This is a genomic window from Pseudoflavonifractor sp. An85 (assembly GCF_002161235.1).
In the GTDB taxonomy this organism is placed as follows: domain Bacteria; phylum Bacillota; class Clostridia; order Oscillospirales; family Oscillospiraceae; genus Enterenecus.
In genome coordinates, this window is sequence record NZ_NFHE01000007.1 from 56090 (window position 1) to 101291 (window position 45202).

55 protein-coding genes (1 of these 55 only partly in view) are annotated in these 45202 nt (G+C 57.4%); 19 read left to right on the plus strand and 36 right to left on the minus strand.

Going from position 1 to position 45202, the window contains the following annotated elements; genetic code table 11:
- Positions 1-1071, plus strand: the 3' portion of a protein-coding gene (locus B5G37_RS05190) for an ABC transporter ATP-binding protein (protein ID WP_087254950.1). Its footprint begins 645 nt before the window's first position; 1071 of the gene's 1716 nt are visible here — the last part of the coding sequence; its start codon lies off the left edge, out of view; its stop codon occupies positions 1069-1071.
- Between the two features lie 31 nt (positions 1072-1102).
- On the opposite strand, the gene B5G37_RS05195 is transcribed toward B5G37_RS05190, so the two are convergent.
- The 21 genes from B5G37_RS05195 to B5G37_RS05295 form a co-directional block, all read right to left on the minus strand.
- Positions 1103-2251: a DUF362 domain-containing protein gene (locus B5G37_RS05195; RefSeq protein WP_087254953.1), complete on the minus strand. Its 1149-nt coding sequence runs from the start codon at positions 2249-2251 to the stop codon at positions 1103-1105.
- 70 nt (positions 2252-2321) lie between these two features.
- Positions 2322-4271 carry a bifunctional 4-hydroxy-3-methylbut-2-enyl diphosphate reductase/30S ribosomal protein S1 gene (locus B5G37_RS05200; protein ID WP_087254959.1) on the minus strand — a complete coding sequence of 650 codons (1950 nt, stop codon included), beginning with the start codon at positions 4269-4271 and terminating at the stop codon, positions 2322-2324.
- Positions 4268-4858, minus strand: coding sequence for a lysophospholipid acyltransferase family protein (locus tag B5G37_RS05205; RefSeq protein WP_242962763.1), 591 nt, complete (start codon positions 4856-4858; stop codon positions 4268-4270). The genes B5G37_RS05200 and B5G37_RS05205 overlap by 4 nt, the downstream gene beginning before the upstream one ends.
- Positions 4858-5550 carry a (d)CMP kinase gene (gene cmk, locus B5G37_RS05210; protein ID WP_087254964.1) on the minus strand — a complete coding sequence of 231 codons (693 nt, stop codon included), beginning with the start codon at positions 5548-5550 and terminating at the stop codon, positions 4858-4860. Before cmk ends, B5G37_RS05205 begins: the two co-directional genes overlap by 1 nt.
- Entirely contained in the window at positions 5547-6818 is a 1272-nt protein-coding gene (locus tag B5G37_RS05215) for an NAD(P)/FAD-dependent oxidoreductase (protein WP_242962764.1), read from the minus strand. The genes cmk and B5G37_RS05215 overlap by 4 nt, the downstream gene beginning before the upstream one ends.
- A 20-nt stretch (positions 6819-6838) precedes the next feature.
- Positions 6839-7714, minus strand: coding sequence for a MurR/RpiR family transcriptional regulator (locus tag B5G37_RS05220; protein ID WP_275532972.1), 876 nt, complete (start codon positions 7712-7714; stop codon positions 6839-6841).
- Between the two features lie 135 nt (positions 7715-7849).
- Positions 7850-8554 (minus strand): pseudouridine synthase, encoded by a 705-nt coding sequence (locus tag B5G37_RS05225; protein WP_087254972.1) that lies wholly within the window; start codon positions 8552-8554, stop codon positions 7850-7852.
- A gap of 17 nt (positions 8555-8571) precedes the next feature.
- The gene (locus B5G37_RS05230) at positions 8572-9708 is read right to left on the minus strand and encodes a D-alanyl-D-alanine carboxypeptidase family protein (RefSeq protein WP_143482873.1); all 1137 of its coding nucleotides are present in this window, start codon (positions 9706-9708) and stop codon (positions 8572-8574) included.
- 47 nt (positions 9709-9755) lie between these two features.
- A complete protein-coding gene (ytfJ, locus tag B5G37_RS05235; protein ID WP_087254974.1) occupies positions 9756-10157 on the minus strand; it encodes a GerW family sporulation protein in 402 nt (133 codons plus the stop codon).
- Positions 10150-10782: a DUF2953 domain-containing protein gene (locus tag B5G37_RS05240; protein ID WP_087254977.1), complete on the minus strand. Its 633-nt coding sequence runs from the start codon at positions 10780-10782 to the stop codon at positions 10150-10152. The genes ytfJ and B5G37_RS05240 overlap by 8 nt, the downstream gene beginning before the upstream one ends.
- A complete protein-coding gene (gene scpB, locus B5G37_RS05245; protein ID WP_087254980.1) occupies positions 10779-11369 on the minus strand; it encodes an SMC-Scp complex subunit ScpB in 591 nt (196 codons plus the stop codon). Before scpB ends, B5G37_RS05240 begins: the two co-directional genes overlap by 4 nt.
- Positions 11360-12172: a segregation/condensation protein A gene (locus tag B5G37_RS05250; protein WP_242962765.1), complete on the minus strand. Its 813-nt coding sequence runs from the start codon at positions 12170-12172 to the stop codon at positions 11360-11362. The genes scpB and B5G37_RS05250 overlap by 10 nt, the downstream gene beginning before the upstream one ends.
- A 102-nt stretch (positions 12173-12274) precedes the next feature.
- Positions 12275-12955, minus strand: coding sequence for a ribonuclease III (gene rnc / locus B5G37_RS05255; protein WP_087254983.1), 681 nt, complete (start codon positions 12953-12955; stop codon positions 12275-12277).
- A 59-nt stretch (positions 12956-13014) separates the two neighbouring features.
- The gene (locus tag B5G37_RS05260) at positions 13015-13248 is read right to left on the minus strand and encodes an acyl carrier protein (RefSeq protein WP_087254986.1); all 234 of its coding nucleotides are present in this window, start codon (positions 13246-13248) and stop codon (positions 13015-13017) included.
- 87 nt (positions 13249-13335) lie between these two features.
- Positions 13336-14397 (minus strand): phosphate acyltransferase PlsX, encoded by a 1062-nt coding sequence (gene plsX, locus B5G37_RS05265; protein WP_087254989.1) that lies wholly within the window; start codon positions 14395-14397, stop codon positions 13336-13338.
- A 17-nt stretch (positions 14398-14414) separates the two neighbouring features.
- Entirely contained in the window at positions 14415-15716 is a 1302-nt protein-coding gene (trmFO, locus tag B5G37_RS05270; RefSeq protein WP_087254992.1) for a methylenetetrahydrofolate--tRNA-(uracil(54)-C(5))-methyltransferase (FADH(2)-oxidizing) TrmFO, read from the minus strand.
- Positions 15717-15728: 12 nt separating this feature from the next.
- Positions 15729-18107 carry a type I DNA topoisomerase gene (gene topA, locus B5G37_RS05275; RefSeq protein WP_087254995.1) on the minus strand — a complete coding sequence of 793 codons (2379 nt, stop codon included), beginning with the start codon at positions 18105-18107 and terminating at the stop codon, positions 15729-15731.
- Between the two features lie 6 nt (positions 18108-18113).
- Positions 18114-19358 (minus strand): DNA-processing protein DprA, encoded by a 1245-nt coding sequence (gene dprA / locus B5G37_RS05280; protein WP_087254998.1) that lies wholly within the window; start codon positions 19356-19358, stop codon positions 18114-18116.
- 19 nt (positions 19359-19377) lie between these two features.
- Positions 19378-20148 carry an RNA methyltransferase gene (locus B5G37_RS05285; protein ID WP_087255000.1) on the minus strand — a complete coding sequence of 257 codons (771 nt, stop codon included), beginning with the start codon at positions 20146-20148 and terminating at the stop codon, positions 19378-19380.
- A complete protein-coding gene (locus B5G37_RS05290; protein WP_087255005.1) occupies positions 20145-20792 on the minus strand; it encodes a TrkA family potassium uptake protein in 648 nt (215 codons plus the stop codon). Before B5G37_RS05290 ends, B5G37_RS05285 begins: the two co-directional genes overlap by 4 nt.
- Before the next feature lie 13 nt (positions 20793-20805).
- The gene (locus B5G37_RS05295) at positions 20806-22155 is read right to left on the minus strand and encodes a potassium transporter TrkG (RefSeq protein ID WP_087255008.1); all 1350 of its coding nucleotides are present in this window, start codon (positions 22153-22155) and stop codon (positions 20806-20808) included.
- A gap of 434 nt (positions 22156-22589) precedes the next feature.
- Between B5G37_RS05295 and B5G37_RS05305 the strand changes: the two genes are divergently transcribed.
- Positions 22590-22835 (plus strand): hypothetical protein, encoded by a 246-nt coding sequence (locus B5G37_RS05305; RefSeq protein ID WP_087255013.1) that lies wholly within the window; start codon positions 22590-22592, stop codon positions 22833-22835.
- 70 nt (positions 22836-22905) lie between these two features.
- Here B5G37_RS05305 and B5G37_RS05310 read toward each other — a convergent pair whose 3' ends face one another.
- The 15 genes from B5G37_RS05310 to B5G37_RS05380 all read right to left on the minus strand — a co-directional run bounded on the left by B5G37_RS05310 (position 22906) and on the right by B5G37_RS05380 (position 34764).
- Positions 22906-23892 carry an XdhC/CoxI family protein gene (locus B5G37_RS05310; protein ID WP_242962766.1) on the minus strand — a complete coding sequence of 329 codons (987 nt, stop codon included), beginning with the start codon at positions 23890-23892 and terminating at the stop codon, positions 22906-22908.
- Positions 23885-24679: a selenium-dependent molybdenum cofactor biosynthesis protein YqeB gene (gene yqeB, locus B5G37_RS05315; RefSeq protein ID WP_204217862.1), complete on the minus strand. Its 795-nt coding sequence runs from the start codon at positions 24677-24679 to the stop codon at positions 23885-23887. Before yqeB ends, B5G37_RS05310 begins: the two co-directional genes overlap by 8 nt.
- Positions 24651-25340 carry a selenium cofactor biosynthesis protein YqeC gene (gene yqeC, locus B5G37_RS05320; RefSeq protein ID WP_087255019.1) on the minus strand — a complete coding sequence of 230 codons (690 nt, stop codon included), beginning with the start codon at positions 25338-25340 and terminating at the stop codon, positions 24651-24653. Before yqeC ends, yqeB begins: the two co-directional genes overlap by 29 nt.
- The gene (locus tag B5G37_RS05325) at positions 25337-25573 is read right to left on the minus strand and encodes a DUF3343 domain-containing protein (protein ID WP_242962767.1); all 237 of its coding nucleotides are present in this window, start codon (positions 25571-25573) and stop codon (positions 25337-25339) included. The genes yqeC and B5G37_RS05325 overlap by 4 nt, the downstream gene beginning before the upstream one ends.
- A 2-nt stretch (positions 25574-25575) precedes the next feature.
- Positions 25576-26715 (minus strand): aminotransferase class V-fold PLP-dependent enzyme, encoded by a 1140-nt coding sequence (locus tag B5G37_RS05330; RefSeq protein WP_087255024.1) that lies wholly within the window; start codon positions 26713-26715, stop codon positions 25576-25578.
- Entirely contained in the window at positions 26712-27326 is a 615-nt protein-coding gene (yedF, locus tag B5G37_RS05335; RefSeq protein WP_343229687.1) for a sulfurtransferase-like selenium metabolism protein YedF, read from the minus strand. Before yedF ends, B5G37_RS05330 begins: the two co-directional genes overlap by 4 nt.
- Positions 27327-27330: 4 nt before the next feature.
- A complete protein-coding gene (gene selD / locus B5G37_RS05340) occupies positions 27331-28365 on the minus strand; it encodes a selenide, water dikinase SelD (RefSeq protein ID WP_087255027.1) in 1035 nt (344 codons plus the stop codon).
- Positions 28366-28399: 34 nt separating this feature from the next.
- Positions 28400-29257, minus strand: a complete 858-nt coding sequence (locus tag B5G37_RS05345) for a hypothetical protein (RefSeq protein ID WP_087255031.1) — start codon at positions 29255-29257, stop codon at positions 28400-28402.
- Between the two features lie 66 nt (positions 29258-29323).
- Positions 29324-30361 (minus strand): alcohol dehydrogenase, encoded by a 1038-nt coding sequence (locus tag B5G37_RS05350; RefSeq protein ID WP_087255034.1) that lies wholly within the window; start codon positions 30359-30361, stop codon positions 29324-29326.
- Between the two features lie 42 nt (positions 30362-30403).
- Positions 30404-30994 carry a helix-turn-helix domain-containing protein gene (locus tag B5G37_RS05355; RefSeq protein ID WP_087255037.1) on the minus strand — a complete coding sequence of 197 codons (591 nt, stop codon included), beginning with the start codon at positions 30992-30994 and terminating at the stop codon, positions 30404-30406.
- Between the two features lie 160 nt (positions 30995-31154).
- Positions 31155-31811, minus strand: a complete 657-nt coding sequence (locus B5G37_RS05360) for a VWA domain-containing protein (RefSeq protein ID WP_087255040.1) — start codon at positions 31809-31811, stop codon at positions 31155-31157.
- 128 nt (positions 31812-31939) lie between these two features.
- Positions 31940-32950 carry an O-acetyl-ADP-ribose deacetylase gene (locus B5G37_RS05365; RefSeq protein ID WP_087255043.1) on the minus strand — a complete coding sequence of 337 codons (1011 nt, stop codon included), beginning with the start codon at positions 32948-32950 and terminating at the stop codon, positions 31940-31942.
- A gap of 34 nt (positions 32951-32984) precedes the next feature.
- Positions 32985-33635: an HD domain-containing protein gene (locus tag B5G37_RS05370; protein ID WP_242962770.1), complete on the minus strand. Its 651-nt coding sequence runs from the start codon at positions 33633-33635 to the stop codon at positions 32985-32987.
- Positions 33636-33771: 136 nt separating this feature from the next.
- Positions 33772-34221 carry a hypothetical protein gene (locus tag B5G37_RS05375; RefSeq protein ID WP_087255046.1) on the minus strand — a complete coding sequence of 150 codons (450 nt, stop codon included), beginning with the start codon at positions 34219-34221 and terminating at the stop codon, positions 33772-33774.
- A 27-nt stretch (positions 34222-34248) separates the two neighbouring features.
- Positions 34249-34764 (minus strand): YcxB family protein, encoded by a 516-nt coding sequence (locus B5G37_RS05380; RefSeq protein WP_087255049.1) that lies wholly within the window; start codon positions 34762-34764, stop codon positions 34249-34251.
- Positions 34765-34962: 198 nt separating this feature from the next.
- Between B5G37_RS05380 and B5G37_RS05385 the strand changes: the two genes are divergently transcribed.
- The 17 genes from B5G37_RS05385 (at position 34963) to B5G37_RS05460 (ending at position 45040) form a co-directional block, all read left to right on the plus strand.
- On the plus strand, positions 34963-35499 hold the full coding sequence (locus B5G37_RS05385; RefSeq protein ID WP_087255052.1) for a GDSL-type esterase/lipase family protein: 537 nt from the start codon (positions 34963-34965) through the stop codon (positions 35497-35499).
- Positions 35496-35879, plus strand: coding sequence for a rhodanese-like domain-containing protein (locus B5G37_RS05390; RefSeq protein ID WP_087255056.1), 384 nt, complete (start codon positions 35496-35498; stop codon positions 35877-35879). Before B5G37_RS05385 ends, B5G37_RS05390 begins: the two co-directional genes overlap by 4 nt.
- 109 nt (positions 35880-35988) lie before the next feature.
- Positions 35989-36516 carry an XRE family transcriptional regulator gene (locus B5G37_RS05395; RefSeq protein ID WP_087255059.1) on the plus strand — a complete coding sequence of 176 codons (528 nt, stop codon included), beginning with the start codon at positions 35989-35991 and terminating at the stop codon, positions 36514-36516.
- Positions 36517-36666: 150 nt separating this feature from the next.
- A complete protein-coding gene (locus B5G37_RS15175; RefSeq protein WP_158099353.1) occupies positions 36667-36837 on the plus strand; it encodes a hypothetical protein in 171 nt (56 codons plus the stop codon).
- 104 nt (positions 36838-36941) lie between these two features.
- Positions 36942-37421: a flavodoxin gene (locus tag B5G37_RS05400; RefSeq protein ID WP_087255062.1), complete on the plus strand. Its 480-nt coding sequence runs from the start codon at positions 36942-36944 to the stop codon at positions 37419-37421.
- A 153-nt stretch (positions 37422-37574) separates the two neighbouring features.
- Positions 37575-37934: a dihydropteridine reductase gene (locus B5G37_RS05405; protein ID WP_087255065.1), complete on the plus strand. Its 360-nt coding sequence runs from the start codon at positions 37575-37577 to the stop codon at positions 37932-37934.
- Between the two features lie 20 nt (positions 37935-37954).
- Positions 37955-38545, plus strand: coding sequence for a TetR/AcrR family transcriptional regulator (locus B5G37_RS05410; RefSeq protein ID WP_087255068.1), 591 nt, complete (start codon positions 37955-37957; stop codon positions 38543-38545).
- A 147-nt stretch (positions 38546-38692) separates the two neighbouring features.
- Positions 38693-39424, plus strand: coding sequence for a hypothetical protein (locus tag B5G37_RS05415; protein WP_087255071.1), 732 nt, complete (start codon positions 38693-38695; stop codon positions 39422-39424).
- Positions 39425-39441: 17 nt separating this feature from the next.
- Complete coding sequence (locus B5G37_RS05420; protein WP_087255074.1) at positions 39442-39852, plus strand: peptide deformylase; 411 nt, start codon at positions 39442-39444, stop codon at positions 39850-39852.
- The gene (locus B5G37_RS05425; RefSeq protein WP_087255077.1) at positions 39849-40163 is read left to right on the plus strand and encodes a TIGR04076 family protein; all 315 of its coding nucleotides are present in this window, start codon (positions 39849-39851) and stop codon (positions 40161-40163) included. Before B5G37_RS05420 ends, B5G37_RS05425 begins: the two co-directional genes overlap by 4 nt.
- A 13-nt stretch (positions 40164-40176) precedes the next feature.
- Positions 40177-40881, plus strand: a complete 705-nt coding sequence (locus tag B5G37_RS05430) for an SDR family oxidoreductase (protein ID WP_087255080.1) — start codon at positions 40177-40179, stop codon at positions 40879-40881.
- 81 nt (positions 40882-40962) lie between these two features.
- A complete protein-coding gene (locus B5G37_RS05435; RefSeq protein ID WP_087255083.1) occupies positions 40963-41520 on the plus strand; it encodes a TetR/AcrR family transcriptional regulator in 558 nt (185 codons plus the stop codon).
- A gap of 70 nt (positions 41521-41590) precedes the next feature.
- Positions 41591-42025, plus strand: coding sequence for a hypothetical protein (locus B5G37_RS05440; protein WP_087255086.1), 435 nt, complete (start codon positions 41591-41593; stop codon positions 42023-42025).
- A 162-nt stretch (positions 42026-42187) separates the two neighbouring features.
- A complete protein-coding gene (locus B5G37_RS05445) occupies positions 42188-42637 on the plus strand; it encodes a helix-turn-helix transcriptional regulator (RefSeq protein WP_087255089.1) in 450 nt (149 codons plus the stop codon).
- A gap of 153 nt (positions 42638-42790) precedes the next feature.
- Positions 42791-43771 (plus strand): alpha/beta hydrolase, encoded by a 981-nt coding sequence (locus tag B5G37_RS05450; protein ID WP_087255093.1) that lies wholly within the window; start codon positions 42791-42793, stop codon positions 43769-43771.
- A gap of 14 nt (positions 43772-43785) precedes the next feature.
- Positions 43786-44271 (plus strand): cyclophilin-like fold protein, encoded by a 486-nt coding sequence (locus B5G37_RS05455; protein ID WP_242962768.1) that lies wholly within the window; start codon positions 43786-43788, stop codon positions 44269-44271.
- A 13-nt stretch (positions 44272-44284) separates the two neighbouring features.
- Entirely contained in the window at positions 44285-45040 is a 756-nt protein-coding gene (locus B5G37_RS05460; RefSeq protein ID WP_087255096.1) for a carboxymuconolactone decarboxylase family protein, read from the plus strand.
- Positions 45041-45202: the final 162 nt, after the last annotated feature.

Consider the following 45202-nt stretch of genomic DNA (forward strand, 5'->3'; position numbering starts at 1 on the left):
GCGGAGGCGCAGGTAATCTCCCGCTTTACCCAGGCCAACACCCAACTGGAACACGTCAAGGAAGGGCGCCGGTGGTTTGACTGTCTCATCACAGCTGCCGCCACCTGTCTGGGCTTCCTGGTCCAGTTCGGCATCTTTCTCTTTGGTGCCTATCTGGCCATCCGGGAGGAAATCACCCCTGGCACCGTGCTCATCATGGTCAACCTGTGCGGCTTGCTCCTCCAGCCTATCCAGACCGTACCCCAGTACTGGGCCAGCCGCAAGGCAGCCCTGGCCCTCATGGACAAGCTGATCCAGCTTACCGCCCAGAATCAACAGGAGAGCGGCGTGACCATCCCTGCTACTCTGAGCCAGGCCATCATCCTGGACCACGTTTCCTTTGGCTATGAGCCGGACAAGCCGGTGCTGCGGGATGTCACCGCACAATTCCAGGCTGGGAAAACCTACGCCATTGTGGGCGGCTCCGGCTCCGGCAAGTCCACCCTTCTTCACCTGCTCATGGGGGCCAGCGGGGCATACACCGGATCCATTGCCGTGGATGGCACGGAACTACGGGAGGTGGATGCCAACAGCCTCTATGACCTGATGAGCCTCATCGGCCAGGATGTGTTTCTCTTTGACGACACCATCCGCAACAACCTGACCATGTTCCGCTCCTTTCCCCCTTCCCAGGTGGAGCAGGCGGTGAAGCGGTCCGGTCTGTCCCAGCTGCTGCAAGAGCGGGGCGAGGACTACCGCTGTGGGGAAAACGGTGTAAACCTGTCCGGCGGCGAAGGACAGCGCATCTCCATTGCCCGGTGCCTGCTGCGCGGCACCCCAGTGCTGCTGCTGGACGAGGCCACGGCCGCGTTGGATAACGCCACCGCCGCCGCCGTCACCCAATCCATCCTGGACCTGGAGGGCACCACCCGCATCGTGGTCACCCACCGGCTGGAGGCCCATCTCATGGCACAGTACGAGGAAATTTTCGTGCTGCGGGACGGATACATTCAGGAACAGGGCAGCTTTGCCCAACTGATGGACCAGAAAGGGTATTTCTACTCCCTGTTCACCCTGGCACAGCCTACATAACAAAAAGAACCCGGCTAGACCGGGTTCTTTTTTATTTCTCCAGGATTCTGGCCACCCAGGTGCGGTGGACCACCATGGCGCTTTTGGGGCAAAACTCCTGGCAACAGAAGCAGCGGATGCAGTTCTTCCGCTCAATGACTGCTTTCCCCTTCTCGATGCGAATGGTCTTGGCCGGGCAGATATCCCGGCACACCCCACAGCCCACGCAGTCCCGCCGAATCACCTTGGGCTTCTGGCTGAACACCTTGGCCATAAAAGCACCCCGCAGACGGCTGGACAGCTTCTTTCCATCTCCTTCAAAGAGGTGGCCGTTGCCCGTCTCAATACGCTGGAAATCAGGCACCACAAAGTCCTGGACGTTACCATGGATGTCCAGTTCTTCGATGGTCTGGGGAATCAGTCCCCGCTCCAGAGCTGCCTCCAGGGTGGGCACCTCTGCCCGCTCCAGGCCCAACAACTTGGCGCACACCAAATCCACTTTGTGGGGACTCTCTGAGGCCGCCAGAAGGCCCACATGCCGTGGGGTACCTCCAGTGGGGCCATTGCCCTCCATGCACGTCACGCCGTCCACAATGGTGAGCCTAGGCTTGAAATACTCGTCCAGGTCCACGATCATCCGGGCAAAGTCCCGGGGGTCCGGGTAGCGGAAATGATACTCCGGCTTCATAGCCCCGGGAATGGCTCCAAACATGTTCTTGGCCCCGCAGGTCATGGCCATCATCCCGTGGGTTTTCAGCTTACAGAAATTGATGATGGCATCCGCCTGGTCCAAATAGGAGGTGTAGGTGAACTTGCGGCACACCTTCCCTTCTGGGTATTCTGCCGGACTGTGTCCAAAGTCCCGGTTCAAGCGGCCTCCCGCCTGCTCCACCTGCTCCATGCCTGTGGCCTGGTATACCTTGCCCACAAAGGCGGCGTTGTACAGCCCGCCGGGGCTGTCTCCCACCACCACGTCAGCCCCCCGCTGGGTGAGCATGCGCACCAGCGCGCACAACAGGGACGGGTGGGTGGTGGCCGCTCGCTCCGGCTTGAGGAAGGTCACCAGGTTGGCCTTGATGACAATGCGCATCCCCGGCTTTACCCAGTCCAGCCCTCCCAAGGGCTCCAATACCCGCTCCAGAGCGCTTTCTACCTCCGAAGTGGAATAGTCCACGCAAGAAGTCAACACCACATCCGACATTTCCTTTTCCTCCTTTGAATAAAAAATCCCCCGGCCGAAGCCGGGGGATGCATGAGTTCAAACAGGGAGATTAGACCTCCTCGGTCTCCTCAGTCTCCTCCACGTCGCCCTCTTCCAGCAGAGCACGGATGGACAGAGACACCTTCTTGTTCTCCTCGTCGATGGCGATGATCTTGGCGTCCACCATCTGGCCCTCAGCCAGCTCGTCACCGGGCTTCTCCACGCGGTGATCGGCAATCTGAGAGATGTGGATCAGGCCATCCACGCCGGGAACGATCTCAGCGAAGGCACCGAAGGTCATCAGCTTCACCACACGCACGTTGGCCACATCGCCCACGGAGTACTTGCTGGTGAACACAGTCCAGGGCTCCTGGCTGTGATCCTTCATGCCCAGAGAGATTTTCTTCTTCTCGGGGTCGAAGGAGATGACGTACACCTCAACCTGGTCGCCCACGGAGACAACCTCAGCGGGGTTCTTGATGCGGGACCAGGACAGCTCGGAGACGTGCACCATGCCGTCCACACCGCCGATGTCCACGAAGGCGCCGTAAGAGGTCAGGCTCTTAACGGTACCGGTGTAGTGCTTGCCCACCTCGATGTTGTTCCAGATCTCAGCGGCAGCAGCAGCACGAGCCTCGGCAGCCACAGCGCGGATGGAACCCACCACGCGGCGGCGAGCACGGTTAACCTCGGTGATGCGCAGCTGCACGCGGGTCTTCACCATGCCGGACAGATCGGCACCGCGGGGCTGGCCGGACTGAGAAGCGGGGATGAACACGCGGATGCCCTTGACCTTAGCCACCAGGCCGCCCTTGTTCTCCTCGGTGATGACGCCTTCCAGAACTTCCTTGCTCTCCACAGCGTTCTCAATGGTCTCCCAGTTCTTGGCAGCATCCAGACGCTTCTTGGACAGCTTCACCATGCAGTCGCGGTCGCTGACCAGCATGACGTAGGTCTCGATCTCCTCGCCAACCTTGGCGATGTCCTCCACCTTCACGTCGGGATCGTCGCTCAGCTCGGACACGGGGATGTAACCGGGATACTTGATGCCCAGCTCCACCTGCACCTCGGTGGGTGTGATGGCAACGACAGTACCAGTGACCTTATCCCCCGTATTCAAAGTTTTGAACGATTCCTCCAGCATCTCAGCAAAGGACTGTTCAATCTCCATAATTTCGTCGCTCATTTTGTTGTAGACCTCCTTTATTATCCACTCCGGCGTGGATGCACCGGCAGTGATTCCAAGCGTCCGGACAGAGCAAAAGTCCTCCGGGGACAGGTCGTCTCCCAACTCCACCTGCACCACGTTGGCACAGGACTCCCGGCAAATCTGGGTCAAACGCCGAGTATTGGAGCTTTTGGGGTCTCCAATGACGATCATACCGTCGCACCTGCCGGCCAGTTGAGCCGCCTCAGTTTGACGCTTAGACGTAGCACCACATATTGTATCAAAGTATTCCGCATTTGTACACACTTTTTTTGCGTTTTCAACGGAATTTTCCCAATTTGCACGAATCGCCGTGGTTTGAGACACAAAGGTCAGGGGTCGAGTACACAAATCAGGATGATTTTGGAAGATTTTTTTCAGTTCATCCCAGTCTGAGGCAACCACTGCATGGTCAGCACAACCGGCGATGCCGATGATCTCGGGATGGTCCTTATCTCCCACGATCACAGGCACGCGACCCTGGGCAGCTGCCTGACGGACGATGTCGTGGATGCGGGTGACGTTGGGACAGGTAGCATCCACCACCCGGCACCCCTTCTCCTCCAGGCTGGCATACACCGCATCCGGCTCCCCGTGGGCTCGGATGAGCACGGTGGCTCCCTGAGGGATTTCTTCCAGGCTGTGTACCGTAATGGCCCCCATCTGCTCCAGCTTGGCAATCACATGGTCGTTGTGGGTGATCTCCCCCAACAGATAAATGGTCTCACTTTGAGCCAGCTTCTCCGCCAGCTCCACGGCCCGACGCACACCGTAACAGAATCCGGCAGACTTGGCCAACAGCACTTCTCTCATTGGACACCTCCTAATTGGTGAATACGCTTCATCAGATCATCGGCAATGCGCTGATAATCCTCAGGGCTGGCCTTTCTCCCCTCATAGATGGCCTTGTAGGGCTTACCGAACACCACTCGGGTTTTGCGAAACAGCTTCTTTTTAGGGGAAATGTAGATGGGCAGCAGCATGGTGTCGGTACGGGTGGCAAACATGGCCGCCCCGGTGTGGGCCGCTGCGCTCTCCCCTTCCTTCACCCGCGTGCCCTCCGGGAACAGCAGCAGCTTCTCCCCATTGCGCAGCACCCGCATGGCCTCCTTGATGGCGGCCACGTCAGCCTTTCCCCGCTTAATGCCGATGATCCCCGCCTTCTTCAGCAGGAATCCCAGCACGGGAATCTTCATCAGTTCTTCCTTGGCTATGACCCTGGTCTGGCATTTCCAGCCCAGAGCACACACCACATACACCGGATCACCCAAGGTAGTGTGATTGCCGCACATCACCACCGCCCCTTCGGGCACGTTTTCCCGTCCCTCCGCTTTCCAGGGGTGGAAAATCCGCATAAAAATCCAAACCAGGGGATACAGCACCGCATACAGTCGGTTCATCATGCTTCCTCCTCTTGTCCCAGAGCCTTGGCAATGGTTTCTCGCAGCACCTTTCGGCTCTCCTCCAGATCTTTCCCCGTGGTGTCCACCACTTGGGCATCCTCTGCCTTTTTCAGGGGAGCAATGGGCCGCTCCATGTCCTGCCGATCTCGCTCCACCACGTCAGCCAAAATCTGCTCCAAATCTGCCTGTTGCCCCCGCTCCAACAGTTCCAAATAGCGGCGCTGGGCCCGCGCCTTGGGATCAGCGGTGAGAAAAATCTTCACATCCGCCTGGGGCAGCACCACAGTGCCGATGTCACGTCCGTCCATGATGACGTTGTGGTTTTCCGCCAAGTGGCGCTGCTTTTCCAGCAGGAAAGCCCGCACCGGAGGCAGAGCGGCCACCTGGGAGGCATACCGGGACATGATATGCTCCCGAATGGCCTTAGAGACGTCCTCCCCGTCCAGATACATCCGCTGGGTTCCGTCCTTGCCGTAGCCCATGGTGATATCCACCTGGCCCAGTACCTGCTCCACCGCCACAGGGTCGGTGGGGTCTGCGCCACGGCGGTATACCGCCAGCCCCACCGTGCGGTAAATGGCCCCTGTGTCCACGTAGAGGTATCCCATCTCCTGGGCCAACGCCCGGGCCATGGTAGATTTTCCCGCCCCAGAGGGGCCGTCTATAGCAATGCTATGGTAGTGATTCATACTGCTGCGCCGTCCTTTTTCTCTTGTTGTTCTGCCGCCGCCTCACCGGCAACCCAGCCGGTGGCCCAGGCGATTTGTAGGTTGAATCCGCCCGTATAGGCATCCACATTCAGCACTTCCCCGGCAAAGGACAGCCCTTCCACCTTTTTGGAAGCCATAGTTTTGGGGTCCACTTCTCCCACTTTCACCCCGCCAGCAGTGACAATGGCCTCCTCCACAGGGCGAGGCCCGGAGATGTCCACAGTGAAGTTCTTCATGGTCTCCAACAGGCTGCGCCGCTGCTCTTTCCGCAGGTCGTGGGCCTTGGTATCCAGAGAAATCCCTGCCCGTCGGACCACCACGGGAATCATAGACTGGGGCAACAGACCGCCCAGGGCATTACCCATGTTTTGGTTGGCCCGCTCGGTCAGGTCCCGCACTAACCGGGTGTCCAGCTTGCCCTCATCCAAGGCAGGTTTCAGGTCGATGTGCACGGTGTAGTGGTCCCGTTCAAAATTCATGTGGGCGGAGGCGGAGAGCACCAGCGGGCCAGAAAGACCAAAATGGGTGAAGAGCAGCTCCCCCATCTCCTGGTACACCACTTTCCCCTTTTTGTTTTTCACCCGCATCACCACATTGCGCAGGGCCAGCCCCTGCATCTGCCCGCAGCAGGGATCGGGAGACTCCAGAGGCACCAGAGAACCCCGGGGCATCACCACCTGGTGTCCCACCTGCTGGGCCAGTTGGTAGCCATCTCCCGTGGAGCCGGTACGGGGGTAAGAGGCTCCACCGGTGGCCACGATCACCCAGGAGGCGGGGATGCCCTGGGGCTGCTGGCGGGTAGTGACACCCACCACTCGGTGATCCTCCACCTGAAGCCCAGTGACCCGGTCCCGTCGCAGTTCCACCCCCAGGCGGCGCAGCTCGAAAAACAGAGCGTCAATGATGTCGGCGGCTTTATCGGAAACGGGAAACACCCGGTTTCCCCGCTCCACCTTCAGTTTCACGCCCAGGTCCTCAAAAAAGGCCATGGCCTCCTGAGAGCCAAAGCGGGATAAGGCACTATACAAAAACTTCCCGTTGCGGGGAATGGCGGCCATCAGCGCTTCCAGACCACAGTGGTTGGTGACGTTGCAGCGGCCCTTTCCGGTGATGTACAGCTTGCGCCCCACCTTCTCGTTGGGCTCCACCAGCACCACCTGCGCCCCTCGGCGGGCGGCAGAAATGGCGGCCATCATGCCAGCTGCTCCCGCGCCCACCACCACAACGGGGGGCATGTGTTCTCTCATCGGGGTGTGTTCCACGTCTCTCATCCCTTCCCGTCGTACTCCACCTTCTCGTACACCTGGTACTCATCCCAGATGTGCTCCAAGTGCTCAAAGGTGGCGGTGACTTCCGCCGCCTTCTTACGCCCTACGGCCACAATCAACGCGTTGATGATGGACAGAGGCGCCACCAGTGAGTCCACAAAAGAGGCCATGTCGCTCTTGGCCAGCAGCCGCAGATTGGCCGTGTCGTAGAGGGGGGACATGGAGCTGTCGGTGAGGGCCACCACCGTGGCCCCTTGGTCCCGGGCAAACTCCATGGCCCGCACCGTGCGGGTGGAGTAGCGGGGGAAGCTGATGCCAATGACCACGTCCCCCTGGCCCACCCGGAGCATCTGTTCAAACATCTCACTGGCCAGGGTGGTTTTCACCTGGCGAATGTTGTCAAACATCAGGTTAAAATAGAAGGTGAGAAAATCGGATAGCGCCGCCGAAGACCGCACCCCCAAGATGTATATGTTGCGCGCCCGGACAATGGCATCCACCACCGCAGAAAATTCCTCCCGGCTCATCTCCTCCAAGGTGGTACGAATCTTCTCCATATCCGACTGCACTACCTTCTCCAGCAAATCGTGGTCCCTCAACCGGTCGTTGGACACCTCAATGCGCTGCACGGTGGTGAGCTTGCTGCGAATCATCTCCTGCAAAGCCCGCTGCATGGAAGGATAGCCGTCAAAGCCCAATTCTGCGGCAAACCGCACCACAGTGGACTCGCTGATGCACACCGTCTGGCCCAGTTTGGCGGCTGTCATGAAGGCCGCTTTGTCGTAGTTTTCCAAGATATACCGTCCAATCAGTTTCTGTCCCTTGGAAAAAGAGCTCATATTGCTCTGAATTAACGTCAAAATATCCCGACTCACAGCCTCATCCTCCTCTTGGTTCTCTGCCCAAGAAAATCGGCGGACCCCAAGGCCGCCGACTTCTTTTGTGCTTTTTCTCATGTATCATACTCGTTCTATGGGTAAAATGCAAGAGGTTTTGCAAGTTTCTTCCCGTCACTTGCAAATTTCCTGCATCAATTCCTGCACCTCGCCGGGGGTCAGAACCCGCCAAACTCCAGGCTTCAAGTTGCCCAGATGCAGCTCTCCCTCTCGCACCCGCACCAGACGCTTCACCGTCAGACCGGCCGCGGCGCACATCCGCCGCACCTGCCGGTTCTTCCCCTGGTGGATGACGATTTTCAAATTCTGGCCTCCCAGAGGCTCCACCTCATCCGCCACCATGTCTTCCCCGTCCACCACCATGGGCCGGGACAGGGTGGGCAGCGCCGCTGCCACGTCCCCGGTGACCCGCACGTGGTATTCCTTTTGAATCTCATGGGAGGGGTGGGTAAGGCCATGGGTCAGCGCTCCATCGTCGGTGAGCAGCAGTAGGCCCTCCGAGTCCATATCCAGCCGGCCCACCGGCCACACCCGCACGCCGCAGTCTGCCACCAGCTGGGCCACTGTCTTGCGTCCCTTCTCATCGGAGAGGGTGGTGACATAGCCCCGGGGCTTGTGGAGCATGAGATATGTATGGCGGCGGGGTTGGCAAACCGCCACCCCGTCCACCTCAATGCGATCCCGCTGGGGGTCTGCCTTCTCCCCCAGGGCGGCTACCCGGCCATTGACCTGCACCCGGCCCTGACTCAGGTACTCCTCCGCCTTGCGCCGGGAGCACACACCAGCCCCGGAGAGTATTTTTTGGATCCGTTCCTCCACACACACCTTCTCCTCTCTCAAATGAGACCCATACCTGGCACCGTGGTCTCCCACTTCTTGCCCCACAGGCCCATCCACCAGCGTTGCAGCCAGGAGGGCTGCCACTGGTCATTTGTCACGTTCTCCCCCGCCAACAGGGGCACTTCTGCCACCAGTTCCCCATCCAGCAGCCACCGGGCGGTTCCCAGCTGGGTTCCCTGGGGAATGGGGGCCACCAGCGGAGAAAACACATCCAGCTGCATCTCCAGCTGTTCTCCCTCCGCCACCGGATACCAGGCATCCGCCTGGGCTACCAAGGAGACGGTGGGGTTCAGGCTCCCCCCCACGGCGGAACTGCCCACCGCACTCCCCTGCTGACACAGCTGGGTGGCCGGATAGGTTTCAAAGCCGTATTCCAGCAGGGCCTGATGGTCGTCCCAGTCGTCGGGATCGTTGAGGGTGACACACACCAGGGTCTGATCCCCTCGGGTGGCTGCGGATACCAATGTGCGACCCGCCGCTTCCGTGTACCCCGTCTTCATCCCCACGCAGTCCTCCTCCAGCCACAGCAGCTTGTTGTGGTTGACAAAGGTGTGCCCCTCCATGGCAATGGTCTGGGTGGCACATATGCCAGCTACCACCGGATTGTCCAGGCATGCACAGGCCAATAGGGCCATATCATAGGCCGAGGAGTAGTGTTTCTCCTCCGTGAGCCCACTGGGGTTGACAAAGTGGGTGTTGGTCATGCCCAACTCCTGGGCTTTTTCATTCATCCGCTGGGCAAACTTCTCCTGGTCTCCCGCCACCCAACCGGCGATCACCTGGGCGGCATCGTTGCCTGACTGGAGGAGCAGCCCGTAGAGCAGGGTTTCCAGGGTCACTTGCTCCCCCTCCTTCAGGTAGATGGAGGAACCCTCCACCCCCTCCAACCATGCTCCAGACACCTCCACCACCTGGGACAGGTCCGGGCAATCTTCCACCGCCACCAGGGCAGTCATCAACTTGGTAATGCTGGCAATGGGCCGGGGGGCATGCATATCCTCATCCAGCAGCACACGCCCCGACGTGGCGTCCATGAGCACCGCACTGGAGGCCGACGTAGAAACCGCTCCCGCCGGAGGGCATAGGGCTGCCAACAGAGTAAGCGAAAAGCACAGGGCCAAAATTCTTCTCAAAAAAGGTCACTCCCATCCAATGGTATCAGATGGGAGTAGTATCACCCTTATGCTTGGCTCTTATCCGTATTGGTCTTTTTGTCGATATACCCAGTGACCTTTTCAAACATCTCAGGCACCAGATCTACCACCCGGCCCACAGAATCCCCAGCAGGAGGAGCCACAGGCAGCAGGCGCACACTGCCGTCCTTGACGATGAGGAAGGCCACAGGTGTGACATTCACGCCGGCCCCAGCTCCGCCTCCAAAGTTCTTTTCCACATTGGGGGTCTTGCCAAAGTCAGACCCGCCGGTGGCAAAGCCGAAGGACAACTTGGACACAGGGATGAGGGTTACCCCGTCAGCAGTGACGATGGGCTGGCCCACCACCGTGTTGGTGTCCACCATCTCGCGAATGCGGCTCATGGTGGTGTTCAAAACTTCATTGATGGGATGATTCTGTTCACTCATGGCTGATTACCTCCTTGGAGTTCTCCGTTTTCTTGCGATCTTCCCGCTGCATGGCGATGAATTTCATGCCGTATCGTATGCCGAAGCTGATGAGCTGCCCCACCGTCAGGGTCAGCACAGCTTGGAGCTGCACCTGGGGCTCTTTCTTTTCATAGTCCAAGTCCACCACAAACTTGTGATCCTTCACCCGAAAGCTATGGTCGATCAGGTTCCACAATCCACCGATGACCCCGTTGATCATACCGTAGCCAATGGCGGCAGAAGCCGGGTCCTTGTCAGCCCATACCAGGTGAATGTTCAGCTTGCGCACCACCATCTTCCGCCGCAGCTCCCCCGCCGCCTCACAGATCAGCGGCAGATACCGGCGGAAGGTGTGCCAGGAGCCCAGAGAGAGCTTGGACTTTGGGGGGACGGGCTTCTTCTGAGGCTCCCCCTTCTTTTCTTTCCTTGCTTTGGACTTTTTCTTTTTTTTCTTAGCCTTGGGATATACCCCGATGGTCACAGGTCCCACCACCAGGTCCAGCCGGAAGCCCTCCTGGCCATATTGGCCTCGGGCTCCCAGAGGAATTAGCGTGAGCAGCACCAGAACCAGTACCACACATCCCAGTACCATCCATCCGTTCATACCTCACCCGCCTCTTCCTCTTGCATCTTGGCGATGGCCGACTCCAGGTCCAGGGTCATCTGTACCCCCTCCTGGCTGGGAGCGGGCAACTCGGGTAACTCGTCCAAGCTGGACAGGCCAAAGGTGCGCAAGAACTGGTGGGTGGTGCGAAACTGCATGGGTCTGCCCGGCACCGCCAGACGTCCCGCCTCCTCAATCAGTTGCCGCTCCAGCAGCAACCCCACGGTGTAGGAGCTGTCCACCCCACGGATCTGCTCGATATAAGCCCGGGTCACCGGCTGGAAATAGGCCACAATGGTCAGCACTTCCAGAGCGGTCTGAGACAGCTTGGGAGGCTTGCGGTGCTCCAAAGTTTGCCGGATGGGGTCTGCGTACTCCGGCGCGGTGCACATCTGCCAGCAGTCCTCGGTGCGCACCAGACACATGCCCCGGCGATCAAACCGGTATTCGTCGGCCAGATTCCGGCACAAGCGATCCACCGTCTCCACATCCTGTTCCAAAGTGGCCGCCATACGGCCCACCGGCACCGGCTCCCCAGCTGCAAATAGGATGCCCTCGATGGTGTGTTCCAACTCCTTCAATTCCATGTCTGGCCACCTCCATCGTCGGTTTCTGGGGAAAACTCCCCGTTAGGCTGGGTACAAGTCAAAGTACTGTCCTCACTGGTGCCTGCCAAATAAATCTGATTGGATTTACACAGCTCCAACACCGCCAAAAAGGTGGCCACAATTTCCGAGCGGCTGCGGTTACCTCGAAACAGCGCCCGGAAGTGGGTGACCCCGCCCGCTCTCAGCTGATCCAAAATCCACCGGGCCTTGGTCTCCACGGGATAGGGCTCCCGACCCACAATACCTTGAAAAGCCCGGGTGGGCGGGGCTGCTGCCCCTTCGCCCCGCTGAAAGATGCGCTGCAAAGCCGCGGTCAGGTCCTGGGGCTGGTGCTGGTAGCGATAGCCCTTCTCCTGGGGCAGAGGCCGAGGCGGTCCGGGCAGGTAGTCCCGCCCATAGGCATACCGCTGGGCCAAGACCTGGGTGACCCCCTTGACCTGCTCGTAGCTCTCCTTGTGCTGGTGGGCCTCCAGAGCAGCCATCAGCTGCTCCATCTCGCTCAGCGCCTCCTGGTCGTCCACAGACAGAAGCATGCGGGTTTTGATGTAGATCAGGTGGGCGGCCATAATGACAAATTCACTGGCCACCTCCAGATTCAGCCGCTCCCGCTGTTCCATCCACTCCAGGTACTGATCCAGCAGCAGAGAGATGGGAATGTCCCGGATCTCCATCTTATTTTTGCTCAACAGGTGAAGAATGAGGTCCAGCGGCCCGTCAAAGTCCTCCATGTCCTCTTTTCTTACTTTTACCACCTTATCCAGATGGTATACCGGGACATCCACACTTCTCCCCCCTTACACAGCAAATTCACCGATATTATACCGAAGTTATCAAAAAAATACAAGGGCACCCCTGGGATATCCCCAAAGGTGCCCCCGATCCATTCAGCTATGTTGCTCGGCCAGCTTCTCCAGTGCGGCCCGGGCTGCCATTTGCTCGGCCTCTTTCTTGGTGTGGCCCTTGCCCTGTCCGGCAGGAACGCCATCCACCGAGGCCTCCATGACAAAGATACGAGCGTGGTCAGGTCCAATCTCCCGCACCAGATGATAACTCACCGCCACACCGGGTTTCCGCTGCACCAGCTCCTGCAAGGCGGTCTTGTAGTCCCGATCCACCGCCTTTTCCCGCTCCTTGTCCAAAATAAAGGTGCGGATGATGCTTCTCGCTGCCTCCATGCCGCCGTCCAAGTATACCGCCGCCAAGGTGGCCTCGGTGGCATCGGCAAGAATGGAGGGACGGGTGCGACCGCCTCCCGCGGCCTCTCCCTTGCCCAACTTCAAATGGACGCCCAGATCCAGAGCCTTGGCCACTTCATACAGGCTTTCCTCACACACCAACGCTGCACGGGTACGGGTCAACTCCCCTTCCGGCATGTTGGGATGCGAGGAAAACAGATGCTGCGCCACCACCAGACCCAGAACTGAGTCGCCCAAAAACTCCAGCCGCTCATTGCTGGTCACGCCGTCGGAACGGTGCTCGTTGGCGTAGGAGCTGTGGGTCATGGCGTGCTCCAACAGAGACAAATCCTTAAAATGATACCCTAATTTTTCTTCCAGTTTCTTCATACTACCCTCCATAGGAAAAGCCCCGCCTGCGGCAGGGCTTTTTCCTTACAAACACTCGCTTACAGGTCCAGGTGCTCCTGCATGTACTTGTACAGGTCGCCCACGGTGACGATGGAGCTCATCTCCTCTTCCTCCATCTCCTCCATGCCGAACTCCTCTTCCAGAGCCATGGACAGGTCCACCAGATCCACAGAGTCGGCACCCAACTCATCCACAAAGGCGGTATCCTTGGTAATGGCGTCAGCGTCCACACCAAATTGCTCGGCAATCAAGGCACACAGTTTTTCAAACATATTTTTCTCAAGCTCCTTTTATGTTGCTTATGTAAGAAACATAATAGGTGCTGCCGGCTCCCCTGTCAAGAGTATTTTTGACAGATTTTACTCCGGCTGCTCCCCGGTCTCCTGTTTTTTAGCCAAACCCTTCACCGGCAGGCGCATGTACTCTACGTTTTCCGTAATATCCTCAATAATCCCCGCCTTGCTGTACTCCATGGCCTGACGGATGGCGTTTTTCATGGCAAAGCCATCGGAAGAACCGTGGGCCTTGATGACCGGCTTGGAAATGCCCATCAGGGGAGTGCCACCCACCTCACCGGCATCCATGAGCTTTTTAAACTTGCGCAACCCGTCCTTCACCAGCAGAGCAGCAATCTTGGTCTTCAAGCTGGAGAGGAACATCTTTTTAATCTCCCGGCCCATGAAGATGCCCACGCCCTCCATGGTCTTCAGGAAGATGTTGCCGGAGTAACCGTCGGTGACGATGACGTCCACGCTGCCGGACACTGCTTCCCGGGCCTCCACGTTGCCCACAAAGTTGATGCGGCCCTCATCGGAAGCCTTTTGCAGCAGCACATAGGCCTCCCGCTGCAAATCGGTGCCCTTGGAGGGCTCAGCGCCGATGTTCAAAAGCCCCACCTTGGGCTCGGGACGGCCCAGCACCCGCTCAGCGTAGTAGCTGCCCATAAAGGCAAACTGGAGCAGGAATTCGGGGGTGCACTCGGCGGTGGCACCGCAGTCAATAAGCACCGCTCCACCGGTACCCGTAGGCACCACAGGAGCCAATGCCGCCCGTCGGATGCCCTTGATGCGCTTGGTCATCAAGGTGGCAGCGGAGAGCAAAGCTCCGGTGGAACCAGCGGAGACGAAAGCATCTCCCCCGCCGCTTTTCAGCAGGTTCAGGCCTACGGTGAGAGAGGAGTCCTTCTTCTCCTTAAAGGCCGTGGCGGGGTTGTCACACATCTCCACCACCTGGTCGGCGTGGGAAATTTCCAAACCGGCCGGTAATTCGTCCTTCCCCTCCCGGTGCAGGGCCTCCAGGATCGCCTCACCGCGGCCTACCAGTACCACTTCCACGCCATACTCGGCGATGGCATCCAGGGCCCCTCGTACCGGGGCCTGGGGGGCGTTGTCGCCGCCCATGGCGTCTACAATGATCTTCATCTCCGCTTTTCCTCCTCTTACAGCTTCTCGCGCAGGGCATCCACCAGCTCCAGAGAGCGGCGGGACAGCTCCGCATTTTTATTTCGTTTTCCCTTTACCTTATATCCCAAGGAGGGCATAATTCCGAAATTGATGTTCATGGGCTGGAAGTCCACCACGCTCTCATTGCTCACGTACTGAGCCAGAGCGCCCAGGGCTGTCTCTCGTGGAAAGTCCACAGGAGGCTTGCCCAACAGTCGGTTGGCCAGCTCCACCCCGGCCACAAAACCGGAGGCAGTGGATTCCACATACCCTTCCACGCCGGTGATCTGTCCAGCAAAGCAGATGCGCTCCTGGCCTCGCACCCGGTAGTAGGCATCCAGCAGGCGGGGCGAATCCAGGTAGGTGTTACGGTGCATTACCCCGTAGCGCACATATTCCGCATGGGCCAAAGCCGGGATCATGGAAAACACCCGCTTCTGCTCCCCCCACTTCAGATGGGTCTGAAAGCCCACAAGGTTATACAGCGTGCCCTGGGCATTATCCCGGCGCAGCTGCACCACGGCGTAGGGCTCCTTCCCCGTCTTGGGGTCGGGCAAGCCCTTGGGCTTGAGGGGGCCAAAGCACAGAGTCTGTTCTCCCCGGCGGGCCATCACCTCCACGGGCATGCACCCTTCAAACACCCGGCCATCTTCAAAACCGTGGACCGGGGCCTCTTCGGCCTGGCACAGCTCCTTCCAGAAGGCCAGATATTCCTCCTGGCTCATAGCACAGTTGATGTAATCCGCCGTGCCCCGGTCGTACCGGGAGGCAAACCAGGCGTGGTCCATGTCAATGCTCTCAAAGGTAACAATGGGCGCTGCAGCATCATAGAAATTCAGATATCCCGTGTTGGGGAAAAGCTTGGCGATCTCCTCCGACAGTCCCTCGGATGTGAGGGGGCCGCTGGCAAGGATGACCTCCCCCTCGGGGATGTGGGTGACCTCCCCCTCCACCACGGTGATATTGGGGTGATTGCGCACGGCATCGGTGACCACCTGGGAGAAAGCCTCCCGGTCTACCGCCAGAGCGCCGCCTGCCTCCACCCGGGTCTGGTCGGCACAGCGCAGGATGAGGGAACCGCAACGGCGCAGCTCCTCTTTCAGCAGTCCCACGGCATTCTCCAGCTGATCCGAGCGAAGAGAGTTGGAGCATACCAACTCGGCAAAGCCCTCACTGTGGTGGGCAGGGGTCATCTTGTGGGGCTTCATCTCATGCAGGGTCACCCCAATCCCCCGCTGGGCCAGCTGCCAGGCCGCTTCACAACCGGCCAGTCCTGCGCCAATGATGGTTACATTCATAGTTCGTTTCCTTTATTCTTCCTGGGCCTCGGGCGCCGATTTGGCGGCCTTGGTGGAGGTTTTCTTGGTGGTCTTTTTGGCGGTGGTCTTCTTGGTCTCCGCCTTCTCTGCCGTTTTCTTGGCGGCAGTCTTCTTGGTGGTAGTGCTCTTCTTAGCAGCGGTCTTCTTGGCCGCTGTCTTTTTCTTGCCGGTCTCCTCCTGCTCTTGGGTCTCCTGGGCAGGTGCTTCCACCGCCTCCCCCTCTTCCGTCTTCTTCCGGAAGCCGCCCCGCTTCTCCTCGGGCAGGAAGTTGGGGCATTTCTCATTGATGCAGAAGGGACGCTTATAGCCGCGGCCTGCCTTCTTGAACATGGTGTGGCCGCACTCGGGGCAGCAGTCCTTCACCGGCACATCCCAGGTGCGGAACTCGCACCGGCGGCTCTCGTCCTTGCTGCTCAGATGTTCACAGCAGTAGTAGGTGTACTGCTTGTGGGTCTTTTTGCTGGTGCCGGTGCGCTTGACCAGACGGCCGCCGCACAGGGGACACTTGCCCGGCATCTCCACCACCAAGGGCATGGTGAAGTTGCACTCCGGCCAGCCGGGACAGGCCAGGAAGCGGCCAAAGCGGCCCGACTTCACCACCAGGTTGCGGCCGCACTCGGGGCAGATCTCCTCGGACACCTCATCGGGTACCTTGATGCGCTCGCCGTCCAGCTCGGTCTCTGCCTTTTTCATCTCCTGGTCAAAGTCACCGTAGAAGTCGGAGAGCACCTGCTTCCAGTTCACTTCTCCCGTCTCCACCTTGTCCAGCCGCTGCTCCATCTGGGCGGTGAAGGCCGGGTCTACGATGTCGGGGAACTTGTCCTTCATCAGTCCCGTCACCACCTCACCCAAGGGAGTGGGACGCAGGTGCTTGCCCTCCTTGACCACATATTCCCGGTCGGTGATGGTGGAAATGGTGGGCGCGTAGGTGGAGGGACGGCCAATGCCCTTCTCCTCCAAGGCCCGGATGAGGGTGGCCTCGGTAAACCGGGCAGGAGGCTGGGTGAAGTGCTGGGCTGGGGTGAGTCCGTCCAGACGCAGAGCCTCCCCCTCCTTCAAATCGGGCAGCGGAGACTGAGGCGCCTCGTCCTCGTCGTCCCGACTCTCCTCGTACACAGCGGTGAAGCCGGAGAACTTAATGGAGGAGTGGCTGGCCCGGAATTGATATCCGGCGCTCTCCACCTCAATGGACACACTGTCATAAATGGCCTGGGCCATCTGGCAGGCCAGAAAACGGCTCCAAATGAGCTTATAGAGCCGATACTGTTCGCTGGTCAGATCCTTCTTCAGCTGCTCGGGGGTCAGGTTCACATCCGAGGGACGAATGGCCTCGTGGGCATCCTGGGCGGAATCCTTGGCCTTGAAGCGGCGAGTCTTTTCGGGATAATAGTTCTTGCCATAGCGGGCCTCAATGAAGGTCTTGGCCGAGGCCAGAGCCTCCTCGGACAGGCGCAGAGAGTCGGTTCTCATGTAGGTGATAAGACCCACGGTACCCTCTCCGGCAATGTCCACGCCTTCGTACAACTGCTGGGCCACCGACATGGTGCGCCGGGGCGTCATGTTCAGCTTGCGAGAGGCCTCCTGCTGCAAGGTAGAGGTGATAAAGGGCGGGGCGGGGTTGCGCTTTTTGTCCTGACGCTTCACCGCTCGCACTGTAAAGGTTCTGGCCTTCACAGCATCCATAACCTGCTGGACCTCCTGCTCACTGCCCAGCTCCATCTTCTTGTCCTGTCCGTAGAACTCGGCCCGGAAGGCGCCGATGTTGGGAGCAATGCGGCCCAGATCAGCCGTGATAGACCAGTACTCTTTGGGAACGAAAGCGCGGATCTCCTCTTCCCGCTCCACCACCAGGCGGGTGGCCACCGACTGCACACGACCGGCAGACAGGCCGCGGCGGATTTTCTTCCACAGCAAGGGAGAGAGCTGGTAGCCCACGATGCGGTCCAAAATACGCCGGGCCTGCTGGGCATCTACCAGGTTTTGATCGATTTTCCGGGGGGATGCAATGGACTCAGAGACCACCTTGCGGGTGATCTCGTTGAAGGTCACTCGACAGGTCTTCTCCTTGGGTACCCCCAGCACCGATTGCAGGTGCCAGGAGATGGCCTCTCCTTCTCGGTCAGGGTCGGTAGCCAGATAGACCCGCTGGCTGGCCTTGGCCGCCTTGCGCAGGTCAGAAATGGTCTCTTCTTTGTCCTTGATATCCTGATAGTCCGGCTCAAAGGTGGTCACGTCCACACCCAGCTTGCTTTTGGGCAGGTCCCGCACATGGCCCATGGACGCCTTCACCTGATAGTCGGGCCCCAAATATTTTCCAATGGTTTTTGCCTTGGCTGGCGACTCTACGATCACCAAATTCGTTTTTCCCATAGATAACTACTCCATTTTTAGTCTCACCGAAGCTCGGAATTTTTTATTTTTCTCCTGGGCCACATACCCCTGTAATTGCAGCATAGTCAATGCCGCCAGCACCCGCCCTGCGGGCCGCTGGGTATGTTCCACCAGGTCATCCGTTCCTTTTACACCCTCTTGCAGGGCCAGGAGCACCACCTGCTCATCATCCGTCAGGTTCTGTTTGCACTCCTTCCAGTCAATATATTCCATGCTTTCGGGATTGTCAACCTCTTTTTCCCGCCGTTCTGGCTGAGTGGGCTGATGTTCCGGCTGGGTGGTCTGCTCTAGATGATGCAATCTCTGCTCCACCACCTGGGGGTCCATGGGGGTCTGCACTCCTAATTTCACCGGAAACCGGTTCCGCCATTCGCACAAAATATCCTCTCCGCAGGTAACCAGCTTAGCCGCTCCCTCCTGAATCAGCCGGTTGGTACCCTCGCTGGCCGGGGCATCCACCGCACCGGGTACGGCGTACACATCCCGGTTTTGATCCAAGGCGTGGTTGGCCGTGAGCAGTGAGCCGCCCCAACGGGGACTCTCCACCACCACAACGCCCAGGGACAAACCGCTGAGGATACGGTTGCGCACTGGAAAATGGCTGGCCATATGTTGGGTGCCGGGAGGATATTCGGACAACAGCAGGCCCGAGGCCACCACATCTTCATACAAGCTGCGGTGGTACCGGGGGTATATCACGTCCAGACCGCCGGCGATCACGCTCACCACCCGGCCGCCTGCCATCAGCGCTCCTCGCACCGAGGCGGCGTCAATGCCCTGGGCCATGCCGGACACCACCAGGGCCCCGCTGTGGGTCAGCTCCATGGCCAGTTTTCCCGCCACCCGCTCCCCATACGGGGTGCAGGATCGGGTGCCCACCATGGCAATGACCACCTCATCATCCACCGCCAGGGGTCGGCCCTTGGCGTAGAGCACCAGCGGCGGCTGGGGAATGGCAGCTAGGCGTTGGGGATAGGTGGCATCCTGTCGGGTCATCACCCGGATACCCAGCTGGTCGCATTGATCTAAGATGCGGTCCACCTCTGCCATGGATTTGTCCCGCAGTGAGACCTTGGCCCGCCCTTGCAGCCATGTCAGCTCCTCCAACTCCTGCCCGCGGGCAAAGTATGCCCCCTGGGGCGTGCCGAAGTGGTCCAGAACCCGCTCCATATTCACCCCGGCCAATCCTTTTCGGGTGGACAGCCACAGCCAATATTTCAAGTTGGACATCGCTGTCCCCCCCCTCCTTTTATAAATGGGCCCGTGCCATCTCCCATAGCACCACCGAAGCAGCCACGGCGGCGTTCAGGGACTCGCACCGATCCACCATGGGGATTTTCACCGTCTTCTCACACAGATCTAAAGCCAGTTGGGACACGCCCCGGCCCTCACTGCCAATGATGACACCACTGCGCTGCAAAGAAATGTCCCGCACGTCTTCCGTGTCTTCCCGCAAAGCGGTGGCATAGAGGGGAATATCTGCCTCTTTCAGTCGCTGCGCCGCCTGCTCCAAGGTGGTCTCCCACACCGGCAGACGGAAGGCCGCACCCATGGTGGAGCGTACCGTCTTGGGGCTCCAGGGGTCGGCGCAGCCGGAGCACAAGATGAGGCCGTCGGCTCCAAAGGCATCCGCCGTACGCCAGATGGTGCCCACGTTGCCCGGGTCCTGCACCCCGTCCAACAGAAGATACCGGCTTCCAGTGAGGGTTTGGGGCATATCCAGGCTGGGGGTTTTCCCCACAAACACCACCCCTTGTGGAGTTTGTGTCTGGGCCACTGCCTCCAACAGGGACGAGGGCACCTCCACCAGCCGCACCTCTTGGGGCAAGTCAGGCAGTGGAACACCGGTGGCATAAATCACCGTCTCCAGGGAAATGGACGCTTTCAGAGTCTCTCGGAGCAGTTTGGGCCCCTCCCCCACAAATACGCCCTCTTCCCGGCGGGCAGAACGCTTGCTGCCTAGCTTGCGCAGATGGGTGACCAGGGGGTTGGAGCGGCTGGAAATCACCTCATGTCTCATTTGTCGCAGATCTCCGCAATATCATCATCCCGACCCAGTACCATGAGTTTATCATGGTCGAAGAGGATGTAATCAGCCCCAGGAGATACGGTGACATCCTGGCCTCGGCGCACGGCAATGACGTTCAGGGCGTACTTGGCGCGGATGTCCAGGTCCCGGATGGTCTTGCCCTTCCAGCTCTCAGGCAAATCCACTTCCACAATGCCGTAGTCGTCGGACAATTCGATATAATTGAGGATGTTGGAGCGAGCCAGTCCCTGGGCCACTTTGATGCCCATTTCGTGCTCGGGGAACACCACGTGATCCGCCCCTACCTTTTCCAGAAGGCGCTGGTGGACGTGGCTCATGGCCTTGCACACCACTTTGGGCACGCCAGCTTCCTTCAAGCGCATGGTGATGAGGGCGCTGCTGCCCACATCGTTACCTACGGCCACCACGGCGCAGTCACATTCCCCAATGCCCAGGGCGTTGAGCACCGCCGGGTCTCGGGCGTCACCCACCACAGCATGGGTCACCAGGTCGGCCACACTCTGTACTCGATCCCGATCCACATCCACCGCCAACACATCGTGGCCCACTTCAAAAAGCTCTCTTGCCACCGCCGTACCAAAGCGGCCCAGGCCAAACACTGCAAAATTTTTCACGTCAATTCCTCCATTAACCGATCATAACATCGCTTTCCGGATAGCTGATCCGGCTCTTACGTCCCCCTTGGGACAAGAATGCCACCGAGAAGGAGAGCACACCCACTCGGCCCAAGTACATCATAGCCACCAGCAAGAGGTGGGAGAAGGTGGACAACGTGGGCGTGATGCCCGTGGTCAGGCCCACAGTACCCAACGCCGAAGCCGTCTCATAGGCCGCCTCCAAATAGGGCACCTCGTCCACCAGAGAAATGGCAATGGACGAGAACAGGAACATCATGGACACAACCAATACCAGGGTCACTGCCGAAAGCACCTTGCTCAGAGGGATGGTGCGCCCACGGATGGTCACATCGCTGCGGCCATGCAGGCCCGCCCGCATGGCCAGTACCAGCACGCCCAAAGTCACGGTCTTAATACCGCCAGCGGTGGACCCGGCAGAGCCACCCACCAGCATGAACAAAATGCACACCATTTGAGAAACCTGCTGAAGCGCTCCTTGGTCCACGGTGAGGAAACCAGCCGTACGCAGGGTGATGGATTGGAACAGAGCGTTAAACACTTTCTGCCACCAGGGCATTCCGCCCAAGGTCTGGGGGTTGTCATGCTCCACCGCCAGGAAAAACAGCGCCCCCCCTACAATGAGGGCAGCGGTGATCACCAGTACCATCTTGCTATACAACGTGAGCCGACGGAAGGACTTTTTGCGTAAAATCTCCGCCCACACAAAAAAGCCCAGACCGCCGCAGACAATGAGAGTAGCCACGGTCATCAACACCACCGGATGATCGGCATAGGTGGAGAGACTGCCCACCTGATCCGGTCCCAACAGGTCAAAGCCTGCGTTACAAAAGGCAGATACCGAAATAAAAATCCCCTTCCAAATGGCTCCCAGACCGTAGCGGGGCAAAAAACACCCGGTCAAAATGATAGCCCCCATGGCCTCCACCGCAAAGGTCAGGCGAAAGGCATTGCCCACCAAGCGGGCCACATCGTGCATGTCGTTGAGGTTAAAGGCAGACACCATCATCAGCCGTTGGCTCAGGGACATGCGTTTGCGCACCAGACTGGCCAGCAAAAAGATCACGCTCATAAAGCCCAAGCCGCCCAGCTGAATCAGGACCAGAATGACACCCTGGCCAAAAAAAGTAAACTGTGTCAGGGTATCCACCAAGATCAATCCCGTTACACAGGTTGCCGATGTGGAAGTAAACAGGGCGGTCATAAATCCGCAGCTCTCCCCAGACACTGAGGAAATGGGGAGCATCAACAGCAGCGCCCCCGTCAAAATCACGCCAGCAAAGGAACATGCAATCACCCGAGTGGAGTTGACCACCCGTCTTCGCCGTGCTCCGGCACTCATCTTCGACACCTCTCAATTTGATATGCAAAAGCATACCGACAGAGGGTTCTGCCGGTATGCTTTTGGTAGAACTGGAACGGAGCGAAAAGGGCAGGAGCCATGTTGACTTTCACCGTTCTCACTTCCTGTTCCTCTGCCGCGCCCCAGGGCTGCGGCTCATATGCTACATTCAGATTCATTATACCAATTTGTACAGATTTTTCAATACCCTATCCTCTTTTTCCCCTTTTGGGCTTGTCTTTCCAGATTTTTTCCATCAACTACAGTTTTTTGGTCCTTTTGACTACACAATTCATTCAGTTTCAGTGGATTATTTCTGGCAGGATTGGCCAGATTTCCGATTTCTCGCCTCACCCATTGCCCCTGGTGTTTGGGTGTGGTATACTCGGGGCGTTTCAGAGATATTGTCAAAGAAGAAAGGAGCATTTTGTCTTATGAAGCTCAACAATGTGAAAGATGTCGAGAAGTTTATTCAGGTGGTCAACGATTGCAAAAGCGATGTGTACTTGAAGTCCTTGGAAGGTGACGTGTTCAACCTCAAGTCCTCCATGTCCCGCTATGTGGCCATTGGCCGTCTGATTGAGGAGTCCGGCGACAGTCTGGAGCTGTTTGCCAGCACCAAGGAGGATGAGGCTCTGCTCATCAACTTCCTCTTCCAGCTGGACGAGAACAACCAGTAAATTCCACCGCTTTCCCCATATATGAAAACCTTGCCTGGAAGCTCCACGCCTCCAGGCAAGGTTTTTCTTTTCATTTTACGGGAACAATGAGGTACTCTGATGTGCCGCCGCACAGCATTCCCCCCTCTGGGGTGAGGATAGCCGTGTCCCGCACACACACACCATCCCGCAGGCACTCCACTGCCTGGCCGGTGACCTCCATCTCCATCTTTCCCCCGCCAATGGTGCCGCTGGTGGTTCCATCCGGCCACACCACCATGCGAGTGCCAGGGCGCCGGGGTGCAGAGCCCTGCTTGGTCAGCAAAGTGACCATGGCAAAGGACGGCTGTCCCATGGCTTCCACCACCTGAGCTGGCAGGCCTGCTGCCAATCCCAGTTTGGCCCGCTGCTGCACCAACTGGGCAGCAATGGACAGGGCGATCTCCTCGGGGGTCTGGGCCCCGATATCCAGACCGATGGGGGCGAACACCTCTTCCAGTTTCTCTGTCTGGAACCCGTCGGACACCAGGTGTTCCTTCACCGCCGCCACTTTGGCCCGGCTGCCAATCATGCCCACGTAGGCGTGGGGGCGGCGCAACACCGTGCGCAGACATACCTCATCCATGGCATGGCCCCGGGTGACAATGACATAAAAATCACTGCCCCCCACCGGCACCTCCTCCAACACCTGGGGAAATGGACCACACCGAGTCTCCGTTTGGGTGGACACTTGGCCAAACAACTGGGCTCGATCATCCAACACCAGGGTGGAAAACTCCAGATTCACCGCCAAATGGCTCAAAGCTGCGGCAATGTAACCGCTGCCGCAGATGATGAGCCGGGGCGTGGGGGTGATGGTCTGGACAAAAAATTCCCCTTCGGCGGTTTTGTGCAGTCCATCCCCCTTCAGCTGGGGAAATACCCGCTGCCAAAACGCCAACTGTTCTGGGGCGCACTGGATATGGTGGCCATGGCTTACCATCTCCCACCCCAAATGGGGCTGGGAACAGCCGGAGACCAGCACCGCCCGCTCTCCCCCCTGCACCAGTTGCCGCAGGTAGGCATACAACTCACGCATATTGTCCACTCCTCCATCTCACAATGCTCTCCAGTACCCCACCGCCAATGGCCAGCGCCTTGTCCGAGACGGTGTAACAGTGGGCCTTTTCACATCGAGGGTCCACATCCCCCGCCTTCATCTGGGCAGTGACTTCACACCCCTGGGGCAAAAGCCCTCGCAGGCAACCGGAAATGGCGGTGACCACCGGCTGACCTGCCACGTAGGCCACCGTGTCCCCGGCCTGCACCATGTCTCCGATTACCCGCACCGGCTCAAACACTCCAGCGCAGGGAGCGCGCAGCACCCGCTCCACTGTGTAGCCGCCGATGTTGCCAGGCACACCTGTGTTGGGGATGGCGCTGCCCTGGTGGATGCACCGGCCCAGCGTGTGCCCCCGCATAGTCTCCACCACACAGTGACAGTCTACCCCGGCGGTAAAGCCCGGACCTAAGGCGACGACATGGGTGGCCTGGTTCATGGCGGTGCCCAGGTTCTTCTTGGCCAAGATGGCATCCACCAACACATCGGGCCGGTACTCTTTCCAGGCAGTCCCCTGAGGGTCTGCCACCACGGGGACTTCTCCCCTCTCCCAGGCCAGCGCCACATCTTCCGCGGTGGCACACCGGCGCCCCACCATATCCTCCACCTGGGTCACGCCGTCATACATAGCTTGGCTCAGCGCCACCGTGCGGCGCACCGCCGTGGGCTGGGGCAGGTCGGTCATCAGTAGCCGAAACCCGCAGTGGTGCAGCCGCAGCGCCACTCCGGTGGCCAAGTCACCGGCTCCACGAATCAAAATCAACAATGGGATATTCCTCCTTTTGTATGGCGCACACCTGGGCGCAAATATCCAGAGCTTTGAGTTGCTGGGCCAACCACATTCCCTGCTCCCTCTGGATGGGATCGTCGGCCTGATTGAGCACCACTTGCACCGGTACATTCGTTTTCATATGCTCCAGCCCCCGCCGGATGAGGGCCAGCACGTCCTCCGGCTCCATGCAATGCTCTTGGGCATAGGGGGACTGTTCCCAGCGGTGGAGCACATCCCCCGCCGGTTTGCCCAGCCCAGACAGCCCCACCACATAGAACATCATCTGGGTGGCCTGGGGCAGACACGGCTCATGTCTGGCGTGCCACTTCAGCGGCATGTGGCGGGAGCCGTCCGCCTCGCAGAGAATCACATCAAACCAGGGTGCCACCCGCTCCAATTCCTCCATGGGCGGTCCCACCCGGCGACCGGTTCCGTTGGGGATGGCCCACAAAAGAAGTTGCCCCGCTTTGGGATGTTCCATCCCACTTCCATCCTGCTGGATATAGACGGGGATGTCCGGCGGGATGTCCATAGCCAAGTGGGTGGTGGTGGTCAGCAGCACCCGCTTCCCCTCCTTGGCCCAGGAGCGGCCCAGAGCATAGAGCAAGCTGGTTTTCCCGCCGGACCCCACCACAGCCATCCATTTGGGGCTCATAGCAGCATCTCCACCACCTGTTCCGGCTCCAAGTCTGCCCGTTCTATCAATGCCAACAGTTCCGCGCGGCTATCCAACGGGGCCTTATAGGCCAGACCGCACCCGGCGGTGATGGAGGTGGGTACCGGAATGAGCCGCCCAGGCAAGCCTGCCCCGTGGGCCTGGGTCTCCATGGACATGGCCTGCACCGTGGAAGAAAAGGTAATCAGCAGCTGTAAAGTTTTCGCTCTCACGCTTATTCCTCCTTGGCCAACTGGGCCACAGCGGCAATGGCTGCCTCCACATCCTCCGATGTGGTGGAACAGCCCACGCTCATGCGCACCGCCCCCGCCTCTCCGGTCCCCAGGGCCAAATGCATCAACGGCGCACAATGGGCCCCAGGCCGGGTGGCAATGTCAAACTCTTCATATAATACATCACTGAGCTGGGCCGCTTCCCATCCGTCCAGATTCATGGCCAGCACTGGGGCCCGGTGAAAGGTGGACCAGTCGCCATAAATGGTCACACCAGGGATGGCGTGCAATCCCTCATACAGCTGGCGTAGCCGCTGCTCCGTCTGGGCCCATAGCCGCTCCACCCCCTGGGTCTGAAGCCACTCCAGCCCCGCACCCAGCCCTGCAATCCCCGGGTTGTTCCGGGTCCCCGCCTCCAGCCCATCGGGCAAGGCAGAGGGATGGGTGTGGGAAAAGGAGAGAATACCACTGCCCCCCACCAGGAGCGGGCGCAGCTCCACCCCTGGGCGCAGACACAACAGTCCTATGCCTTGAGGGCCCAGCAATCCCTTGTGTCCGGGCAGGCACAGCACGTCAATCCCCATTTGCTCCATAGACAGGGGCAGATGGCCCCCACTCTGGGCGCCATCCACCACAAGCAAGGCTCCATTTTGTTTGCACAAGCGGGAAATCCGCTTCAAATCCGTCACATTACCGGTGACATTGGAGGCGTGAGTGCACACCACCGCCTTGGTGCGGGGAGTGACCATCTGCTCCATGTCTTCATAGGAAATGCGTCCCTGCCGGTCCACCGGGACGATGGACAGTTCCACCCCCTGCTGCTCCAACTGGTAGAGGGGACGCAGCACCGAGTTGTGCTCCGCCGCCGTGGTCACCACGTGATCCCCCGGGGAGAGCAGGCCCACAATAGCCTGGTTCAAGGCGTGGGTGGCCCCGGCGGTAAACACCACCTGTTGCGGCCCTCCGGGCACACCGAAAAACTCCGCCACCCGGCACCGTACCTGGTAGGCGGTGCGCAATCCCGCCAAAGCGGGGCCATGGGCCCCTCGCCCGGCGTTTCCCAGGTTCAGCGCCTCCACCATGGCCTGCCCCACCTCCGGGGGCTTGGGCATGGAGGTGGCGGCGTGGTCCAAATAGATCATGGCTTGACGATGTGGCCAGCGGTGACCATTTTCTCGGCGATCTCATACATATTGGTGACGCCGCCCACCGCCAAAGTGTCCGCAATACCGTAGAAGTTCAGGCAGGTACCGCAGGTGAGAATATTGACCCCCTCTGCCTCCAAGGTGCGCAGATCCTCCAGAGCGGGAGAGCCTTCACAGGTCAGGTGGGCGCCGCCGTTGTAAAAGAGCATGGTCTGGGGCAGCTGGTCCTGCTGGGTCAGGGCGTAGATAAACCCCTTCATCAGGGTTTTGCCCAGCTCTTCACTGCCGCGGCCCATCTCCTGGCTGTCAATGACCACCACCACGCCGCCCTGGCGACGGTCGGGAATGCAGGCGGGCGCTTCCTCCTGGGCCGGGGTGTCCTGCCCGTCCCCCACCGTGATGCACACCACAAAGCTGTGCTCGTCCCGCTTCTGGGAGGTCACGCCATACCCCTTTTGCTGGGCCAGCTTGGTGAGGTTTTGCACCGCGATTTCCTCGCTGACCAGCACCTCCACCTGTCCGGCCCCTTGTAACTGAGCAATGGCTTTCTTGGCCTTTACCACCGGAATGGGACAGGTATCCCCCCGGGCATCCACATGCAACATCATGGTCTTATTTCTCCTTTACGGTAATTTCTTGGTCTGTTTTTGGAACGATCTCCCCGATGTGGGCCGCTGGCAGACCCAACGCCCGCAATGCTTCCACCAGTTCAGGTCCATCCTGGGGCGGCACCGCCACCAGCAATCCCCCCGAGGTCTGGGGATCAAAGAGCAGTTCCTCCATTTCAAAGGAGATCCCCGGCTCAAAGGTGACGTGGGGGGTGAGATGGTTTCGATTCCGCTGGGCTGCGGCGGTGTAGAGAAATTCCCCCGCACACCGCAGGGCATCGGGCAGGGCGGGAATCTGATCCGCCCACAACACACAGGACCGGTCCCCGTCCATCATCTCATGGAGGTGGCCCAGCAGGCCAAAACCGGTGACATCGGTGCAGGCGTGCACCGTGTAGTCCCGCAGCACCTCCGCCGCTCCTTTATTTAAGGTAGTCATGGACTCCACGGCACTCTGCAACGCCTCTGGGGTGGTCTCCCCCACCCGGGTCGCTGAACACACCAGCCCGGTCCCCAAAGCCTTGGTAAGAATCAGATGGTCTCCCACCTGTCCGGCGTTGTTGGGATAAACCTTTTGGGGGTGGACAATGCCTGTGACAGACAGCCCATATTTCACCTCGTGGTCTGCAATGGAGTGCCCCCCCACCAGGCTACCCCCGGCCTCGGCCACTTTCTCCGCGCCACCCCGCATAATCTCTCCCAGCACGTTCAAGTCTCCATCCTGGGGAAAGCACACCAGATTCAAAGCGGTACACACCGTACCGCCCATGGCGTAGATGTCGCTGAGGGCGTTGGTGGCTGCAATTTTTCCAAAGGTATAGGGGTCATCCACCATGGGCGGGAAGAAGTCCACGGTCTGGACAATGGCAAGGTCCTGGGTGAGTTGGTACACCGCCCCGTCGTCCTTGCTGTCATACCCCACCAGCAGGTTAGGGTCCCGGGGTCCCTTGGGTAGCCGCTCCAAAATGCGGCTGAGAATCCCCGCCCCCAGTTTGGCGGTGCATCCACCGCCGGTACAAAATTGAATTGGCTGCTCCATCCTCTCTCCTCCTTGTGTCTACCTCTTTCCGCCTCTAGGCGCGGGACTTGCGCTGGCGAATCAATACCACACACACCAGCACCACCAGCGCCACCGGGGCCAGCACCCAAGCGATCTGGAAATAGGGGCTGCGCAGGGTGCTGAATATATTCTGCCACCAGGACTCGTCAATGGTGAGGTCCAAATTTTCCTCTGGCAATGTGGTGGAAGTGTACTGATAGGTGCGGGGTGCCACCTCTTCAAAGGGCAGGTTGCTGTATTTCAAAACCGGCATATCCTCGTCCAAATTCAGGTTGATGGTCAGGTTGGAAAAATCCTTCCACAGAGCAGCCGGTTGGAGATAGTATTTCAAATCTCCCCGCTTGGCATCAAAGTCGTAGTCGGGATATCCGCCCAGGGCATAGGTGTAAGACACCACCACCTGGCTCTCCTCCCCCGGCTCAAAGGTCAGTTCAAAGGAGATGGCATCCACCGTCCGTTCCTGCACGTCGGCCACATCTCCAGTACTGAGCACCACATACTTCCAATCCGCTGTCTGGATTTGAGTGGAGTAATTCAGCGCATACCGATCCACGGTAAAGGGCGCCGCTTCCCCGTCCACCGTCACCTCCACGTTCCCCTGTTCCACATTGGGGGAGAGAAACATGGACGGGGTCACCACCTGCTCCTGGGTGGTGTTTTTCATGGTATAGGTTACCACCATATCCGCTTTTGCGCCGTGCACAGTGATATCCAACACCTCGGACAACACAGAGATTTCCTCATTTTTCTGGAAGGTAATGGCTGAACCCACATCGGGATCGGCGGGAGCTGCCATGTTGGCCTTTGCCGTCTGGGAAAGGCTCAGAGCCATCAACAGAACCATCATCCACACATACGGTTTGCGCTTCATGTTCCTTCCTCCTTCCGTCCATCCATCCTTACAAGTTCCTGATCCTATTATGCCTTGGGCAGGAGCTTACTCCATGGCAATGGCAACTTTGATAACCCCATCCCGTCTCTGCTCAAAGAGTTCATAGGCTTGGGCAATGTCTTTCAAGGGATAGGTATGGGTAATGAGGGGTGTCGTATCCAGCTTTCCCTGCTCAATGAGCCTCAGAGTCTCCGGACAGTGGCAGCCGTCCACGCCGCCGGTTTGGAAGGTCAGATTCTTGCCGTACATCTCCGGCAGAGGCAGGGATTGGGGGCCATCGTAAAGGGCCACCACCGTCACCACGGCGTTGGGGCGAGCGCACTCCCAGGCCATGCGGAAGGTGTCCGAGCTGCCCGCCACCTCCAGCACCACATCCGCCCCGCCGTGATCGCTGTGGGCCAGAACCACTTCTTGGAGCTGGTGGGGCGTGGTGGTGATCACATCCGGATGGTGTTGGCGGACAAAGGCCAGTCGGCTCTCGTCGATGTCGCAGACGATAATCCGCTTGGGGTGATACAACGCCACACACTGGAGGGTGCACAGCCCCGTGGGCCCTGCCCCCAGAATCAGCACGGTATCCTCCTCCCCGATGTGGGAAATCTGCGCCGCCCAGTACCCAGTGGCCAGCACATCCCCCACCAACAACGCCTGTAGGTCAGTGACGGAATCGGGAATCTTGTTCAGCCCTTGGTCTGCGTAGGGTACCCGGACATACTCCGCCTGTCCCCCGTCGATGCGACAGCCCAAAGCCCAGCCGCCGTTGGGATCGGTGCAGTTGTTCACCCAGCCGTGTTGACAGAAAAAGCATTCCCCGCAAAAGGTCTCCACGTTCACCGTTACCCGGTCACCGGGCTTCACCGTGGACACGGCTGCTCCCACCTGCTCCACAACTCCCACCATTTCATGGCCCACAGTGATACCGGGTACCGCCCGGGGCACACTGCCGTGCTTGATGTGCAAGTCACTGGAGCAGATGCTGGCCAAGGTCACCTTCACAATGGCATCCCGGTCATTTTGCAGCACCGGCTTGGGCTTTTCCACAAGTTCAAAGGTTCCCTGTTTCACGTACGAATAGGCAAGCATCGTCTTTCCTCCTTCTCCAGCTGGCAGCACCCGGGTGTATCGTCACATCCGCACCGCTTGTTTCATCAGGCCGTGGCGGTTGCAGTAGCCATAGAGATAGCCCCGGCCCCGGAATAGGAAGCGGCACGCTGCCTCCCCTTCCGGGTACAGCTTTACCATTTGAAATTTATCGTGTGTCACATAGGCCAAAAAGGAAATGTAGTGGGACTTGGTCATGGGGTGTTTCACGGTAATGTAGGTTTCATCTTCCACCTGCTCCATCTCCACCACGTGGTGCTCGTCCATCTCCTCCGCCTCCAGGGCAGGCAGGGACACACCGCAGCAGCTGACCACCGTCTCCCCCAGGGTGTGGATCACGTTTCCACAGATGGGACAGACGTAGATTTTGGAACGAAGCATATTGGCGGACTTATTTTGGTTGATCACCGCATCCCCGTTCATCAACTCCAACACGGAGACACCCAGAGCCGCGGACAGCGGTTCCAGCAGCGAAATGTCAGGCAAACCCTTGGCCGTCTCCCACTTGGAGATGGTCTTGCTGCTGACGTCAATCTTTTCCGCCAGCTCTGCCTGGGTCATCCGTTTTTGCTCCCGCAGCTGCTTGATGGTGTTGCCGGTTACATATTGATTCATTGTAAAACGCTCCTGTTCTAACATGATATCGCATATTGTAGCAACCGGGAGGCCCCTTCACAACCTACGCATTGTAGACCTGTGGCCTTTGTTTGTATTTTATCACAAAACAATTCCTTCCGTAAAGTGGATGCATGTCTTACGGGAGAAAGGAAATGTCTTACCCCCGTCCATGCTGCCGCTTGCGAAAGTCCGCCTCGATGGCGTCTTTCCAGTGTTCATCCAGGGTGGCGCAGCACCGCACGGTGCTCACCGCCTGACTGATGGTCTGATAGTTGAGCTGGGTGCCCTGACTGTCACAGTGGAAATTCACCGCCCGGTCTGCTGCGATGCCCAGGTGCCCCGCCGTCTCCACAGCGTCGATGTTGGCCCCCAAAAAGAGAAATTCCCAACCGTATTTCTCCTTTTTCCGCTGGATCATCTTCTTAACCTGTGGGGCTGAATAACGGCGGCTGGCGTTTTCCATGCCATCGGTGGTGATGACAAACAGAGTCCGCTCCGGCACGTCCTCCCGTCGGGCATATTTATGGATGTTGCCGATGTGGTGAATGGCCCCACCCACAGCGTCCAGCAAGGCAGTGCAGCCCCGGACATAGTAGTCCTTATCGGTGATGGCGGGGACTTTCCCCATCTCCACCCGGTCATGGAGCACCTCCACTCGATCATCAAAAAGAATGGTAGAGACCAGAGCCTGTCCCGGCTCGCCCTTCTGCTTTTTCAACATGGCGTTAAATCCGCCGATGGTGTCCCTTTCCAGTCCCTGCATGGAACCGCTGCGATCCAAAATGAACACCAGTTCGGTCAACTTGTTTTTCATAAAGAAATCCCCCTATTCTATGTGGTTTGATTTACAACCATAGAATAGGAGAATTTCATGTCCTTGTGGTCGCATGACAGGCGACGTTTACCCACACGAAAGTCACCACAGCAAATATGGAGGCCCCTTCAACCTCCCAACAGACTCTGGTCGAAGGCGAACAGAGCCTCATTGATTTCAAAGATGTTATAGTTGCCGTGGGCAATGAAGTACTCCACAATGATATCAAATTTGCTGGAGTGAGAGAACGCGTATCCTGCTTTTTGCAGCAGTTCCCGGGCCTCTTCCAAAGGCAGCTCCAAGGCCACGGCAAAGGCCATGGCAGTGGGCTTGGACGGCTTATAGTGGATGTTAGAGCGAATTTTAGAGAACAATTTTCGGTCGATGTTAGCTTTTTTGTAGCACTGGGCGTCGGTGATGCCAGCCTGGTCGATTTTGCGCAGCAGCATCTGGGAAAAACTCTCGTCCAGCATGCCCAGAGCCTCATCCAAACTTTCGGGCGTGGTGGCACAGGGCGCAGGTGCCCACAGGGACTTCTCTTCCAGACACACCGACTGCTGGGAGGCAAAAATTCCCCGGTGACGCTCCACCTCCCGACGGTCGGCATGCTCTTGCACATAGTTGTCGTCAATGTAGGAGGCAATGTCCGCAAACAGCTTCTCCCCAATGGTATAGGCGGCCCGATCAAACACCACCAAATACACAGACATGTCATGGCGGAGCAAAAAGTCCCCGATGGTATCCACCGCCACCTTCAATGCCTCATCCTTAGGATAGCCATATGCCCCAGAGGAAATCAGGGGAAAAGCCACCGTTTGGCAGTCGTGCTCCAGAGCTAGCTCCAAGCTGGAGCGATACGCCGAGACCAGAAGTTCCCGTTCCCCGTGGCCCCCTCCACGCCAAATGGGGCCCACGGTGTGGATGACATGGCGCGCGGGCAAGCGGTAGCCTTTGGTGATTTTGGCCTGCCCCGTCTTACAGCCGCCCAGCGTGCGGCACTCGTCCAGCAGCTGAGGTCCTGCGGCTCGGTGGATGGCACCATCTACCCCTCCCCCGCCCAACAAACTCTCCTTGGCAGCATTGACGATGGCATCCACCTGCATGGTGGTGATGTCGTTTCGCACGATGTACAGCGGCATGGATTTCCCTTCTTTCTGTGTTGGCAGCTTGGTTTCAAAGAATCTCGGTGCTGTGGTTTAACTGAGCCTGCAATCTTTCATAAAAGGCGATCTGCTCCTCCAGCCGTTGCCTCCACAGTGCCGTGGCCGTCTTAGTCCCCAGCGGCAGGTCTTTGAACTGGTTCAGCTTTCCCAACATGTTTGTAACCAGGTCCTGTTTTTCTTCAAACGTCATTTCACTGTATTTCAGATACTGCAACGTCTCATAAATGCGATACGCATCGTAGCGGTCGATGTTGTCCGCATCGCTGACGGTGTCGCACAACGGCGTCCGCTCCCATAGAAAGTCCGCCTGATCATCCACGTGTATGGCAATCCCGTAGCAAATCTCCTGGACCACATCCTCAGGCAAGTGCAGGCTCTCCAAAAACGGTCTGGCCAAAGCTGCGCTGCGTCGGCCATGGTTGCCCCAGTCCTCCCGCGTCTTCATCTCCTCACAGTAGGCAATGTCGTGCAGCAGTCCGGCGATGGTGGCATGGGTAGCATCGAACCCTTCCGCCTCTGCAATGGCCTTGGCAAGGTTGGCCACACGGTAAGAGTGTTCCAGGCGATAATCCCGGTCCGAAGGATTGGCCTGAAGGTACGCACTTTGGGCAAAGGTATCCTTTAAAAATGCCTCTGCTTTTGCAATCATCTCTCGGTTCACGCTCAACGCTCCCTTCCTCAGCTTGGTAAAACCATGTTTGATTTCATTCACCTTATCTTACCAAAATCTCGCATCCGTTACAAGGAAAAGGCCGCAGGGATTCCCTGCGGCCTTTTCCTCCATATCATCCGTGCGTTTATGAGGGTGTGCCCCGGGTGATACTCAGGCAGTAATGGATGGGCCGCTCCGGGTTTTTCGTGTCCCAAACCTGCCTTTGCTCCAAATCTCTGATATCCTCAGGTTTGCAATCTTCCACCGAACAGGTGGCACGGTAAATCTCCGGTTTCTCGTCCTCCGAAAGCCATACCTGCCACAACTCCACACAATCGGTCTGCTCCAACGCCTGTTTGATATACTCTATGATCCGTTGGGCCCGCCCCGGAGTATACTGTGGCCACTCCAACAAAACCCCATAGACTTTGTCTGTGTAGAGCATAGCTTCTTCAAAGGGAATCAGATAAAAATTGTCATCCGCCCCGCCATCTTCGATGATCCCACGGTCCAAATCAATGTGCAGCGGATAATCCTCCTGGGGTTCCACCGCCGGCAAGGGGCAGTTGGCTGCAAGCAACGTGGCAATACTCATAAATGCGCCTCCTTTCTGATCCTCGGCTCATCCTCCGATGTTCTGGATCTGTTTTCCGGTGGTCTCCTCCAGGAAGTGGCGAAACTCCTGGAGACTCCCCCCTTCCAAAGCCGTCTTATCCATGGCCAGAGCATGATGCTTTCCCATGACAAACAGAATGTACCCTTTGGTCTCCGCCAAAGCCATAATTTTATCGTACTGCCACCGGGACTCCGCCGTCTCGGTTTTCACCACATATCCATCGGGATAAAAGGTGGTGTGGGCCGATTCCGTACCGGGCAGCGCCTTGCGCTTGGCGAAATACCCGTTGATGGCGTCCTCTTTCCACTGTATCAGCAGCAACCCCACCAGAATGGCAGCGTCTATTCCCATTCTCCATGGCTCTCCCCAGGACAGGAAAAAGGCCACCAGGGTCACCCCCATCACGATCCATGCGTAGATGTGGGCCATACGGCTGGTTTTAGCCCGGACGGTTTTCCGGACAGCCCGCGCCATGGCGGTCAACGCTTTGGGGTTATAGGTGGTATGACATGTAAATTTCATAAAAGCTCTCCCCTCGTATGTGTTTCATCCCATTAAATCTGGCACTAATATATCAGATAAACCCAAATTTGGGTCAAACTTTTTCTTAATTTTTCTTTATCTTTACTGCATCCATATATCATTTCCTGTCATTTCCTTCCTTGCTCCATCTCGCAGATATCTGTATAATGGACTTCAGCTCACACAAGGAGGTGCACCATGCACGTCATCTGCTTAGGAGATTCCAACACCTATGGCTACGATCCCCGCTCCTGGCTGGGTAGTCGGTACGCCCCAGACAGCCGCTGGGTGGATATTCTGGCCCGACAGACCGGCTGGACCGTGGACAACCTGGGACAAAATGGCCGGGAGATTCCCACATCCATCCCTACCCTTCCCACGGACACGGATTTGCTGATCCTCATGCTGGGCACCAATGATCTACTCCAGGGCCGCAGCCCGGATGAGGCAGCGGCAAGGCTGGAACGCTTTCTCTCCCAGGTGCCGCTGCACCCGGAACATATGCTTCTCCTTGCTCCGCCGCCCATGGTCCTGGGGGAATGGGTGTGCAGCGCACAACTTGTGGACCATTCCCAGACTTTTGCCCGCTGTTGCCAGACTCTGGCCCAGCAACGGGGCATTCCCTTCGCCAATGCCGGGGAGTGGAACATTCCCCTGGCCTACGACGGCGTTCACTTCACCCAGCAAGGTCATCAAACCTTTGCTGCCAGACTTTTGGAGGTGCTTACACCATGAAACGAAAACTGCCCTGGCTTCTCTCCCTGTTTCTTCTGCTCACCGGATGTGCCGGTGGCTCCACAGGGGGCTCCTATCAGCAGATCTCCCAGGAGGAAGCCAAAAAGATGATGGACACCCAGGATGTCATTGTCCTGGATGTGCGGGAACAAAGCGAGTATGACAGCGGTCACATTCCCAATGCCGTTTTGCTGCCGGTGGGAACCATCGAGGAAAACACCGCCGCGGCTGTGATTCCCGAAAAGGACGCCACGGTCCTGGTCTACTGCCGCAGCGGCAACCGCAGCAAGACTGCCGCCTCTGCACTGGCCAAGTTGGGCTACACCAACATTTTTGAGTTTGGGGGCATCAACACCTGGCCCTATGAAACCGTATCATAACATTTGTATCAAAGACAAGGTGGAGTACCTGACCGGTGCTCCACCTTGTCTTTCTCGTTCAAACACCGTATAATGGCTGTGAGAGAACGAGCGAGGTGAGGTTACCACTATGGCAAGAGTATCCACAAAAGAAAACAAGAACATCTACCACAAAACCCGGGAAGCGCTGCATCTCACCCGAGAGGCGGCCAGCGAACTGCTGGAGTCCATTCCCCCTGAGCGCATTGAGCGCATCGAGAATGAACGCTGCTTCCCCCATCCGGATGAAGTTCTGGTCATGGCCAGACAGTACAAACAGCCCAGCCTGTGCAACTATTACTGTGCCAACCAGTGCCCCATCGGGCAATACTATGTCCCAGAGGTAAAAATCAAAGATCTGTCCCAAATCGTATTGGAAATGCTGGCTTCCCTCAACTCCATGAACAAGCGCAAGGATCGCCTGATTGAGATCACCGCGGACGGAGTCATCAGCGACGATGAACTGACGGATTTTATCTTTATCCAGCAGGAACTGGAGCGCATTTCCATCACTGTGGAAACCTTGCAGCTCTGGGCCGAGCAGATGTTGGCCACCGGCGCCATTGATGTCCAGCAGTATCAGGCCTGCAAGGAGCGAATGGAACAGCTCAAACCTTAACCAGGTATTTTTCGATCTTGGTGGAAATAGACCCTCGTTTTTTGCAGAATCTGTCGTGGTATCCCGTTCCTTTCCATAGTACACTGGTTTCATCTTTGGAAGTTGTGCGCTTCCAACGGAACATACTTGGAAAGAAGGATACAAACACATATGGACGACGGCATAGCACGCAACAAAACTTACCCCCTTTGGATACACTGGTCCGACCACATTCTGTCCTTTCATGAAGTGGCCGGCTTTGAGCACATCCATTTCTCCACCCAGGAGGAGCGCATGGACTATGTCTTTCAGAAAACGTCCCATGGGTTTCGTATTCAGTGAATTATCTTTCCGCCATATGCCTTCCAAGAATACCTGGAAATAGAAAATAGGTATTTTACATTTCCCAGTGCGGGTCGTACCATGGAGGCAAAGGAGGTCATACAATGAACGCTTTAGTTGCTTATTTTTCCGCCACCGGCACCACTGCCCTGGCGGCAAAGACTTTGGCCAACGCTGTGGGCGCGCCACTCTATGAAATCAAGCCAGCAGTTCCGTACTCCAGCGCTGATCTGGACTGGATGAACCAGCGCTCCCGCAGCAGTGTGGAGATGAAGGACAAACATTCCCGCCCGGCTCTGGCTGACACCACTGCCCCTGTGGCCCATTGTGACGTGATCTTTTTGGGCTTCCCCGTGTGGTGGTATGTGGCTCCCACCATCGTCAACACTTTCCTGGAAGCCTACGACTTTACCGGAAAAACCATCGTCCTCTATGCCACCTCCGGTGGAAGCGGTTTGGGTAAGTCAGCAGACGGCTTGAGTATCAGTGCCCCTGGTGCCAAAATTGTGGACGGTCGCCTGCTCAACGGCCATTTCAGTGAAGCTGAGCTGAAGGCCTGGGTAGACGGACTGCATCTGGGATGAAGCCCGCCATTTCAAACGAGCCATTCTAATATCCTCTTCCCTCGTTTTTGAAATCGGCACAAATGCCAAACCGTGTTGTTCTCTTTCCACTTCCTATCCTCTATGATTCTATTATCAGCTGCAGCACAAGAATCATATTGAGGAGAGATCATGATGAACACGGATAAAATTTATGCAGAATCCATTGCCAACGAATACGCCCCCAAGGACACATCCAAGGTTGTTGCCCTGAGAAAGCTGGATCGAAAAGCGAAAAGCAAAGCCAACATCTTTGCCTATAGCTTTGGCGTGGTGATGACCCTGGTTCTGGGCGTGGGCATGTGCCTGTCCATGCAGGTGGTTGGAGATGGCAGTCTTTTCATGATGGGAGGCGGCATCCTGCTAGGCATTCTAGGGCTGGCAGGCGTAGGTGTGAACTACCCCATCTACAAAAAGCTGCTCCAATCCGGCAAGGACAAGTATGCTTTTGAAATTATGCAGCTGGCTCGAGAGATCAGCGAATCTGCCCCATAAAAGGGAGAGGAGGGCGGCCCATGAACAGGTCAGATAGCAAGTATTTCAATACCGCCCTACGCATGGATGAGGCGCTGATTACTCTTCTGGAACAAAAGGACCTGGAGTACATCACCGTCAAAGAGGTCTGTGAAACGGCTGGTGTCAACCGTTCCACCTTCTACCTGCACTATGAGACCATTGCGGATCTGGTGAATGAGACCTTGGACACAATCAACCAGCGTTTTCTCTCCTATTTTCCCCAGCATGAAGTGGAGATTTTGGAACAGAAGGAACGAGAAAATCTGGTTTTGGTCACCCGGGAGTACTTGCTGCCCTATCTTCGCTTCATCCAAGATAACAAGAACGTCTATCGGGCAGCCTTCCGAAATCCGGGCAGTATGCAAGCCAACACCCGCTACAAGGATCTGAAACAACGCATTCTCACCCCCATTCTGGAGCGTTTCGACATCCCACTCCCCCATCATCCCTACTACATCGCCTACTATGTGGAGGGTATCATGGCCATTATCAAAGAGTGGCTGCGAAAGGACTGCGCCGACCAAGTGGAGCTGATTGCAGATATCATCGAGACGTGTGTGGGAATTGGCACGAAAGGCAGCAAAACATAACAATCAGGCCTTCTCCCCTGGTTTCTGGGACCTCCGTTTTTCGGAGGTCCCAGTTGTTTTTATGGAAAACACGCATCCCTTCATGGCATTCCCACGGCCTCTGTGCTATAATATCAAGTAACCTTTGCCCACAAGGAGGTGGCTGTTATGGCCCTGGAAAACGGAGAATGGATAATGCGTGGTCTCTCCTGGGACAATCCTTACCGCATCCGCACCTGGCAGGAGTTGGTGGATTGGGTGGATGAGGTGGGCTTTCTCCCCCTGTTTAAAAATGAGATTGACGGCTTTTCCGCCGAGGAACACACCTCCAACCTCTACTGGTGGAGCGGAAACCCAGAGCAAGACCCCTGGGAATGGCGGAAATTCATTGCCCGCAGTGGCCGGGTGGCCTATGGCAAATTTTTTGGGAAAAAGGCCGGGTTCATCTCCAAAGCATGGTTTCCCCACTTCGCCAACTGGCGGCGGGACGGCTACGATTTTGACAGCCGATGGGACGAGGAATTGGCCAGTGTACGCCAAAAGCACATCATGGACCAGTTCACTGCACAGGATGAATGGTATTCCTTTGCCCTCAAACGTCAGGCTGGATTTGGCAAGGGCGGAGACAAAAATTTTGAAGGCACCGTCACCGACCTGCAAATGTACAGCTATTTGCTTATTCGCGACTTCCGGCAGCGGCTGAACAAACAAGGTCAGCCTTACGGATGGCCCGTCTCCGTCTACACCACACCGGAGTCTCTTTGGGGCTACGAGCACATCTCCTCAGCCTACTCGGTGGCGCCTGAGCGATCCAAAGAGCTGGTGTATCAGCAAGTACAAGCCAACTTCCCCGCCGCCACACAGGCTGCACTCCATGCTGTGCTCGGCTGGGACAAATGAAAAGGAGTATCGCCATCATGATTCGAGATATTTGCAAAGATGAGGCATTTTTGTCCCAAAAAGCAGAACTCGCCACCCCCGACGACCTACAGGTGGCCACCGACCTTTTGGAAACCTTGGAGCACCACAAAGAGGGCTGTGTGGGCATGGCTGCCAACATGATTGGGGTGAACAAGCGCATCATCGCCTTTGACAATGAGGGGACATACATGGCCATGTTCAACCCGGAGATCATCAAGAAGTCCGGCCCATATGATACCGTGGAGGGCTGCCTCTCCCTCACCGGTACCCGCCCCACCAAGCGGTGGCATTCCATCAAGGTAAGATGGCAAAACGAGAAGTTCCAGGAGCGGCTGAAAACCTTCACCGGTTGGACCGCCCAAATCATCCAACACGAAATCGACCACTGTGAGGGCATCATCATATGAAAAAATGTAAAATTACGGTGATGCGCATCACCCAATACCCGGATCTCATGGCCCAGTATGAGAACCCCATCTCCCATGCCTGCGACATGGAGGTGGGACAGGTCTTTCTGGCCAACGGCTGGGAAAAACCGGATGGATTTTGCCAGAGCGCCTGGGATACCCTCTCCCCCTTTGTGCTGGCCCTGAGCCACGGGGCGGAGAATTTTTACGACGGCTGGATGAAAAACCCTAAATCCGCCATGCTCTCGTGCAACGACGGCTTCCGTCCGGTGAGTTTCCTGGTGGAGGCCCTGGACGAGGACGCAGAGTGAGGAGGAATCCGTAATGTTCAAAGACAAAGTTGCCGTGGTCACCGGCGGCGCCAAAGGCATTGGCAAGGCCATTGCCCAGGAATTTTGCAAGGCTGGGGCAAAGGTGTGTACCATCGACCTGCTCCCCAACGACTACTATGTGGGCGATTTGGCCGACCAGGCCGTTTTGGAGAACTTCGCCCGGAGCGTTCTGGCCGACCACGGACACGTGGATTATTTGGTCAACAATGCCCTGCCCCTGATGAAAGGGCTGGAGGATTGCTCCTACGAGGAGTTCAATTACGCTCTGCAGGTGGGGGTCACAGCCCCCTTTTACCTCACCAAGCTGTTTGCTCCTCACTTTGCCCCCGGTGGAGCCATTGTGAACATCTCCTCCTCCCGGGACCGAATGAGCCAGCCTCAGACGGAGAGTTACACTGCCGCCAAGGGCGGCATCTCCGCCCTGACCCACGCCCTGGCAGTGAGCCTCCGGGGAAAGGTGCGGGTGAACTCCATCTCCCCTGGCTGGATCGACACCGATTACACCGTGTATGATGGGCCAGACGCCACCCAGCACCCCGCCGGACGGGTGGGAAATCCTCTGGACATCGCCCATATGGTACTCTACCTGTGCTCGGACAAAGCAGGCTTTATCACCGGGGAAAATATCTGCATTGACGGTGGTATGACTCGCCAGATGATCTATCACAACGACTTTGGCTGGAACCTGCAAGAGTAATCCCCCTATCCGGCAGGAAAACCCAGTTGACATCTGGTGGTAGTGGTTTATAATGAACCATGTTCATATTGAGGTGATGGGATGAATACCGTAGTGACATCCAGAGAAGATATTTTGAAGGCCAGCCGGGCACTGATCCAACAGAAAGGCTGGTCGGCGGTCAGTATCCGCTCGGTGGCGGTCGCCTGCGGTGTCTCGGTTGGTTCCATTTACAACTATTTCGATTCCAAAACTGCGTTGCTGGGAGCTACGGTGGAAAGCGTCTGGTGCGAGATTTTCCACCGCCCAGAAGACGAGGCTGTGTTTCAGGACACCTTGGCCTGCATCACCTGGCTGTACGGACAGATGGAGTATGGCTGCATCCAGTATCCCGGCTTTTTCAATCTTCACTCCCTGGGTTTCATGGGGGAAGATCGCTCCGATGGGAAGCGGCGGATGCAGCAGACCTGGCAGCATATTCTGGACGGACTGTGCACCGTCCTCCATCGGGATTCCAAGATCCGGCCAGATGCCTTTACCCAGTCCTTTACGGCGGAAAAGTTTGCCGATCTTCTGTTTTCTCTGATGCTGTCCGCATTTGTGCGGCAGGATTACGACCCCACAGCGGTCCTGGAAATGGTCCACAGAACCCTCTATTAAAATTCCCGCCATGTTGCGGGAATTTTATATCCCTCAAAATGAACGTTGTTCACTTAAAAGGAGGCAGTTTATGCATGTAAAACGGAATACCCTGCTGCTCCTGGCCTGTCTGGTGTGGAGCGCGGCGGGGTTCAACATTCTTCGCATCGGCGTCATGGCCTATCCAGCCCATCTGGCCGTGGTAAATTATTTCCTGTCCCTTCTGGTGTTTGGGGTGTTTCAGTGGTTTATCTTTGGAAAACTGGTGAAAAAACACACCGCCCGCATTGGCGCGTACCAGGAAGAGCGGCACTTTTTTCTCAAGTTCTTTGACGGAAAATCCTTTGCCATTATGGCTGTGATGATGTCCGGCGGCATCGGTCTCCGGGCCAGTGGGTTGGCCCCCGAGCGTTTTATCGCCGTATTCTATACCGGTCTGGGTGCTGCGCTTTTGCTGGCCGGGCTGCTGTTTGGCCGCAACTATATCCGGGCATCTTTGGCCCGTGTCTCCAACCTTCCGTCTTAACATCCACAAAAGCCCGGAACCTGTGAGTGAACAGGCTTTTTATTTGGTCTCGTCCTGCTATCTGTTGAAAATCCGGGCGAAAGTGTCCGCTTTGGTTGGTGGATTTCTGATTGCTAGGTTGCTATACTGGATGACACAACATACAACCAGGAGGTCTATTTCATGAGTTTGGGAAGCAGTTTATTTCACGCCCGAAAAAAAAGCGGGCTTTCTCAGGAAAATGTGGCGGAAAAGCTGGGGGTCACCCGTCAGACCATCTCCAAGTGGGAGACCAATGAGACTTTGCCCGATATCCGTCAATCCAAGGGTCTGGCCATGCTCTACCATATGACCTTGGACGAACTCATCGAGTATGACTTCGATGAGCAGCAAGCCCAGCAGATGATCGACAGTGTCAGCGAGGAGGCCCAGGCCCGTATTGACTGGAACAAGGTGTGGAGTAAAAAATATCCGGTGCTGGGCACTTACCACAAGACGGTGCGCATTCAGGATTACGCCCCCCACTTGCAGGAAATGCTCACCCATCTCCAGGTGGACTATGGCTACAACCACACGGATGCTCTGCTGGTACTCAAAGATATTTTGGCTCGGGTTTGGAAAGGACAGCTGTAACCCTCTCCTCTGTTTCTCCTCGTTTTGATATAGTTTTTAGGCATAGCAAAGTATTCCATATTGGTATTTGTTATCCAATATGGCTGGTGCTACAATAGTTCCAAACAGGATCATATCCGGGGCTATTCTGCCATACACAAGGAGGACCATACCATGCATTCCAGATATCAAGGATATTCTTTCCCCATGCGTGACGAAGTCACCAGGGAGAAGGTACACTTCCACAACCGCTACGGCATCCAACTGGCCGGCGACCTCTACCTGCCCAAAGGCGTGAACACCCCTCTGGCCGCTGTGGCCGTGGCCGGTCCTTTTGGCGCCGTCAAAGAACAGTGCGCCGGACTTTACGCCGAGGAGCTGGCCAGCCGAGGATTTGCCGCTTTAGCCTTTGATCCCTCCTTCATCGGAGAGAGCGGCGGCGAGGTGCGCAACGTGGCCTCTCCCGACATCAACACCGAGGACTTTTCTGCTGCGGTGGATTTCCTCTCCACCCTAGAGTTGGTAGACCCGGAACGCATCGGTATTTTGGGCATCTGCGGTTTTGGCGGCATGGCCCTCAATGCGGCCGCCATGGACACCCGCATCAAAGCCACCGTTACCTCCACCATGTACGACATGACCCGCGTCACCGCTTGCGGGTATTTTGACTCCGCCGACAGCGCCGAGGCTCGGTATGAGGCGAAAAAGTCTTTGAATGCCCAGCGGACCCAGGATTACAAAGCTGGCACTTATGCACGGGCCGGCGGCGTGGTGGACCCTCTGCCCGAAGACGCCCCCTTCTTTGTCAAGGACTACTACGACTACTACAAGACCCAGCGGGGGTATACCGAGCGGTCTCTCAACTCCAACGATGGTTGGAATGTGACCTCCTCCCTGTCCTTCCTCAACATGCCCATTCTGCGATACAGCAATGAGATTCGCAGCGCTGTGCTGATGATTCACGGGGAAAAGGCCCACTCCTGCTACTTCAGCCGGGATGCCTTTGCCCAAATGGTTCAGGGCAATCCGGATACAGACAACAAGGAGCTTCTTATCATCCCCGGCGCGGTTCACACTGACTTGTATGATCGGAAGGACATCATTCCCTTTGACAAGATTCAGCAGTTCTTCCAGACCCATCTAAACCACGCATAAGTGGGGGAATGCCTATGGTACGATGGTTTTTCGTCCTTCTTTCCTTGTTCACCCTCTCTGCTTGTGGGGCAAATCAGGTCCCTGCCGCATCCGTCTCATCTCAGCCGGAAGGGGCGCCATCCTCCAACCACCCCCAGACCAGTGAGGAGGAACCCACGTTGAAGATCACGGTGGGAGATTATGAGTTTCTGGCCACCTTTGAGGACAACTCCTCTGCCCGGGAATTTCAGGCACTTCTGGCTCAGGGTCCGGTGACCGTCTCCATGGAGGACTACGGCGGCTTTGAAAAGGTAGGTGCGCTGGGTACCACTCTGACGCGAAACGATACACACATCACCACCCAGCCCGGTGACGTGATCTTATACCAGGGCAACCAGATCACCATCTACTATGGAACCAACACCTGGAGTTTTACCCGGCTGGCCCGGATTGACGATCCCACAGATTTAAAACAAAAACTGGGAAACGGCAGTGTTTTCGTAACCTTTTCTCTGGAATAGGAGGTAATTTGTTATGGCAGTGAAACAAACAGCAGGCCGAGATGCTTTGGGCGAATTTGCACCCAAGTTTGCGCAGCTCAACGACGATGTCTTGTTCGGTGAGGTCTGGAATCGGGAAGACAAGCTCTCCCTCCGAGACCGCTCTCTGGTCACCGTGGTGGCTCTTATGGCGCAGGGATTGGTGGACAGCTCCTTCCAGTATCATCTGACCACCGCCAAAAACAACGGCATCACCCGGCAGGAGATTTCCGAAATCCTGACCCACGCCGCTTTTTACGCCGGGTGGCCCAAGGCCTGGGCCGCCTTTCGTATGGCCACAGAAGTTTGGAGTGAGAACGCCGAAGCGGACGACAAGGCCAAACACCAGAACCAAATGGTCTTCCCCATTGGGGCGCCCAACGACGGCTTTGCCCAGTACTTTGTGGGACAGAGCTACTTGCACCCCCTCTCTACCAGTCAGGTGGGGGTGTACAACGTAACCTTTGAACCCGGTTGCCGCAACAACTGGCACATCCACCATGCCAAGCAAGGCGGCGGTCAGATTCTCATCTGTCTGGCCGGTCAGGGCTGGTACCAGGAGTGGGGCAAAGAGGCGCAGGCCCTCCACCCCGGGGATGTGGTGAACATCCCCCCCGAGGTCAAGCACTGTCACGGTGCCGCCCAAGATCACTGGTTCTCCCACTTGGCTGTGGAAGTACCCGGCGAGGATTGTTCCAATGAGTGGTTGGAGGCGGTCTCCCAGGCCGAATATGAGAAACTGAACGGCTAATGGCAAAACACCCTTGAAATCGTTGATTTCAAGGGTGTTTCTCTTGGTTAGCTTTAGCGTAACGACAACCCCCAGCTATGCTGGGGAGAGTAAAAAAGATTATATAGTGAAAAAACCTTCTGGTAAAATTGAGGTTGCGGTCGGCCAACTGCAACAACAAAG

Coding starts and splice junctions, on each gene's coding strand:
- B5G37_RS05260 (WP_087254986.1), bottom strand. CDS start 13,248: ATGTTTGAAAAACTGTGTGCCTTGATTGCCGAGCAATTTGGTGTGGAC.
- B5G37_RS05330 (WP_087255024.1), bottom strand. CDS start 26,715: ATGATCTATTTGGACCACGCCGCCACCTCCATGCCCAAGCCCCCGGAG.
- B5G37_RS05380 (WP_087255049.1), bottom strand. CDS start 34,764: ATGAAATTTACATGTCATACCACCTATAACCCCAAAGCGTTGACCGCC.
- dprA (WP_087254998.1), bottom strand. CDS start 19,358: ATGTCCAACTTGAAATATTGGCTGTGGCTGTCCACCCGAAAAGGATTG.
- B5G37_RS05295 (WP_087255008.1), bottom strand. CDS start 22,155: ATGAGTGCCGGAGCACGGCGAAGACGGGTGGTCAACTCCACTCGGGTG.
- B5G37_RS05285 (WP_087255000.1), bottom strand. CDS start 20,148: ATGAGACATGAGGTGATTTCCAGCCGCTCCAACCCCCTGGTCACCCAT.
- B5G37_RS05395 (WP_087255059.1), top strand. CDS start 35,989: ATGGCAAGAGTATCCACAAAAGAAAACAAGAACATCTACCACAAAACC.
- B5G37_RS05400 (WP_087255062.1), top strand. CDS start 36,942: ATGAACGCTTTAGTTGCTTATTTTTCCGCCACCGGCACCACTGCCCTG.
- B5G37_RS05195 (WP_087254953.1), bottom strand. CDS start 2,251: ATGTCGGATGTGGTGTTGACTTCTTGCGTGGACTATTCCACTTCGGAG.
- B5G37_RS05450 (WP_087255093.1), top strand. CDS start 42,791: ATGCATTCCAGATATCAAGGATATTCTTTCCCCATGCGTGACGAAGTC.
- B5G37_RS05415 (WP_087255071.1), top strand. CDS start 38,693: ATGGCCCTGGAAAACGGAGAATGGATAATGCGTGGTCTCTCCTGGGAC.
- B5G37_RS05405 (WP_087255065.1), top strand. CDS start 37,575: ATGAACACGGATAAAATTTATGCAGAATCCATTGCCAACGAATACGCC.
- B5G37_RS05460 (WP_087255096.1), top strand. CDS start 44,285: ATGGCAGTGAAACAAACAGCAGGCCGAGATGCTTTGGGCGAATTTGCA.
- ytfJ (WP_087254974.1), bottom strand. CDS start 10,157: ATGAGTGAACAGAATCATCCCATCAATGAAGTTTTGAACACCACCATG.
- B5G37_RS05365 (WP_087255043.1), bottom strand. CDS start 32,950: ATGCCGCTGTACATCGTGCGAAACGACATCACCACCATGCAGGTGGAT.
- plsX (WP_087254989.1), bottom strand. CDS start 14,397: ATGAAGATCATTGTAGACGCCATGGGCGGCGACAACGCCCCCCAGGCC.
- trmFO (WP_087254992.1), bottom strand. CDS start 15,716: ATGAATGTAACCATCATTGGCGCAGGACTGGCCGGTTGTGAAGCGGCC.
- B5G37_RS05350 (WP_087255034.1), bottom strand. CDS start 30,361: ATGCTTGCCTATTCGTACGTGAAACAGGGAACCTTTGAACTTGTGGAA.
- B5G37_RS05430 (WP_087255080.1), top strand. CDS start 40,177: ATGTTCAAAGACAAAGTTGCCGTGGTCACCGGCGGCGCCAAAGGCATT.
- cmk (WP_087254964.1), bottom strand. CDS start 5,550: ATGAATCACTACCATAGCATTGCTATAGACGGCCCCTCTGGGGCGGGA.
- selD (WP_087255027.1), bottom strand. CDS start 28,365: ATGGAGCAGCCAATTCAATTTTGTACCGGCGGTGGATGCACCGCCAAA.
- B5G37_RS05375 (WP_087255046.1), bottom strand. CDS start 34,221: ATGAGTATTGCCACGTTGCTTGCAGCCAACTGCCCCTTGCCGGCGGTG.
- B5G37_RS05435 (WP_087255083.1), top strand. CDS start 40,963: ATGAATACCGTAGTGACATCCAGAGAAGATATTTTGAAGGCCAGCCGG.
- B5G37_RS05345 (WP_087255031.1), bottom strand. CDS start 29,257: ATGAAGCGCAAACCGTATGTGTGGATGATGGTTCTGTTGATGGCTCTG.
- B5G37_RS15175 (WP_158099353.1), top strand. CDS start 36,667: ATGGACGACGGCATAGCACGCAACAAAACTTACCCCCTTTGGATACAC.
- B5G37_RS05425 (WP_087255077.1), top strand. CDS start 39,849: ATGAAAAAATGTAAAATTACGGTGATGCGCATCACCCAATACCCGGAT.
- B5G37_RS05310 (WP_242962766.1), bottom strand. CDS start 23,892: ATGCGTGAGTTGTATGCCTACCTGCGGCAACTGGTGCAGGGGGGAGAG.
- B5G37_RS05240 (WP_087254977.1), bottom strand. CDS start 10,782: ATGAACGGATGGATGGTACTGGGATGTGTGGTACTGGTTCTGGTGCTG.
- B5G37_RS05390 (WP_087255056.1), top strand. CDS start 35,496: ATGAAACGAAAACTGCCCTGGCTTCTCTCCCTGTTTCTTCTGCTCACC.
- B5G37_RS05360 (WP_087255040.1), bottom strand. CDS start 31,811: ATGAAAAACAAGTTGACCGAACTGGTGTTCATTTTGGATCGCAGCGGT.
- B5G37_RS05410 (WP_087255068.1), top strand. CDS start 37,955: ATGAACAGGTCAGATAGCAAGTATTTCAATACCGCCCTACGCATGGAT.
- B5G37_RS05200 (WP_087254959.1), bottom strand. CDS start 4,271: ATGAGAGAAGTGCTGTTGGCCAAGTCTGCCGGATTCTGTTACGGTGTG.
- B5G37_RS05455 (WP_242962768.1), top strand. CDS start 43,786: ATGGTACGATGGTTTTTCGTCCTTCTTTCCTTGTTCACCCTCTCTGCT.
- B5G37_RS05440 (WP_087255086.1), top strand. CDS start 41,591: ATGCATGTAAAACGGAATACCCTGCTGCTCCTGGCCTGTCTGGTGTGG.
- yedF (WP_343229687.1), bottom strand. CDS start 27,326: ATGATGTTGCATGTGGATGCCCGGGGGGATACCTGTCCCATTCCGGTG.
- B5G37_RS05305 (WP_087255013.1), top strand. CDS start 22,590: ATGAAGCTCAACAATGTGAAAGATGTCGAGAAGTTTATTCAGGTGGTC.
- B5G37_RS05205 (WP_242962763.1), bottom strand. CDS start 4,858: ATGAACCGACTGTATGCGGTGCTGTATCCCCTGGTTTGGATTTTTATG.
- B5G37_RS05215 (WP_242962764.1), bottom strand. CDS start 6,818: ATGAGAGAACACATGCCCCCCGTTGTGGTGGTGGGCGCGGGAGCAGCT.
- rnc (WP_087254983.1), bottom strand. CDS start 12,955: ATGAAGAAACTGGAAGAAAAATTAGGGTATCATTTTAAGGATTTGTCT.
- B5G37_RS05420 (WP_087255074.1), top strand. CDS start 39,442: ATGATTCGAGATATTTGCAAAGATGAGGCATTTTTGTCCCAAAAAGCA.
- scpB (WP_087254980.1), bottom strand. CDS start 11,369: ATGGAATTGAAGGAGTTGGAACACACCATCGAGGGCATCCTATTTGCA.
- B5G37_RS05355 (WP_087255037.1), bottom strand. CDS start 30,994: ATGAATCAATATGTAACCGGCAACACCATCAAGCAGCTGCGGGAGCAA.
- B5G37_RS05385 (WP_087255052.1), top strand. CDS start 34,963: ATGCACGTCATCTGCTTAGGAGATTCCAACACCTATGGCTACGATCCC.
- B5G37_RS05445 (WP_087255089.1), top strand. CDS start 42,188: ATGAGTTTGGGAAGCAGTTTATTTCACGCCCGAAAAAAAAGCGGGCTT.
- yqeC (WP_087255019.1), bottom strand. CDS start 25,340: ATGAGCCCCAAATGGATGGCTGTGGTGGGGTCCGGCGGGAAAACCAGC.
- topA (WP_087254995.1), bottom strand. CDS start 18,107: ATGGGAAAAACGAATTTGGTGATCGTAGAGTCGCCAGCCAAGGCAAAA.